The organism is Rhizobium sp. CRRU65 (assembly GCF_048551595.1).
Classification (GTDB): Bacteria; Pseudomonadota; Alphaproteobacteria; order Rhizobiales; family Rhizobiaceae; genus Rhizobium; species Rhizobium leguminosarum_J.
The window spans coordinates 226,311-273,113 of sequence record NZ_JBLYZH010000009.1 but is presented as its reverse complement, the minus strand read 5'-3'; the positions used below and the strand labels follow the sequence as shown (position 1 = coordinate 273,113).

General features: G+C 56.8%; 22 protein-coding genes (1 of these 22 cut by a window edge). 2 read left to right on the top strand and 20 right to left on the bottom strand.

The window, feature by feature from the left end:
* Nucleotides 1-220 precede the first annotated feature (220 nt).
* From ACM5SV_RS20205 to ACM5SV_RS20195, 3 genes are all read right to left on the bottom strand, one after another.
* Complete coding sequence (locus ACM5SV_RS20205; protein ID WP_245483735.1) at nucleotides 221-418, bottom strand: hypothetical protein; 198 nt, start codon at nucleotides 416-418, stop codon at nucleotides 221-223.
* Between the two features lie 44 nt (nucleotides 419-462).
* Nucleotides 463-1,899, bottom strand: a complete 1,437-nt coding sequence (locus tag ACM5SV_RS20200) for a cell division protein ZapB (protein ID WP_419425390.1) — start codon at nucleotides 1,897-1,899, stop codon at nucleotides 463-465.
* 634 nt (nucleotides 1,900-2,533) lie between these two features.
* On the bottom strand, nucleotides 2,534-4,363 hold the full coding sequence (locus ACM5SV_RS20195) for a S8 family serine peptidase (RefSeq protein WP_419425389.1): 1,830 nt from the start codon (nucleotides 4,361-4,363) through the stop codon (nucleotides 2,534-2,536).
* Between the two features lie 120 nt (nucleotides 4,364-4,483).
* On the opposite strand from ACM5SV_RS20195, the gene ACM5SV_RS20190 reads away from it, so the two are divergent.
* Both ACM5SV_RS20190 and ACM5SV_RS20185 read left to right on the top strand, forming a co-directional pair.
* Nucleotides 4,484-11,545: a hypothetical protein gene (locus tag ACM5SV_RS20190; protein WP_419425388.1), complete on the top strand. Its 7,062-nt coding sequence runs from the start codon at nucleotides 4,484-4,486 to the stop codon at nucleotides 11,543-11,545.
* Between the two features lie 24 nt (nucleotides 11,546-11,569).
* Nucleotides 11,570-18,256, top strand: a complete 6,687-nt coding sequence (locus ACM5SV_RS20185) for a hypothetical protein (RefSeq protein WP_419425387.1) — start codon at nucleotides 11,570-11,572, stop codon at nucleotides 18,254-18,256.
* Between the two features lie 367 nt (nucleotides 18,257-18,623).
* Here ACM5SV_RS20185 and ACM5SV_RS20180 read toward each other — a convergent pair whose 3' ends face one another.
* From ACM5SV_RS20180 to ACM5SV_RS20100, 17 genes are all read right to left on the bottom strand, one after another.
* Nucleotides 18,624-21,773, bottom strand: a complete 3,150-nt coding sequence (locus tag ACM5SV_RS20180) for a hypothetical protein (protein ID WP_419425386.1) — start codon at nucleotides 21,771-21,773, stop codon at nucleotides 18,624-18,626.
* 616 nt (nucleotides 21,774-22,389) lie between these two features.
* On the bottom strand, nucleotides 22,390-24,423 hold the full coding sequence (locus ACM5SV_RS20175) for a hypothetical protein (RefSeq protein WP_419425385.1): 2,034 nt from the start codon (nucleotides 24,421-24,423) through the stop codon (nucleotides 22,390-22,392).
* On the bottom strand, nucleotides 24,420-24,965 hold the full coding sequence (locus ACM5SV_RS20170; protein WP_419425384.1) for a hypothetical protein: 546 nt from the start codon (nucleotides 24,963-24,965) through the stop codon (nucleotides 24,420-24,422). The genes ACM5SV_RS20175 and ACM5SV_RS20170 overlap by 4 nt, the downstream gene beginning before the upstream one ends.
* Nucleotides 24,965-29,533, bottom strand: a complete 4,569-nt coding sequence (gene dpdJ / locus ACM5SV_RS20165; RefSeq protein WP_419425383.1) for a protein DpdJ — start codon at nucleotides 29,531-29,533, stop codon at nucleotides 24,965-24,967. Before dpdJ ends, ACM5SV_RS20170 begins: the two co-directional genes overlap by 1 nt.
* Nucleotide 29,534: 1 nt before the next feature.
* Nucleotides 29,535-30,218: a hypothetical protein gene (locus ACM5SV_RS20160; protein ID WP_419425382.1), complete on the bottom strand. Its 684-nt coding sequence runs from the start codon at nucleotides 30,216-30,218 to the stop codon at nucleotides 29,535-29,537.
* A complete protein-coding gene (locus ACM5SV_RS20155; RefSeq protein ID WP_419425381.1) occupies nucleotides 30,215-33,319 on the bottom strand; it encodes a hypothetical protein in 3,105 nt (1,034 codons plus the stop codon). The genes ACM5SV_RS20160 and ACM5SV_RS20155 overlap by 4 nt, the downstream gene beginning before the upstream one ends.
* A complete protein-coding gene (locus ACM5SV_RS20150; RefSeq protein ID WP_419425380.1) occupies nucleotides 33,312-34,187 on the bottom strand; it encodes a hypothetical protein in 876 nt (291 codons plus the stop codon). Before ACM5SV_RS20150 ends, ACM5SV_RS20155 begins: the two co-directional genes overlap by 8 nt.
* Entirely contained in the window at nucleotides 34,187-36,634 is a 2,448-nt protein-coding gene (locus tag ACM5SV_RS20145; RefSeq protein ID WP_419425379.1) for a DEAD/DEAH box helicase, read from the bottom strand. The genes ACM5SV_RS20150 and ACM5SV_RS20145 overlap by 1 nt, the downstream gene beginning before the upstream one ends.
* On the bottom strand, nucleotides 36,635-39,895 hold the full coding sequence (locus tag ACM5SV_RS20140; RefSeq protein ID WP_419425378.1) for an SNF2-related protein: 3,261 nt from the start codon (nucleotides 39,893-39,895) through the stop codon (nucleotides 36,635-36,637).
* 261 nt (nucleotides 39,896-40,156) lie between these two features.
* On the bottom strand, nucleotides 40,157-40,723 hold the full coding sequence (locus tag ACM5SV_RS20135; RefSeq protein ID WP_419425377.1) for a VUT family protein: 567 nt from the start codon (nucleotides 40,721-40,723) through the stop codon (nucleotides 40,157-40,159).
* Nucleotides 40,720-41,430, bottom strand: a complete 711-nt coding sequence (queC, locus tag ACM5SV_RS20130; RefSeq protein WP_221945256.1) for a 7-cyano-7-deazaguanine synthase QueC — start codon at nucleotides 41,428-41,430, stop codon at nucleotides 40,720-40,722. The genes ACM5SV_RS20135 and queC overlap by 4 nt, the downstream gene beginning before the upstream one ends.
* An 11-nt stretch (nucleotides 41,431-41,441) precedes the next feature.
* Nucleotides 41,442-41,798 carry a 6-carboxytetrahydropterin synthase QueD gene (queD, locus tag ACM5SV_RS20125; protein WP_221945254.1) on the bottom strand — a complete coding sequence of 119 codons (357 nt, stop codon included), beginning with the start codon at nucleotides 41,796-41,798 and terminating at the stop codon, nucleotides 41,442-41,444.
* Nucleotides 41,795-42,427, bottom strand: coding sequence for a 7-carboxy-7-deazaguanine synthase (gene queE / locus ACM5SV_RS20120; protein ID WP_221945252.1), 633 nt, complete (start codon nucleotides 42,425-42,427; stop codon nucleotides 41,795-41,797). Before queE ends, queD begins: the two co-directional genes overlap by 4 nt.
* Nucleotides 42,424-43,545, bottom strand: coding sequence for a DGQHR domain-containing protein DpdB (gene dbpB / locus ACM5SV_RS20115; RefSeq protein WP_419425376.1), 1,122 nt, complete (start codon nucleotides 43,543-43,545; stop codon nucleotides 42,424-42,426). The genes queE and dbpB (ACM5SV_RS20115) overlap by 4 nt, the downstream gene beginning before the upstream one ends.
* The gene (dpdA, locus tag ACM5SV_RS20110; RefSeq protein ID WP_164022046.1) at nucleotides 43,463-44,830 is read right to left on the bottom strand and encodes a tRNA-guanine transglycosylase DpdA; all 1,368 of its coding nucleotides are present in this window, start codon (nucleotides 44,828-44,830) and stop codon (nucleotides 43,463-43,465) included. The genes dbpB (ACM5SV_RS20115) and dpdA overlap by 83 nt, the downstream gene beginning before the upstream one ends.
* Complete coding sequence (gene dbpB / locus ACM5SV_RS20105; protein ID WP_419425375.1) at nucleotides 44,827-45,948, bottom strand: DGQHR domain-containing protein DpdB; 1,122 nt, start codon at nucleotides 45,946-45,948, stop codon at nucleotides 44,827-44,829. The genes dpdA and dbpB (ACM5SV_RS20105) overlap by 4 nt, the downstream gene beginning before the upstream one ends.
* Nucleotides 45,945-46,803, bottom strand: partial view of a hypothetical protein gene (locus ACM5SV_RS20100; RefSeq protein WP_419425374.1) — the 3' portion only. 143 nt of this gene lie beyond the right edge of the window; 859 of the gene's 1,002 nt are visible here — the last part of the coding sequence; its start codon lies off the right edge, out of view; its stop codon occupies nucleotides 45,945-45,947. The genes dbpB (ACM5SV_RS20105) and ACM5SV_RS20100 overlap by 4 nt, the downstream gene beginning before the upstream one ends.

The window sequence follows — 46,803 nt, the reverse complement described above, 5'->3', positions numbered from 1 at the left end:
CAGAATCGAATCATGATTTGCCCCGGCTTGAGAATCCCCAGACTAGCAATCACTTCTCAAAGCGCGCGGTTATGCACACTTCTATGACCGCTCACCAAAACGCCGCCATGGATTTTGCCCCACGTACCTTGCTGGGGGTAAGCGGGGCTGATTTGGTGGCGATGCCGACACAATCAGCAGATATGACCCAGAAGCAGGGTGCCCGAAGGGCCGAGAGCGTTCAGGCGCGTGCTGCAACCATCGAGGCGAGGGGTGCAACAGCATGATCTTCGTCATTGATCCCCAGCCGATCGCCGAGATAGTGCCAGAACGACAGGCCGAGCTTTTGGCAGGTCTTCATCAGGCCGAGCATGCTGTCACGCGCCTGCCGACCGTTGCGACTGACCGTGCCGCCGGAAATCTTATCACTTGATGACAAGTCCGCGCAGATCTCTTTCCGACGCATTGGTATGGAGCGGGGTTTCAGGCCGCTCCAGAACCCGCAGCAGTTCGGCCTTGCGGCGACCCAGTCGAAGCAGCAGTTTGTCGAGGTCGCCATAACCGGCGCAGCGAAAAAATCCGATCGAACCGGGCCTGAAGGCCCCGGGCTGCACGGGGATCAGGTCTTTGCCTATAGGCTTTCAGAGCCTTGTAAAAGTGCCAGACAGGCTCGCGCAGGGTGTCGACGTGTTTCACTTGGCCGGGCGTCGCCGGCATCAGCTTGTGCAGCAAACGCTCGGCGTGGATCCAGAACAGCGCATGGGTGCCGACGCGGAATTGTCCGGCATCGTCGGACACGATCACCGCATTGCCGACCAGACCATGATGGCGGATAGCGCCCCAAACGCCGGCCTCGGCAAACGGGCGGATTATTTCCTTGTCGAAGATGTCGATACCATTGGCGGCCAGATACTCGAGAAACGGAACCTGATTGGCAAACCGCCGCGGTTCACATGTCTTCAAATGGGCGAGCAGGGCGGGGTCCACCTGACGGTTTTCCAGAAAGGTGAAGGCGGCATCGTTGAGAACATAGTCCTGATAGTTGCCGCGCAGCAGGGCCAGAAAGTTCAGCCGCGACTTCGACGGCGTCGTGCGGAAGGCGGTGAACTGTTCGCCTCCGATCTGTGTCGTATGGAAATTGCGGTTGGCATGGCGGGCACCAGTGTCGTCGACCGTGACAAAGGGAGCCGAGACCAGGCCGGCATGCAGCACGGCGGCATCCTCGGCATGAAAGCCGTCCAGCCGCTCTGTCAAAAACCGGATGACCTGGCGTTTGGTCGCGATCATCGCTAGCGATGACGCTGTAATCTCGACACCGACATCGTTCAGCAAGGTCGTCAATCGCTGCGTTGTGATCTGCCCATGGTTATGAAGCATCAGGCAGAAGCGACGCAGACTGGCGCCGTAGCCGCCCTTTATCCCTGCTGGCAGCGGCGCAATGATCGTGCGTCCTTCCGGTGTCACCCAGCATTCGCGGCGATAGCGCACCACGTCGGCCCGCACGACCAGATCCCGGACCACGCAATCCTTGTAGCCTTTAAACCGCGATCCAGGTGGGGCTCTGGCAGGCAGCACCTCTTGGCGCGTGGCGCTCCCCGTGTCGCCCTTCGGCCCGCGACGCCGCGCAGGCTTTCGGCTGCCGGCAACCGCCTTGTCGCTGGTTGCCTGGTCCATACCCGAGGGCCTGAAGGGTGGGCGTGGCGGCAGGTTTTTAAGCCGCGCAATCTCATCACGCAGAAGCTGGTTGTCGACCTTCAGCCGGGTGTTCTCTACCCTGAGCAGGTCGTTTTCTTCTCGAAGCTTTCGGTTGTCAGCCTCAAGCGCCTCAATCCGGATCTCTGCCCGATCGGCCCGCTCCACCAGACCAGTCACGAGCTCGCGCAACGCCTTCAGCGACAGCTCATCAGCATGCTCGGCCATGGGGAGGCGGCGCTTCGTCATAAAGGAAGTGAATCATGATTCACAAAAAATCGGAATCCCCCGTGCCACCAGATCTGCTCCAGTTACTGCTGCGTCTGATCGCGGACGCCGGCAACGCGCTGAGGCGTCTCGACGAGTGGATCGCCCGTTCGCCGTTCGGTCGGGGAAGGGGGGGAGGCCGGCGATGGGCGTGCCAGCGTGCTCATGCGGAGTTTGCCGCGGTCGATGCGGTGCTGGCCCAATCGGATGCTGCCATCGCGGCAGCAAAGGCGTCGGGATCAACGATCTCGATTGGGACGAGGACGACCGGCCGGAGAAATGGCGGACGGTGCTGCGGCGGACACGTTGCTGCAGGCAGTTGTCGCGCTAGATGCCTGAAACAAGATGCCGTGCTGCAGCAGGCGCTTTGGCTGAGGCGCCTTTGTCTGCGTCGATCCTGCGCCAGGCCGGCGTTAACACCTTGGCCCATCTTGCTACCGTTAACCTACGCCTCGAACACATCCCGATTGGCGCCGGCATCGTGATCGCGAGACCCAGCTGTTCGCCATCAATCACGAATGATCGCGGCCGCCGAGATCGGGCTGAAGAACAGGACCAGCTGGTGTCGGTGCGAACCATGATGGAAAGGTAGTGATCAGCTCGGCTCTTTCTGCGGCCGAATAGCGGCGACCGGCAGGGTGCTGGCTGCTGTGACAGCTCTCAGCGCGTTTATCCGCCCGCTGCCCCATGAGTTTGGCGCTGCAGTGGGGGGAGGATCTGCTGTTGCCCTCAAGATATCGGAAATTTGATCCTGCGTCAGCGTTGGTTCGACCTGCAGGATACAAGCGACTGTCCCCGCTACGTGAGGCGCGGCCATGCTGGTTCCTTGCAAGGCGGTAAATGATTTTCCAGGATCGGCTTGCATATTTGAGGCCCTCACCGAACTGATCATCTGTCCAGGAGCGCATAAGGTCGGTAGCGTGCGGCCATCTAGCGCAGGCCCGAGACCGGAAAAAGCCGATAGCTTGTGAAGGCCACTTGCCGGCTTGGTGATATAGGATCCGACCGAGACGACCTTGGTCGCAGTTGCTGGGATGCACACCGTGCTCGCCGGACTTGGGGCGCTGAAGACGGTGAGGGCTCCTCCACGTCGCTTTGGAGCCTCCAGGTATGCATGGAAGATCCCGTCGGAGGCACCGGCACCCACGACCCTGCCGCGAAGCGAAATCATCCATCCACCTGCCGCAATCTGATAGCGTGGGCCACCCTTGTCGATCCGGATAAGAACTCTGTTCTTGCCGGTGTTGGGCATTGCGACCTCTGACATAATCCTCACCGAGTTCCTGCCCATGGCAATTGCCCCGGACTGTGCGGCCCCGGTTGCAGGCGCCCTCAATGCCGCTTCCTCGCCGCCCGGTGCCAAAAGCTCGACATCGAGGCGCTCTGCATTTGACGTCAAGCCGTACCACACCTCGATAACCAGATAATCCGCCGTTTCCCTCTGATCGGCCACAAAACTAAAGCTCGCAGTCGCCGCTGCAGCAACTTTTCCCTGGGCATGGGCCTTGTCATCCGCACTGTTGCCGGCAGCAACGACAATCGACCGACCGGCAACGGACAACTGCGCGTCGATGGCTTTCTCCGTCAGGCTTTTGCCATCGCGGGCGCCACCTGAGGTTCCCAAGCTGAGATTTATGACGCAGGGACGGCCAAGCGCGTCTGCCCTGGCAAGGATATACTCGATGCCCTGGAGGATGAGTTCGAGGCCGCGATGGGCAAAATCTGTTGCGACAACGATCATCTCCGCGGATGGTGCAATTCCCACGAAGGCCGTCGGGGCCCCGCCAGGCGTGACCGCCCCATTGCCGGCGGCAATTCCCATAACGTGGCTGCCGTGACCTTCCGGGGTATCCTGCGTTCGAAGAAGCGGGCCTCTTGTCAGCGCCTCATTTATGGCTGCTTCGGAAAATTCCACCCCTGTCTTGAAGCGCGTGTCCGACCCGTCAAAGGGCAGCTTTTCCAGGGGATAGCGTGGTGTCTTACCCCGCCTGGAAGGAACCAGGGTCAGCCGCTGATCCCACAGATACAATATGCGGGTTTTGCCATCGGCTTTTTTAAAACTGGCATGCTTGTAATCAATTCCGGTATCGATGATGCCGATAATGACGCCCTTGCCCGGCTCGTTTTGCGTGAGCGGCGGAACTCTGTCGGCCGATATGTCAGCGCGGCTAACGTCGAGGGTCGGGTGCGCCTGACCGGTCATCTCGATCGCCTCTATTCCGAGCTCCTCTATGAAGGGCAACCGCGACAGCGGCATTTGAGCCGAAACGATTCCGCCGGTCGTCGTGAAGATGGTCATGCCGAAGCTGGTAAGAGCGTCGGGCTCGCCTGACCATTCAAACAGCACGGAGACCGTTTTGGTCGAGCGACGACCTGGCGGAGTATCGTCGAAGAGCCACTGAAGGCGCGGGTCGATCACTGTCACGGCTTTACATCCCCTGACTGTAAATATTCATTAACCAATATTGACCAATTACTCGGACTGCGGCAAGCTACACTTTCAGCGACAGTGGAAAATATTTACACTCGTTTCGGGGGTAGTGCTATGCCATTTGGGAGGGGCAAGGCAAGGGTCGCGTTTGTCGCGATTCGTGCGACCGACGACTATTATCCCAACGCCCATGCCAATCCCGATAATCTCGAAGCCGTGGTAGTCGGAACGAACGACGACAAGGGCGCGGACTGGCGGTACGTCTGCTACAGTCTTTCCGATCTCAACGACATCATAACGCTCAAGCTCAATCCCTTCGCTCCCGGCGCACCGTACGAGGCGCGCGCGCGATACTATGACGGTTCAGGCATAAATCCTCACAGCCGGCCGATCGATGACCATGCCATCGCGCCGCCTGCCTCGACAATCGAACTGACCCGCATCGTTCTTTGCACATTTTACCGAACGCCCGGTGGCGATGCCACAGCCGACGAAATCCTCGAGGTCTTTGACGAGGGGCCTCTGGCACGGTTTGATACCATTGGCTTTGCGCGCACGCCGGACGGCCAACCCGTCGCCAACCGGGCTGTGTCGCGGGTGGAAATCACTACGGTTGCCGGCCAGCCAGGAAAGCTGACGGGCTTTACACTTCGCCTTCAGGTTCGCGTGGCCCTGAACGGCCATCGAATCAGGCAGACCGTCGCCAGAAACGACGATCGCTATGACACCCGTATTCATCTCATATTGACAGCCGAGCAAAACAATGCGGCACAGTCGCTCTGGCGCAATGATATCCCCTTTAGCGCGGCTCTTTGCAGCGAGATTTTGGTCAGCCTGACCATCGGTCCCTTCGATTCGGTAAACCCGGCGTTGAGCGTCGTCAACATCCACTATTTCGACACCGATCTGCTTGGCGCCCTGATCGTTCCCGGGGCTGCGAACAAGGTCAGCGATCCGATCGACGTCAGTCCCTTCCTCCAGGAGCAAGGCATATCGCAGCCGACACTCCCCCACGGCGGCTTCGTCACTGTTTCTCGCGAGTTTGGGCTAAGAGCGCTTCAGACCAAACCCTACGAGCCCAATCCCGGAAGGGGGGTGAGCGAGGTCGTGGTTCGTATCGGATTGCGGCTGGAGCTCACTCTACAGCAATACCGGGACAAGGTGACGTCTGTTCTGGAGAGGTTCTTTCCCGATCCAGCCGCGCTCCCCTCTCAAGCCGCCATACGCTTCGCGCAGGAACAGCGCCTCGAGGAAGTCGCCAGCAAGCTTCTTGTGCCTTACAAACCTGCAAGCTGGATTGTGAGCATGCGGGTCGATCCGCCGATCCCGGATCCGAAAGGCGCCGGTGACAAGAGTTTGGATCAGGTCACGGACTTCATTATCGGTCTTTTTGATCGATCAATTGAAGAAGAACATCGCGGTCTGCGTCGTGTTCGCGGTGCAGCACCCGTCAGTGCCATGCCGCGTCTTAGCAAGCGTCCCCAGAACCCGGGCATGGCCTGGCAGGCTGTCGGCCTGTTAATGGAGGTGAACGCCTGGAAGCGGGTTTTGGTGCCCGAATCGTCCGGTATCGATGCGGCGATCGACAAGGAAAGGCAGGCGGCAACGGTTTTTCTGTCGTTCGAACCCCGGTTCATTTCCAATATGTGGGACGGATTGCAACAAAAGGCCAATGTCTCGCAGTGCACTGCTGAATTCAGTGCGCTAACGGCAATGGACGGAACGGCACCGACCTGCATTGCCCGCCTTGCAGCGCCCCTGGTCGCAAGCAACCAAAGCTTTAATGCTGAAGATTGCACGTTTCGACCAGCGTGGCAGCCTGCCATTGCCGCAGTCGGCGCTCTGACGGCGTCCCCTTCGATCAGCGTCGCTTTCGGTCTCGATCACACCGATGGCAACGAGGTTGCGCTTGGTGCACTCGCCTTCCAGCTGACGAAAGATCCCGATTTTACCAACGTTTTTCAGGCCGATTTGACCGGCCTTCTGGCATGGTCGGCCTATCCCGACAACCCAGGAGACCTGTTGCAAGCCCAACTCCAGGGGCAAGTCAAATTTCCGATCGATCGCGTGTGGCCTATCGGCCAGGACGACCTGCCGGCGGACGTTCAGTCGCAGATCGCCAATCCCTATCCGAGCGACAGGGCAGACCCGGATGCTCCGCTTCTTCTGGAATTGGAATATCCCGATCTCGGCGTCAAAGCCGCGGAGACCACGATCCAAGCCCTCGTCGCGACCGAAGACCTCAAACGCGGTGCCAATCATTCGCTGGCCCTGTCGCTGCGCGCCCGTCAGCCGGCCGCAGCCGATGGATCCATGTCCAGACGGCTGGCGCTTGTAATCGATCCGACGCCCTTTCGCGTCGCCGCCGTCGAATATATCGAACCGGCTCGGGCGGCCAGCGATCAGAGCAACGAGGTTGCCGTCTGGAGCAACGCGGCCGACGTCTCGTGGAGCGTGCTTGATCCCTCCGAAACCATCCGCGTCGTCACCCCACCACAGGTGATTGGTGAGGCAATGGAGAAGAATGCAACATCGCTCTACGGTGCGGCCAAGGATATCGAACCGGCAAGGCCTGCAGCTGCCCGATTTGGCGCGCATGGCCGCCTGGAAATCGATCCGACCTTCTTCGACAAGAATTTTCGGGAACCAGGTTGGAACCTTCGGCGCAATATGGGCTACCCAACCATGTCTCCGCCGGGCTCGCGACTGCGAGATCTCCGGCTTGAGCTGCTCTATGGCCTGACCACACGCATCATCCCATCCCAAGGCACATCGGATACCTTCATTACCGAAATCGGTGGGGCGATCGGGGCTGCGGTCCGCCCGGTTCCTGATGGCGCGGGTGATGGTGAAATATCGCTGGCACGACATTTGTCGATGTCCAAATTGATCTTCGATGCGCAGCGTCGGCGCCTCGCAGTCGACAAGGTCTGGAGCGGCAAGCCGGACGCCGAACTCAAGATCGAAAACGGCATCGACTTCCGACTCCGTACCAGCGAGATCGGCGGCCACGGGCCGGCAACAGCCCTGCGCTGGCCGGTATCAGGCGAGATGCCGGCTGACGAGACGGGACTGATTGACACGACCGTCCTCAGGGAGACCTTCTCGACATCACAAGATGACAAGGAAAGTTTTCCCGGGGGAGTCGCCTGGGCTTTCGAAAGCCCGAACATCTTGATGAAGGTCTATTCTCAGCCCCGTTCGGTCGGTGGCTGGGCCAAGGGTATCTACCTGTCGTCACACGGTGCCTATGGCAGTCAGCGGGCTCTCTTCGACGAGAAAAAGACGGCAATCGAGACCGAAACCGGCCAGGGGCGCGTTCACCGATACAAATTGGAGCGGATCGGCCGCATCGGCGGCCTGTGGAACCGTGCAAAACACGTGATCATCTACGAGCGTAGTGTCGTCCCCTCTGCCCAGTTTTACAATCTCGACCCCATTGGCAGGCTTCAAGACGAGCACGCCGGCCGTCCTATCCTGCGCAAAATGGAAGAGTATGTAGAGCTTCTGCAACCGGTTAGGGCCTATCCCGAAGATGGAACATCGATCGCCGCGGCCGGCTTCCTGATCGGTGCCGAGTTCAAATCCGTCCGCATTCGCGTCGACAGTCGTTGGGGCGGCGATGTTCGCCGTGAGGGTTGGCAGGTTCCGCTTTGGAACAAGGCCTTCGCATCGACGCCTGCCAGAAACGCATCCAATCCGGACGATCCGTCGTTCATCTACCCGAAGCCACAGATCCGCTTTTTGATGGCCGGCGAGGGCGGCGGCGAAATCTCGGTTGAAATCGATGAGCCGGAAAAGCTTGTTTTTTATACCTCCGTTGTCGTTGGCGAAAGCGGTGACAACACCGATCTCTGGCGGCCGGTCCGAGAGATTGACTTCGTCGACATGCCGGTGCCGGCGACAGGTCGCGTGAAGCCAGACCAGGGCGGGCTGAGCGATGCGATATTGCCCGGCGAACCGTCACATGTTCCCGGTTTCGAGCGCATGACCATAGGTCTCGTGCGCGCAAAGGAAGCCGCTGTCCTGACCAATGGGCGGGCGGCCTCCGGACCGGGTGCCGTCTTCCGCAACGTGACCATCGCCAGAGCAGCACCGATCGTTGTTGCGGGTGGCCAAGCATCGATATCGTCCTTCGGCCAGGCCATGTCGAACGGAAGCGCCAACATTCGCGCCGCCATCGACGCGAATGTCGGTCAGGCACTTGCCGTGTTGGAGCGCCTCGATCCTACGAGGGGAGGGCAGGTCAAAGGCGATGCAGTGACAGCAATAACAGCCGCCCTTGCACGCCCCGACATGTTTGGCGGCATCGCCGCTGCAACGGCGGATCTGAAAACAGCCTTGCCTGCCGGTTTGGGCGCGTTCAAGTCACCATGCGACTCTATGCTGATGCGATTGCAGGAATCGGTGCGCGGTCAAACAGACCGGTTTCGAGTGACAGCCTCCAACGCAATCGATATGACACTCGCAGGCGCGCTTGCCCCGGTTCTATCCCTGTCGGGTTTTGCAAACGATCTGATCATTGCGATCAGTGAGGCGGACGCCTGGCTCTCGCCGGAAAGACGAGCGGAACTGATCGACGAACTCGCGGGATTGCAGGTCCGGATTGCGACCCTGGCCGACGAGGTCGTCGGCGACATCGAAATGCTGTCGACACGCACCGTCGCAAACCTCGATGCCTTGAAGGCGGTCGCCGGCGCAACGTTTGGCGATGTCCATGATGCGACCGTGACGACAGCAGTCAGCGATATTCATGGCTTCGTATTGCAGGTGAGGGACACGATCGCCAGCGTGACGAACAATACCGACCCGATCCGGGCGTTTGCCGGCCAAATGTTAATCGCGGCGCGCAGCAGGGTGATGGTCCTCGACCAGGTCATGTCGTCAATCGACGACCCTGCCTTGCTTGCAGTTGCAAGACGGATCTTGCCGGCCGTTCATGACGAAGTCGCGGTTGCAATCGCGTTGTTTGTCGAGATCTCTTCTCCTGCCACGCCAGTGATCACACAGCCGATAAAGGATAGGACCGTTGGATGTGAGGCAAAGCTTGCCAAGCTTGAAGTCGCGCTCGACCAACGACTACAATCCGCTGGCGGCTCGATCGCACAGGTCGGCAAATTGCTTGACGCGATCATCACGGCCGCTCAAATGTATGCCGGCCAAGTCGTCGAGCAGATCGAAGATGTCATCGACAGCAGCATCGACCAGGCAAAAAGCCTGTTCGACTACATTGCCAGCGCAATCATCATTCTGTCGGGTCCCGATGATTCCGAGGGCGACTACGACCGTCTGCTTGCGCTGAGAGAGACCCTGAAAGAGCTGTTGATTGTCGCCGACATCGTATCGTCCGCTTCGACAGCCCTGTCTCAGGGCGTCACCACTGCCTTAAATCAAACCGTCGATAGCCTCGCAGCACAGATCGTCACGCAGGTCGGTGTCGTTTCCAACGAACTGACCAATGCCTGCACAGAGTTTGATTTTTTCGTCAACAAGCTTACCGGCAACGCGCAGCTGGCCGCCGATTGGCTGGAAAATGCCCTCGACCTTGATGGATACAGAGCGCGGCTGACCGAGGATCTGACGGCTGCGATTGGGTCTGCCGATGCCTCGATCGACGATATCAAACGAAGGGCATCCGAAAAGGCTGCGGAATTGGCCCGTGCTGTCGAGGGGAGGGCCCGGCAGATCACCGGTGCGCTTCAGGAAACGCTACGCGACGCTCTTGGTGCCGATCCGATCGAGTTCGCTGACCAAGCCACCCGCCTCTATCAGCAAGGAAGTGACACCCTGCGTGTCCTGCGTGCCGTTGGTGATCCGCCAAGCACCGACCGACTTGGTTTCAATCGACCGGAAGTGGCTTACGTTCTGGCCGAAACGAACAAAATCGTCGACATGACGCCGGCCCTTGCACTGGTCAACCGGGTCTCCGACACCCTGTCGGCAGCGGACAAAGCGGGCAAGGCCGTCGGCGATCTCCTGCAGCCGTTCGGTGTGCGAATGCCGACGATTGGCGTTGCCGAGCAACTCGTCGCCGACAAACTGAAGCAGCTTCCGGTGTCGGACCTCATTCCAAATATGGCGGGGATCGATTTCCGGGGCCTGCTGCAGCGATTTGCCTTTCCAGATCTCGACGATTCCAAGGCCCTCAAGATCCGGCACGGGTTTGACAGCGCGCAAATGCTCGCATGGCTGCAGACCGATATCGACGTTTCCTTTCCAGAACCTGCGACCTTGCTGTCGTTCGGCCCCGTCGAGATTATTGTCGAGCAGGCGCAGTTCAATGCCACCGCCAAGACGTCGACTGGGCGTGACGGAACAAAGAAGACCGTCAATGGCCGGATCTTCGGCGACTGGCGCGTTGTGGCATCTGGTCAAGATATCATCACATTCGTCCAGACGGCGCTCACCTTTGACGATACCGGCAAGATCGATTTTCAGATCGAGCCGGACAGGGTCGAGCTTGCCGACGCGCTGGAGTTTCTGACCAACTTTCTGGCGGCATCTGGCGGCGGAGACGGACTGGTCGTCGAGCCTTTCATGCGCGGCGGCGTGCCGAGCGGCGTGGCCGCTACGCTCGATGTCATGCTCCCGGACCTGCAACTCGGCGTCTTCGGCATTTCGAACCTGTCGCTCCATGTTCTGTTCGGCGTTGCGGCACTGCCGGAATTCGAACTCATGTGTGACCTGTCGGTCGCGACCAAGACGATGCCGTTCACGCTCAGTGTCTGGATCCTCAATGGTGGAGGGTTTCTTGCCCAGCGCCTGTCGTTCCTTCCGACGTCGCGACCCAGTCCGGTTCTCAGTTATTCGCTGGAGGTCGGAATCGTTGCCGGTGTCGGACTTGGTTTCAATTTCGGCGTCGTCTCCGGCGGCGTTTGGCTGCAGGTCGGATGCTCGATCACCATGACATGGACGACCGGCCATGGCGGCAACACCACGGCAATCTCGGTGTTCATTCTGGCGCGCGGCAACGTCGACGTGGCGGGCTTGATAACGGCCGGAATCTCCTTGCTGCTCGACGTGAGCTATGACGGATCGTCGATGATCGGGTCGGGGACGCTGCGGCTCAGCTTCAAGATCAGCATGTTCTACACGCTTCGTGTCAATCAACATGTCCAATATCTCTTTGCCGGCGAAAAGAAGCGGCAGGACTCCTATTCCGGTTCCTATGCCTGAGCGCCCGACCCCGAAGGAATTGCCATGGTGGCGAGAAGTTTGACAATTAAGGTGCAGACCGACCGGTTGCCGGATCTTGCCGACGGTCGAGCCCAGATCGCCGTCCGCTTGTCTGCTGCCATCGACGGAACCGATGGCGAGCTCGATCAGCGAGCCGTTGCAGAGATATTGCCATGGATGTGGACGCTCCCTGATGGTACCGCCTCATGGGATCCACACACGCCAAAGGCCTGGAAATTCTGGCAAATAACCACCGATGCCAGTGGGCAGACCGTCACTGATCTCAATGCAGGGACGGCCGTCGACAATACGACAAGGGTCCCGGCGGAATTCGACTCTGACGTTGCGGTTCAGCCCGGCCGGTTCCTGCGGCGCCTTCATGAAGAAATCGAAGCAATCACCAGGACATCCGGTCTGGAGCGATCCTTATGCATTCCGAACGGCACCGTCGAGATAACCGGACGCACCGTTTTCGGTCTGGTTGAAAGCCTGACCGGCCTTCCGCATCCGATCGGGGTCGGCATGAAGGTCTTTACCGTCTTCACGCTTGCTCCCGCGCCCGTCGATACGACGACCCGATTTATAGCCGCCCCTCTGTTCGGTGGCGCCCGCGGCCGCATCTACACTCTCGATCTTCGTCCGCCAACCGAGGTTGGCGCGCCCAATGGCAGCTTTTATCGGGCAGCACTGACCGCTCAACACGATCCCAACGAGCTTTTCGATCAAGGATCGGTCGACATGGTGCCAAGCCTTTCCTGGGACCAGATCTCCACAAGAAATCCTCAACAGCTCCTCAACATGGCAACGATGCTGGTGGAAAAGCCGGGGAACACCGGCCATTATCTCACCGATAGCGATTGGGCCGGCTCGCTCTCCAGAGACATCGCCAAGGCGATAGACCCATTCACGCGCGTCATGACCGTGCTCGACCAAACGGTCACCGAAGCACTATCGAACCCGGCCTCGGGCGAAACACTCAAACACGCTTTAACCGCAGATCTCGGAGCGAAATCGAGTGACTCACGCCTGCTCAAGGCATTCGATTCAATTGCCTGGTGGACAATCTCCGATCGGTCGTCGGCATCGGCAATCGCTGGACCAGCTCGGCTGGCAATCCTTTCTGGTCTCGCCGCCCGAGAACCAGGTTTCTGGGAGAGCACGGCGGCTCTCGTTCTTGCTGCGGCAGACCGGGATATTGGTAGCATTGCCAACAACACCGCACGCGCGCAATTTTCCTCGGTGTCGCAGGAGCATATGCGGGCCCTCATCGGGCTTCCGCCGAAAGCAGACAGTAGCCAGCCGGGCGACGGGCCGGAAGCATTGAGCATTGAGACGGACAGCGGACTGCTCAAATTTATCGGCGACTATTGGCTCGGCGGGCCCGACCTCTCTCTGCCTCCTCCACACCCCTTGCCTATGGGACGACCGCGGCTCGTTTCGGCGCATTTGCGCCTGATCAGGCCGGATGCGGCAGCGATCGCGGCCAGCTTGCCATTGCCTGACCCTGTTGCCGCGGCCTTGATCGACTGCGCACAAATCGGGTCCCAACTTCTCCCTGATCGAGAGGCAAACCTTACGTTCGATGTGGCATTTGCCCCGCCTGCCGGCAATTTCACGCTAAGTGTCGCCTTTGTCTTGCCGGACGGTCGGCAGCCGGCACCGAGCCTCGTCGTCGAAGGAACAGCCGGTACGACCTTCTTGAACGTGAACGTCATTCAAGACGGCGTGATGGTCGGCACGTTGCGAGGTTCGAAAGAGCCTCGCACGGTCCTTTCGATAACAGTCTCCATTTCGCGAAGCGCGGTCGATAATTCCGTCAGCGCGGCGCTTTTGGTCAATGACAGCCTGTCCGTCGATGCCAGACGGTTGCTGTCGTCGCCATTTTATCTGTCGCTTGCGAGTGCCCAGTCGGATATGACAGATGTGACGATCGTTATGCCCGATAGGGCATCCAGCTCGCTTCGTTCCGCGTTCGACAAAGTGTTAACAGGAACAGGGTTGCGCGCCGATCTGGCCCTCGCGACGATTGGTGCGTTTGTTCCCGGCATCATGGTCGGACGCCTGACCTGGGACGCGCCGCAACCTGACCCTGAGCGCCGGACCTCGTCGGCGCTCGACCTCAACAAGCGAATAGCCGCAAGCGTTGCAGCCCTGGTGGGGGCTGCGGCACCCGACGGAAGCAGGCCCGCAACGTCGCTTTATCAAATCCTCCTTGATCGGGCACTGGTCGAGGCGGGACTTGCAAGTGCGTCTCCCGATGATGATGAGCTCGCCATCAGAGAACTGCTTGCCCATTTGGTCGAGAACGCGCGCATCGATGCCGTTCGACGCTCTCAATCGCTCGTTCCGACAGCCGACGACGAAGCCGGCAGCGGCAATGATGCGAGCAGGAAGCTTGCCGCCGGCGCACCGCCTTTGGCTTTCCGTTTTGATCAACTGCAAGACATGGGAGGCGACATCGATTTCTGGACGCGCCTGTCGGGCCTCGGCGTTCTCATCGCGCGCACGGAAACTCTGCTGGACGAGGTGAATGCTTGGAGAAGTCTCAATGTCGCGACCATCCACGCGCCACCTGCGCCGCCCCCGGGGGCGGCACGTGACGACCTTGACCCTGGCAATGCCGTGACCGTCAGAGCAGGGGGCTGGGCCACAGGATCGATTGTCGATCCGGTTGCATTGCAGGTCGGTGACGCCGACGGCGTTCGTGCCGCCCTCATTTCCTACGACAACCGCTCAATCGTTGCGGAAATGGGAAGCGACTACAGTATGAGCGGCGGCGGCGCCGCAAATCCACGCCGTATCGAAGCCTATCATTACCCGGCGAAAAGCGGGCAGGGTGCAACACTCTATCGTCTACCCGCTCTATCGTTCGGCTATGCCTTTCACGTTCTCGCCTATGTCATTGGCCAGGGCGGCCCGCTCCCGCCCCTCGTGCGCGAGGCCCCTGACGATCCTCTGACGATGCTGGTCATTGAGACTGCCGATCCCTACAAGGGCCAAATCAAAATTGCATCGGACAAGACCAAGAGCGTTCGTCGATCAGCTTTGTACCGTCGCACGCGTGTCATTTCGGCACCGAGATTGACCGGGCCGAAGCTTGCGGGGCCACCTGATGGCGTGGAACCGCTTGCCGCCGAGCTATTGATCCGCCCGCCGCCTGTCACCATCGGAGGCGATGTTCAGGGCCGGTTCTTCAGCGATGTGGATGGTCGCTGCGGGACGCTGGAAATCCGGCCTGGGGCGAACGCGGGATTGCGGGTTGATATCGGTGGCCTCGACTGGTCGCCGTCCGGCGGATCGCGAGAGTTGACTGTCGTCTTCAAAGGCAGGGCAGGTGCCAGCGAGAATCCCGTCGACCTGCTGGTGATCAAGAAGATCGTGTCGCCCGGTGCGGTGCGCATCGAAATTCTGCCCGCCAAGACGACGATCGCCTTTGGCGTCGCTGCGCCAAAATTCAGCGAGGATGAGTTCGATTTTGATGCTGCCGCGATCGACGCCGATGCGCCCACGATCGGTATTGCCGAATGGCGCAACATTCAAATCATTGTCAAGGCAAATACCGAAACGGACATCGAACCGCCCGTCGCAACGCTCATCTCCGGCGATGGGGCCTCGCCCGCCCAGACAATCGGCAAGCCGACGCCTTCGCCGGAGGCAGGCCATCAGAGCAGGGCCATCCATGTCCTCGACGGGATCCGCGTCGGACGGCCATCCGGGCTTCGCGAGATGAAGCTCACCTTGCGCCGGCCGTCGCTTGATTTCTCCTCTTACGAACGCTGGGTGAATCCGCCACTCTTCGACCCCAAAGTCAGTACCGGACGCCCTATTGTCAGCAAGGCCATCGACGCGGCATATGCGGTCTCGACAACCGTCGGCAAGGGCGATCGATCTTTGGACGACCCGGCCGTGACGCAGTTCTATGTCGAGCTCGTACAAATATTCCCGAACCATAAAGTGATCGGCATGCAGCCGCTTGGCGCGCCGTTTGAGACCTTGCCCGATATCCTTGGCTTTGGCGATGATAAGCTTCGCACGGCAGGCCCTGAGCGAAATTTCACCGTTGCCGTCGGCAATGTCGAGGCGCTTAACGGTGACACCGCCACGCTTCTGGCAGGCAAGATCTATGAAGTGCGTATTTACGGTGGCGTTCAAGATGGGCAGGCCCAGATTTGTCCTTTGGGGCGGGATCTGCGACTTTCCCCCTCCGTCAAGGCGACCATGCGCCGCTGTTCCATTGGCTCTGCGCCGCACGCAACCATGCGGCTTGGATCGCCTTTGGTCTATACGATCGAGGTTGCCACGGAACTTATGCCAACGTTGTACGGCACGGATCCAATGTCGATTGGGCAATCCCGGATACCCGGTCGCGACGAGCTAGCGGTCATTGCCTTCAGCGACGCATTCACCAATCCCGATGCGGGTGTCTATCCGGTCCTTCGCTATTGCAACCTGGCTGTGCTGGAATCGCAGCGGTGGAGCTGGCGGGGGCGTCCGCAAGATGATGAATGGCCCTGGTTCGACCCATCCAAATCAGGTGATGACCAGCCTCAGTACGGTGCGCAGTTCGCCATGGCTTTTTCCGACCGTAAGGATGAAGACGTTGGCGAACTCCTGGAGCGCCGCCTTGAGAAAGCGCATGCTTACGCTGGGCGCCGGCAGCTCAGCGACGCCCACCCTTCCAACGTCTTGGCCCATCTATTCGACAAGCCTCTGGATTGGCGTGGCGGCGTCAACTTCTGGCGCTTCGGATTGAAATTGTTGAACCGCTATCGGTCGATGCGGCCGGGTGCTGGCCAATTTGCTGTCTCCAGCCACCGTGAAAATGCGGCTTCGCCAAGATGGCAACACCAGGTCGTCCTCGATCGGTCTACTGAGCGAAAACCAAAACGGCCGGGCCTTGCATTGGTCCTTCCGCTGACAGAGCGCTTTATGACGCATGGTGCGGTGCCGCCATTGCTCGCGCTGTTCAACGACCAACTCTTTGCAAACTTTCATGCTGGCGACGGCATCGAGGTTTCGGTCGAGACGGCGCGTCATCCCTTCACACGGGACGAACAGAAACAGCGTCTCGCCTATCTGTGGAAGCGGCTCAATCCTGATACCGGCGCTCCCCCGACAGGGGATGAACGCCTGGCATTGCAACGCGAATATGATGGTCTTGAGCGCGATCTTGTCGCCGGTGCGGACATGCCGACTGACACGCTGAAATATTGGCAGGAATGGGGTCCGGACCCGATCAAAATCGGGGAGGGCTCGGGTGGTGGCCTAATGCCGCTGAGGGTCGACGGTCCGATCGGCTACACGATGGACCTTGGCGTCGAAGTTGGCCGGTTCGACCACGCCGGTTTGCTGATTACGCCCGTCGGCCAGGACCTATCGCCATGGTCGTTTGTCAAGCTGAGATTTCGCCGGCTTGACGCACCGGAAGGAATTGATCCAGCCACGGCACTGACCGCCCAGGGTCCTGCTCCAGGGGTGGAAGACCAATTTTATAGCCAGCGACGTGAACTCACCAAGGGTGTGGCCAGTCGGTTCCGACTCTTCAACGACATTGAGGTAATGAAGGGCCATGGGCCGAAGGAGTTTTCCGAGCTCGGCAGCGTTGAAGCCGATGGTGTATTCCCGGCAGAGCACGAAGGTCTCGTCATCGACATTTCTCGAACCGAAAGGCCAAGCGTGGGCGATACCGTGAGGTTCGAGATCAAGTCCGACCATAGTCACACGACCGGGGACTATGTCGATGTCCACGTCGAGGCCGCCGATGACGTCCTTGGACGGCATCACGTGTCGATCAAGATATCCACCCATCTCGGCGAGGCAGGGGAAACATCGTTTGTCATCAAACCCGGCGGAACATTGCTGCTGCGGGCTATCGCGTCGCTCCGGGAAAAACCGCAGTCAGGAGGACCCTATAAGCCACTCGGCGATATTTCTGTTCGTGCGAGGATCGCCCGCGATTCGAGCGATAGCTTGCAATCGCCGGAAGAGAATCGCTGGCTTTCGGTGGCTTGCATTCCGCTGTCTAGCGCGGATGCGATTACTCTCACAGAGCCTGTGCTGCTGGCGGTCAATCCCGGCCGGTTCGAGGCAATGATCTCTCCTGTGCGTCTGTCACCGTTCACCCCGGCGATGTGGTGGCAGTTTGGAGAGGCGATGTCGGTCTTCAATGCGCGCTTTGATGGAGACAAAGCGCATGTCGGGGTTGACGAGCTTGTTGCGACAATTGCGACAGGCGGCACGACGATCAGTCTCGGATTGACGGCCGATGCGAAAGGAAGGCCACGTGCGCTTTCGTCTTTGACCGCCAGCGGTCAGACGACGGCTGAGAGCCAGCTGGAAGAAGTTCTTGTCATCATTGCCACCCGCTTTATCCACGACGCGTTTGCCCGCTTGCGAGAAAAGCCAGTTGCCGTGAAGCAGTGGGACGCGTTGTCAACAACACTCGATCTGACATCACCGGATTGGCCGACTATCAACGGCGCGCCCATCAAACTCAAGCCCGGCGATCTTGGTAATGAAGGCAACGTAAGGTTTCTGCGGGTGCTTCGTCCGAGAACGCGAACTGCCGGTGGATTTGTCGATGACTCCCCGGTATTTCCCCTTGGCATGTTCCAGTTCGAAACGATCGAAGGCGACGTGGACATGAACCCTCCTGATGCCCAAGGCATGGTTCTCGGTATCTCCATGCCAATTCCGTGGCGACGTGGATAGCCCGGATCCGCCGGTGAGCCCGCCTGCGATCAATGTGTCGACCTCGACTGTCTTAATCGCGTTGCATGCAGTCGCTCGGCAACTGCACATGCGCCTTGGTAGCGGATCGGCTTTTAGGGCCGCTGCACAAGCGCCGACCTGTCGGTCGGTATCAACGGATGACGTCTTTCGGAGATAGAGCTTGCTCTGGCGTTCAACAGTCGATGCTGGCCAAACTTCACGCGGAATGGGCTTAAAATGCCGAGATCTGGGATGCCGAGGGACGGCGATTGGTTGCGGCACGCGCAATCTCGATTGCGTTCTACACGGCCTCGGCGCCCAAATTTCAAGCATAACCTTCATCTCGTGATCCGGATTCACAAGCAAGTCAGGCGCATCGCCTTTCGGGGGGAGCAAAACCCTTGTTAATGACCTGGCCAAGGCCGGTGTTCCGGCAGTCGAAATGCATCATGTCGCCACTTTGACCGGGGCCAAAATCCGAGGCTCCCCACGCGAGGCAGCCGACATCACGCAGGGCGACGACCAGATCCTTTTCGAGATTGAGAAAACCATTGCGCGGATTTCGGCCGACGAAGCCGTCATGTCCATTGAGGTCTGCCAAGTCGGATTCGATTTGACGATGCCAGCGGTTTGTAGCCTGCTCGACCGTCTCCCCCGGGTTGAAAATTCCCGCCGTGCCGCTTTTATGATGAGCGTCGATAACATGTCTGAGTTCCTCGGCATCGTCGTGCAGTGTCAGATAGGTGCGAAAACTGCGATCAAGGCTCCAGAGAAAATCGTAGATTTCGGCGGTCGGCTTCTTGGCGATAGCGTGAAAAAGGCGAGCGACCGTCGGCCCGCCATTGAGGATAAGGCCGGCGACGAGACGGTGCGCTCGCTGGAATACAGGCACGATTTCATCGCCCTCGATCCAGGGATTGCCGATGTAATTGATGTCTGTCGCCAATCCGAAAGTATGCATGCTGCCCGTGGCGGCCGAAGGCCTCGAGCCTCGATGAAATTCTTGTATTCCGAGCGCCTGCCCGAGCCTGACGGGCGTAAGACCCCGATAGACTGGCATGTCGAGCAGGTGCCGTTCGGCGGTCCTCAGCCGACGCAGCAGGACCGCGTGAATGCCATTTCGGAATGGATGTCCGAGAAAGGCCGGCGCGGTCATGTGCAAGAACCAGTTGGCGGCGTTCAAGGTGGCCGGAGCGGCAGGATTGTCGGCTATCCCGGCAAGTCTTCGATTGATGCGGTTGAGGTGGGCCTGTGCCGTCGGGTTGGCGACATCAACCTGATTGAGGCCCGGTCGGCCGAGGTAAAGCCCAAGATTATCGAGTGTCGATTCGCCGCACCGTCCGTCATGCTGCCCAGCATCGATGAAGGTCTTATACTGAAATTGGTGGATCGCTTCGATGAGTACCGCTTCGGAGGTCGCTGCGGCCGCACCCTGAGTGGCGGCAATCGCCTCCGCCACCGAAGCGAAGTCGACATAGGCCTCAAGGGCGGCTGCAATTCTGCCGAGACTGACTGCAGACAGCCCGGGATGCCTCTGCTGGTTCCACAGCAACGCGGACCGGTTGACGGCCGACGGCAACAGCGGCGTCAAGACCACTCGCCGCTCGTCATCATTAAAGGGTGGGATCGCCAGCGTCGGATCGAGAAAGACCAGCTCCTCCCGCAACGCGGCGATTTTCCGTGCCACGGCCTTGCTGGGCCTCAATACAAACACCCCAGCCCGTGCGTGGCCGCCGGCGTCCAGGCAGCGCCAACGCTTCGCGGCGCCTTTAAGGTTTCGGACATACAAATGTGGGCCATCAACGGCATCGACGATGGCCAGTTTCTGCCCGCCGGATTTCGATATTTTCACAACAAGATCGCCGGAGCCGATGAGCTTTGCGTGACGATCAAGGGCTCGGCCCGCCTTTCTTGAGGGCTTTGCGGCCTGCGCCCGGCCAACTTCCCTGGCGATTAGCGACTGGAGCTGTTGGCCAACATTGCTTACCTGTGTGAGAGTTGCGGCCGCTTGGACCTCCCAGAAGTGAAGTGCCTCAGTCAGCAGGTTGACGTCATGATCGCAGCCGTCATCGTCGGTGTCGGGAAGACCGGCGAGAGACGCTGAAAAGCCTCCAGCCGGCGCAGCGTGAGAATTGGCCAGCCGATCGATCACCTCCCATGCTGCGATAGCTTCGGGCTTCTGTGCCGCTATACGGGCGGCGAGCTTGGTGCGGCGGGTGTGATTGCAATCGGACCACGTATCGGACGCCAGTAGAACGTGATTGATGGCGGCGAGTTTGGCGGCTGGCGAGACATAAGGCTTCAGCGCCTTCAGCAAAGGAATAAGGCAAGCGGAATAACGGACATAGGCAGACAGGAGCACCGCCTTGAGCACGAAGGTGTCACGGTCGGGCCTCATGGCGTCCACGGCCGGGATACCCGCAGCGTCGATACGCTCAAGGCCTCGAGCAAGCCACTCGCTGGAAATAGCCATGAGGCTTTCCTGGACATGTGGCCAGGTCACCGCATCGCGAAACGCAGCCGCAATCGTTTTGCGGAAGATCGCGTCGATATCGTCAAAGTCGTCCCTGCCGGCAATCCCCGACTGGAAATACCCGCAATTGCGGGCGTGATCGGCTTCGCGGCCAACCAACTGGAGACTGTCACCAGCAGCATCGACTGCATTAAGAGCGGCCAACTGGATTCCGCCGACGGATACCGGCCTGGGCGACCAACTGAAGCGGGAAAAGCAGGAATGGAAGAGATAGGGATCCCCTTCACTAAAGGATTGCAGGAACTTGAAGATCGCTGCGCGATGCACGTTGAACTGTATGGGGCCGACGCTGATGCCTGCCTCAAGATCATAGGCATTGACGGATTCAAGCAGACCCTCCCGACCCGAAATCACTCTGACATAGCAGTCGGGTTCCGAAACCGGGTAGCGCAGCAATGGCAGCGTGACGCCGCGAGTCTGTCCACCTCGATAGCGGTCATCGGGCTGATTGACCGTGGTGACCGGACAGGCGTACGACCCAAGAAGGGCCAGCAAAATGCGCAAGGACGGCGCCGACAACGCCGTCAGGTTTCGTCTTGACAGGTCGATACCGTCCGGCCAGTCAGCTGCGCTGACCTTCTCAAGGGCCGCAATCCAGGCTTTTCGCTGCCAATCTTTGTCGGATGCGGCCATGGCCTGAAATTCGGGCATCCGGGGAATATCGACCCATCTTCCGCTCAAGCCATCGCTCGTGGAAGGCAGGTATAACCTGATCTCGCTTGCATTGCGCAGACAGAGAGCCGCAACGACCAGTCCTGGCTCAGCTTGAAAATCGATCGTAGCCGGCAAAGTTGGAAGCATGCTGTCATCGAGCTCGATTGCATCGATGGTTCCCCGCGCAAACAATGGCCCGACATGAGCAAATGAAACGCCAGTCGACAAAGTTGCAGAGAGCGATCCATCGAGCCCGGAAGTATAACTGCCGAACGATGTCCCCGTCAGCTCCCACGTCGCGGACCCGGTTGAGATTGTTCCGACCTTCAACGTCTCCCCCTTTGCTGGAGATGGGACATAGTACTGTCACGCAATTCAGCGTTGCAGTCAATAGCGAGCAATCACATCTGTCGCCAAGGCCTGAGGCTGCGGTAGAATAGATAGGCCTCGGCTTCAGCTGCATTGTGCCCCGGATGGGCATACCATGTCTTCTTCGGCATCTGCGTGAGCCGGCCTCATAACAAAAAAGCACGCGATCAAACTTAGCGGCGATCCGCTGAATAATACGTCGCATGCTGACATCTGATGCTTCGACCTCGCCGACAAGCGGATCTCTCCGTCCCGGCCAGACTCGGCAACAGCAATCGCATTCTTCAGCTTCGCAACATCAATTCCGACAAAAGCGTCTCTATAATCTGCCACGGCTCGTCCTCCTGTGATGAGGATCGGCTCGGCTCACCCGAGCAAGCCTGGGAAGACCAGTGTAGGGCGAGCCACCTCTGCCACGAAGACGGACATACGGTCTTACCGTTATTAAGGAGAAGCTTCATATCTTTCGATTGGTCCGGTCGCCACGCCGGAATAGACCTGATAAACAGGCAATCACGATTGAAATATCGATCCAGTTCTCGATGACGACCGATTCGTACTGGCCCAAAAATATAGTTCACTCCGATACGCGCGCTCGTCGTTCCAGGGCCCGAACAATGCTCGCACTCCCTGTGCCTTGAACATATTCGAGCCTGTCTCTCACCTTATCGAAAGCCCGATAGACAGCATGTTTGGTGGCGCCCCAGACGAACAAGATCACGTCCGCCGTGCTGGCCGAAGCTGTTCCGTCGCCAGCTGCATGGTCAGTAACGATTACAACGTGGGCCTTCGTACGACTTTCGATCTCGGCGGCCGCCTCACGGGCGGCGCGTTCATGTAGCGTCACAATTGCAATCTTCCTGAATTTGCCTGAACGTAAAGGATCGTCGGTGACCGCTACTACGCCTGAGTTTGTACCGAGCGTTTCAGCAATGGTTTCTTCATCCAGACCGAGACGAAAGCCAAGGCGGGACCAGAGGCCCCGATCAGCCAGCGAAAGTTCCTCCCGATCCACGTTAACTAGTCTTGCGCCTACATACCAAAGAGCGAGGTAAGTCTGAGCAGTGCTTTGATCGGTGAGCATCTCCAAGGCTTCGCCGAGCCAAGCGAGCCGAGCACGAACCGGTCGTGTTTCCCACCACCGAGTGACCGCGCTTGCGACGAACTGTTCAAGGCGTCCATCTAGACGGAGCAACGCGTCAGCAATAGTTAGCATCAGTTGGCCGTCTATCGGATCGTTTGAAAACGCGCGACTTGAAAGCCAAACCTCTAGAACAGCTTGATAAAGGGTGAGGCGTTCACGTCTGGGAAATCGATCCTCACAGACGTACGCATCGATTACCGTTGTAAGGACGTTATCGACCTGGGCACCCTTCTCCGAACCCGGGAGCACTTCAGAATCTGTGAACAGTTCGATTACGAAATCGCCGTTACCTGGATCGCAAACGTCGGGCGTCATCGCCGCGTTCTGGAGAAAAGTTGCCAACCGCTCTCCTGCGCCAGTTGCGATGAGCGAGGGAATATCCGTCCATTGTAGTGAAGGCTGGGGTTCTGTCGCGAAATCCTCGGTATCGTTCACCGCCATGTCTAGGGGTGCGGCATCGACAATCGTTGCCAACTTGTTTGGACTAGACGGGGTCAATTGAGAGGAGCTAGTAAGCGGTAGCTTTGAAGCAAGCGTTGCGACGATCGCGTCGCTTGGAAAGAGTTTATCGAGCGCGTGCAGCTTTGATGAATCACCCAGACTGGCCGCGTCGTAGGCAAACATTCTTATTATAGCGGTGTCAGCACCATGCGATGGAAATGTCCCAAGCCCGCTCAGCCTCTCGTGAAATGGCTCGTAGGCCCTGACTGCAGCGTCAACTTCTCCTTGAACTTCGAGGTCCGCGGTCAACACCGCGTGGTGTGCGATGAGCACACTATCTGCCACGCGCTGAGGAATCCTTACCGATAGGAGATCGTCAAGTTGAGGATGATCAACTATCGCCTGGTTGTCCCCGACGGCAGCGAACAGTCTAATTCGCATCGACAACACATTTGACGCGGTATCGAGTTGGCGCTGGTCAATCTCCCCAATAGCTTGAAGCGCTGCGGCCCGATCGCCAGTCGCGATCCCCAAAGTGAACTGCCGACGTAACGACTCCACGGTTGGCCGGAATTGGGTAGTGCGGACTGGCGCCTGCGCTATGACGGAACGCATCTTAGCAAGCCGAGCGAAGACGTGTGCTCGATCTGCAAGTCGACTGTGCCAGCGAAAATAACCGGCCGGTGAGTGCAACAGAAGGAGTTCTCCCATCCTGCTACCTGTTGGATTAGACGAGATAATTGACGGCGCGGCTTCCCATCCTAAGCTAGGAAAGATCCAGCATCGCAGATCTTCGATTAAGCGTCTAAGTTGATCCGCCGATGGTGCCATCGACACCCACGTGTCGTCTTGTCTTCGGGAATACGGCAAAGATGCGGACTGCAGTCCACTTGCGGCGGAAACCTCAGCGGCGAGTGGATGGTCACTGGGAATGTCAACGTCGTTCGATAGGGTAAAGCCTAAATCAGCAGGCAAACGGCCACCGAACATATTGAGCAATTCGATTGTCAGCGCGGGCTCGATCATACCAAGGTCTTCCAGTGACGATCGAACTCTAGATATGCCCCTGCAATTTTTTCAGGAAGATTTCTACCTGACCCACTATGATAGATGACTTTCTCACCGCGAACACGGACCCCGTGATTGGTAATGTTCATTGAGCCTTCTATGTAAAAAACTGGTGCGAGAATCCCTTTTTCGTGGAATTTGCTCTCGGTGGTACGGAACGTCACGCGATCGGCGTTTTTGAGGACTGGTATGTTAGCAAAGGCCTCAGATCGATCGTTCTCCGTGGTTATTATGCGGACGTCGAATTTTCCCGAAAGGGCCGCCAAGTAATCCGAGAAACGAACCCAGGGCTCTTCCCCTGCTCGTGGAAACAAGGCCGCAAAATCGCGAAATCGGTTATCAAAGAGTTCAAAATCAGTGATCCAGGGACTGGCGAAATAGGCTGCTCGCTCCTGTTTTGCCAAAATAAGCAACGATGCTAACGCCGATCGAAGCAGGTCTGGCAGTGGCCAACCACCGCCGTGTGTCCAGATATCTCGACTTTTTAGATTGTGCTGCATCACGATACTCCCATATGCCGGATTTCGACTCTTATCCGCCATCCGATCGAATTCCGTGAGACACCATTCACTATGGGCCAGACGAGTACATAATCTCTTTCAAATGGCTCGGTCAGAAGCACCTGTAGACCCCGCCCGATCTCATCCAGTTCTTCTTCCGTTCGACCAATTATATCGACGCGATCTTTCTGTTTCAGCAACTCACGGAGATGGCCTATCCAGCCGGGAGCAACTTCTAGAGTGGAATCGTGGCTTTCGGACGCGCTAAGCCACCGGAGTGAAAGTTCTCGAGATGGCCGAATCGTGCTTGCAAACCGATTGGAATTACGAAGGCAGTGCGGGCAACTGTCATGACACGTGGGAAGCAGGAAATCCTGAGTTCGAGCAAAGAGTTGGGCCTCAGACGGTGGTTGTCCAGTCATATGGGCAATCATTGCCGAAAACCGTCGCCGGACGCTTGAAGAGTCGACCATTAAATAGGCAAAGACTCGCGCGTCGATCGGCCCTCCAAGATTTTCCTCTCTGTTTCTCCACAATCGATTTAGCCCGTTGAACCAGGCGTCGGTGATATTGGAATGAGAAGGCTGCAAAAGACGGCCGACGACAGCCACAACATTCCGACGCGACGCACCAAGGCCGACTTCATCAAGGGTTGAGGCTAAAATTTCTTGGGCCGAAAGAGTTTGCCGGTAGCCGCGGGCAAGTCGTGATACGTCAAAAACGTCTTTGAGCGCGCCATTATTGCGGACATTCGCCACTGCGGCGATGAGGTTTTCGCTATCGTCAGTTTGCGCACAGTATTCAAGGGCGTGTCTGAACGCTCGCTCGAAACTGCCTTCGCTGCTCATTGTGCTTTGCACGAATGCTTCGATTTGGCCCACGCCCCCTGGCGCATTTTCCGAGATTACGATGAGCGGACCGTCCTGATCGTCAAAGACATCAACTATGAGGTCTCCCTCACTGATGTCTGTGGCGACCGCGTGAACCGCATTCAAACAAGCCTCAGCTAAGGTCCGAAGGTGCCTTTGCCGGAGCCAAGCCTCGAACCTGTCATCGCTTGGTGACCAAAGGACGTGTTCAATGCGCACTATTTCGGCTGCGTTGAGTGGATTGGACCAGAGGGCTTCAATCCGCTGACGAGCCTTACCGCCTGCTTGGTGGTCATCGGTTTCGTTATCATCCAGCGCGGATACGCTGAACATACGAGACAAGACCCGGCCGACGGCCGAGATTCGCTTACCTTCGAGGAGAGACTGGGCCTGCTCGAGGTCGCAGCTATTTTTTAACGCCGTCGCAGTCAGCATTGCCAAACTCGTCTGCCATACCCATTCAAGTGTGAACGTGCCTGCAGCTTGACGAAGTTGTGGAGACTCCATCAAAGCATATCTGAAATACTCCTGGCGGAGCCGTCCCATGGCCGGCGGCGCCATTTCAGGCCGCTCAATGAGATGTTCATTACTGATACGAATGACGACAGCGTCAGCCGTGTGTTCGAAGCCGACGGCTTCGACTATCGGAGACCCCTCAGGGGAATTAGACCCGAGCATCAACGTTCCGCGACGCTCGGTGCCATCCGCCATCAGGATGTCGAAGGATCCCTCACTGGTTCTCCGCCGTACGAGCACGCCGTTAAGATCGCCGTGGAGATAGGCCTTTGCGTCAACAACAACGGGACGCCATGAGGCTTGAGCAAATATTGGGATAGGGCGTCCTAGCCCTACGCGTTCTTCGGAGGTAGACCATACCCACATCGCATTACTGCTGTCCTTAACATCCCGCGGTCGTTCAATCAGCGACATGCGCATTGGTTGAACCGTAACACAGGAGCCGTCTGTCCCAATCGGGATAGAATCCTGGAACAAGCTGCGTGCGGGAATGACCACGGGACTTGTTGCGGTAAGCAGCAGTTCGGATCCCTGTAGCCAGTAGCCACGCTCCTGATTGCGCACAGAAAAGCGTTTGGAGACTCTTCCAGGAGAAGACTCAATGAGTTGCGAAGCTATTCCCCGTGTTTCAGTGTCTTTGCTCGCACTAGGAAATTCAACGATCACGTCTGATGCCGAAAGGTCGGCGAAGGAAGCAGCGGGAATGAAGCCGGGAAGGGGTTGGCGTGCTCCCGCATCCTCTTGTTGATCTTGTTTCGCTGGATCTGCATAGGCCCACTCAGTCTCCAGTTTACGAAGTAGAGTAGGGACTGCGTGCCGCAGGATCGGACGAGGGGCCTCCCACAGCATTGCGTCGACCACCCGATCGATCTCATCGTCATTTGCGGAGGTAAATTGTTGTGTGTGTCGCACTACCCAACCCAACTCTCGACGAAAGGCCGAAAAATCATCGCCAAGGTCTAGTAGTCGGTTCAATAGTCCGATGGCCCTCCCGCGTGCGGCGTTGTCATATTGTCCGGGACGACGCAAGTAGCGCACGGGATCAGGCGCATTGACCCTTCTACCGATCCAGTCGAGAAGAAAGCTGGCAGCTTGAACATGCTGCACATAAGGATTGAGCAGGGGAACTTTGATTGGCTCGACTTCGGGCTGGAATAACCGTTCGCTGTTTTGGAACAGCCACCGATCGCGTCCCCAATCTGATAACACCACCAGCGTCGTTGGGCGCGAACCTCGTGTACGCCCAGCACGGCCCTTACGTTGAAGGAACGAAGCGATACTGCGCGGCGCTTTGTGGTGGATAACTGCACCGACATCCGGGTCGTCGTAACCGACTTCAAGACTCGCGGTAGCGACAATTATGTCCGAAGAGGTATCCGCGCCTGGATCTTGTGAACTGCACCGGCTAACTCGCGCGCCCTGCCGTAGGTCGTAACCGAGATTGTCTGGCAGCAGCCAAGTTTGCCCGTCCGCCATCATAGCCCGCTCTGTAACTGGGCTAACAATCTGGCCGGATTTGCGGGGCGGCAAACGGTATTGGCTCAATTGATTCCGCTCGGCATCGCTGAGATCGGGTAGCCAGCGGTTAAGACTATCAAGTTGGTCCGTAAATCCAAAGACCTTGCGGAGATAAATCGTCTGCGCGCCAGGGCTCCCTTGAGGGGGATAGTTGACATGCACGGGGGTGAGCAATCGGAGTTGCAACATCGCCGTTTGGATCGAGGTCGCCAGAAGCGATGCACCCGAAGCAGCATCTCCCTTGATGAGGACCGTGTATTCTCGGCCTTCGGGCTCTAATTCCGTTTGAGTTGGGCTGCACTCAACTACACGCTCCGGGTTGACGCACCCGATCGTTGCTAGATGCTTAGGGGCGTCTCGAAGAGTTGCCGACAGGCCCACCACGTGAAGACCCTTAAGCCTGGCTGCCTGCCGCCACCGCGCGATGATCCACGGCGCTTGCGCGCCACTTAGGCCACTATAGTTGTGGACCTCGTCGAATAGGAATAGTCGAGGCTTCTCCACCCCGGCGATGCCAAAACAGCTGGCCCAAATGGGATTTCCGAGTTCTCGATGCATCATCTCGAGCGACAGGAACAGTATGTCAGGTGGGTTCGCCTGAAGACTTTCGCGAGTCAAACTGATTATTCCATCAGCGATCTCGGGCGCCTCATGTAGTGCGTCCACACGGTAGAGGGGTGTTCGTCCCGCCCTTCGGTCAGAATCCAGCCAAATCAATTCACCACGTCCTGCGTGGAATGGTGCGCGTAAGAAAGGTACAATCCATCCCTGATTGTGGACTCGCTTCCATTGCTTGAGAAAGAGGCTTTTTTCTCCAATTTCGAACTGATCGGCCGGCGGAAGGTCGCCCAACAAGGCACCAACCGTGATCGGCCGTTTGCCATTGGCGACTAGCAAAGACGTTAACTTCCCCGCCTCCGAGATTGCTTCACGAAGTTGATCTGCAAGCAGAACATTTCGGGGATAGACGGCGATGACTTTTGTGAAGCGGTCCGAAGGTCTACCGAGTTCGCCAGCGATTGCCGTTAGAGCGGGAACGTAGAACGACTTCGTTTTTCCCGCCCCGGTTCCCGCGCATACGACTGTACCACTGTGATCCTCGCAACCATAAGCACGGAAGATACGCTCGAAGGAGCGCGCCTGGAAACCCGCGAAAGTGAATGCGCCTCCGCCGGGTTTGCGCGCGAGCGCCTCGAAAACAGATTTTTGAAAGGCCGGTTGTGTCGCGTATGATGCCATGCCTAACCAGGCATTTTCTACGGACACATTCGTTGCAGGGTAGCGACGAGGCGCCAAGTGGGTTTTTATGTCAGCTACGAGTTTGCGGCCACTAGCCCAATCCTGGTGGCTGAAGCGCTGCCGCAAATATGCGAATAGGCGCAAACCTTCAGCAAATCGACTACGTACACGACCGGACCCATCCGGCACGAGGTGCAGCAAGCCCGCGCGTCGCATCTGAACAATGATGCCGCCGAGATGAACGCCATTTTCTGCCAATTCATCCAAAGCGTCCCGCAGAACGTCGGGAGCGTCGCTCCCGACCAGCGTTGAAAGATCCGCATCGTCAAATGCAACATCATAATAGCCCCAATTATGTAGACGCTGTTCACAGGCTTCGATGAAATTTAGAAGCTCCGAAATAAGCCAGGGCGACGCAGTCGTCATTTTACATTCCAACTTTCAGGATTGTCCAAACGGCAGGGTAATTATCGAGGAAAGCAACGACTTCGGGATCGTGTAGATCACGCGCCTTGGCGCGGCCGTTTGAAGCGTCGATCATGAATTTTCCTGCCTTGCCTTCGAGGCCGAGGTTTGCGACAGCCGCAGGTATGCCTGCTGTGTCGGCAAGATAGTCAGCGGTTTGCTGGATGGTCCCAGGCGGCAGATCACGCCAACTCTCCAGCCGCACCAGCGATGCTTTCAGTGAGTCAGCGCCTGGCAATGACGCCCGCTCTGCAGCATCTGCGAGCGGTTTGAAGCGCCGCTGCTGCTCGTCGATCAGGGCTTTCCAGCCTTTAGCGACCGCCGATGAAGCTATTTCGAGGCGCTCATTGATAGTCGTAAGTGCTTCGTCAACGCGCTTACGTTCAAAGCCCGCACCGCCGTCCATTCTAATTTTGAGGCGGTTAGCAGCGCTGGAGGCAACAGTAAGTCCCTGCTTCGCCTTTTCTACGAAATCTAGGCCCTCGATTGCGCCGAGTGCTGTGCTTAGTCCACGAAGTCCCTCGGCGACATCGGCTGAAATCGCCAGCTTTCCTCGGACAGCAATCATCTCGCTTATTTGGGTGGCCCGTTTCTCTTTGTCTGGGATCGTTGACAGCCGGGCGATCAGTTCAGAAAGTATGCTCAAATGACTTCCTTCTCGGATTTTCCACCGATTCTTGCCAACTCGTGTTTGATGTCCTGCTCGAGCAAATCTGGATCGTCATCGGGTGTCAGATGGACAAGTTTCGCATCTGCGTATTGCGTAGCACTCTCAATCAAGCCGACAATCCGTTCGAGCACGGATTGCACACCAAGTAATTCCTTAGGATCGAACAACAAAATCTCGATATCGGTGCTCGCGTCTGCAGCCAACGAGGCGGCGGTCAATATCCTCGCCAGAGCGGAACCGCGATCCACTATTTTTTCTCGTTTGAAGAATTCAATATCGCCGCTCGGCCACTGGAGGCTCGACTTAAGAACGCCAATAAGTTTCTCAGAGTCTCGAATAAAATCTACGAAGCCGGCATAATCATTGCCTGGCACAAATCCATAGCGCGCCAACGTGCGATTAATCCCGCTTACGACGAGGCCAATAGCCTCGCGTTCAGCTTCGATCGCTGCGGATACACCAACCCAGTCCTTCAATCCCTCGAATGCTAAATATCGCGATTTCCAATAGCTGGACGCATATTCAGGCCGCAGTGGTTCGATCGTTACGCTAGCGCGGGTTTCGCTAATTGCTTCCAAAATTAACTGTGGGTCGATCACTACGATCCCGCCGGTTCCTTGCGGGATACTCGTCTCTTCGACCAAGAACTTCTGCAGCATTCGCTTGCGCTCAGGTAAATCCGCATATAATTTCCGCAGGGTTTCAGTAAGCACGGTTGGAGTTTTGAACTCTGCTGTCGAAGTAATATGCGCCAGCGCCAGTGACGTATCTGATGGCAACGCGGCGCGGCGTTCGACAATGGCCGCTAGGCAAAGGAACTTCGTCGCGTCTTTGATGGGCAGACTTGTCGGCAAATCCTCGGGGTCTAAGGATGCGAGCATCGAAGCTTGATAGCTCCGAAGCCAACGCGCGGTCAGTCTTTTGTAACGTTCTCCCTCACGAAAGTCCCAGGTGCCATCGCCAGCGATTGCGTGATAAGTCAGAGCAACAATAAGATCATATGTGTCGCGCGTCCGCGGGAAAACAAAAGTCACCATATTTTGCTGTGCCGGTTGAGTGGCGGAACCTTCGATGCGTACAGAGCCACGATTTGCGTCTCGCAACTTGCGTTGAGCTGGGACTGCCGGTGAGCGAATGTCGTCTAAGGGAAGTGAACCTTTCAGAAATCGAAGAATTAAGTCCTGATAATTTCCCGGATTTTCGAGCTTCTCGCCATTCGACCAGCGATCCAATCGGTTGAGAAAGTCGTTGAGCCGCTTTTGCGTTGCATCTGCAACAGGTGTGACAGCTCTCGGCGTCTCAACAGCTTTGATTGAAACCGCAGTTAAGTTGACTTCATCCTTCGATTTGTTACCCGACGCGGCCAGGTTTGTAACCTTGGAGCTAAAATCGGGCAGACTTAGTGGCTTAAGGATGCTTTGAAGATCCGATGCGATCTCTGCTGCCTTGGTCTTACGCGTCCAAGCCTCCACGAGAAGGCGGAACCGTGTTTGATCGCCGGAAGCCCAGCCGCCCAGATATGTTTCAACAAGACTTTGCCAGTCTGTTGGCGGTTGCCGGAGAATTGGTAGCGTCAGCGAATTTCGATTGCCTTCCTCCAACAAGTCAACGTGACGCATCAAAGGTTTTGTAATGTGGTCGAGCAAGCCTCGCTGCGTGGACCTTACCCCGGTTTGCGTCTCGTCGAGATGAGCCAGAAGATACGAAGCGGTGCCCGGCCGGAACGGGAATAATCCAACCTGTGTTTCCCCAAAAGCGATGGTGCCGAATGCCAGATGACAAGCGCCTCGAACGGAGCAATCATCGCACGCGCTCACGCTTACATCGCCTCCGCGCCGACGACGCTCTGCGACTAAAGCCACCTGTGGCTCAGGTAGCCGGGCGGCGTTCAAATAACGGCCGACGAAGCCGTCGATTTCGGTGCTATCCGTCGCCCAAGTATTGACGGCAGTCTCCTTGGGAAATGACAGAATCATGCCGTTGCCAGTGATGCGCTGATATTGATTGTCGCGCAGCCTCTTGAACGCCTGTTCTGTCATGCCCAGCACGGACGTGAGATCGCAAAGACTAGCGTCATTTTGCGGCTCAACAGCGTTGACGACTTCGTCGTCAAGAACGGACAGCGTGGAGACATCCTCAATTAAGAGAACGAGCCGCTGATTTTCCAGTCGCAAATCTTGCCGGATGGAGCGGAGAATCGTTGACAGCGCAGCGTTGCCCAGTCCCGTCAACTCGCGGAGAGCGTGTCGGAGACATTCGTTGCATACCTTTGCTGCGTCCTCAGCCGACTCCGGTTCGTCTGCGAATTCGTCGATCAGCCGTCTAACGCTCGACGTATTTAAGCCGGCGCTGCGCTGTTGCTGGTTCTCCACTCGAAACTCGTCGGCGGTAAATTGCGGAAACCCATCCCGATCAGCGACTTCGCTAGGACTAATCAGCTGTTGGATGTTTCGATCAATTACGCCGCCCTCCCGGCAGAGCCAAGCCCCAAAACCCTCTGCGTGAAAAGCTTCCGCTAGCTGCCGGATGGTGCGGGGAAGGGGTTTTTTTCCGGCATCTTGCCAGCGAATACCCAGTTCAAGGTGAAGTTCGGTCGCGAGTTTCTTACGGGCCTCTTTCTCTGATATTCGATCTATAGCGGTTTGCACCGGTTCAAGATAACGGTGGAACCGGCTTGGCAATTGCTCAACCAACTGCTCAAGCGCGTCCTTCAAACTCCCGTTTCGGCGTTGGACAAGTACCGGGAGGACATCAACTATCTCACCAGAATTGATCGCTTCATCATAACGAAGCTTGATCCAGTTGATTAGGTGGGACTTTCCTGTACCGGGTGCACCCTGCACCAACACAACATTCTCGCGCCCGCTTAGTCGTGCGATCCGATCCCACACTTCGGTATCGGTTAGGGCCGTGTCGGTTTCGCCAATTCTGATATGAGATATCGGCGCATGAGTTGCGAGAAATCGGGATGAGTTGACGTCGCCCATCGCTGCGACTGTCCGGATGGTGGCCTCGAGGCTGGCGTCCGTCCAACATGGTTGACCAAGTTTTTTTGGTATCACAATCGGCTCAGCCATTGCGGACCTCATGACTGTTCACGATGCGAACACTAGACACAAGGTCGGACTTGAGATGGGTTCCATCCCGTGGCGGGGCTGCCGCTGCTATAGTCCAGCCATCACTGTCAATCGGACAATGCAAAACCAACCGATTGTCTAGATGGAGATCAACAAGTGCGTGCGACAACCCAAGCGTGATCGACCGATGAGACCTTATCCAATCGGGATTTGCCGTTAGAAACAGATGCCCACCGTCGAGTTCGGGGCATCTTTCAGAAAGTCGCTCCATAAAAAGATCGATGGAAAGTTCGACATCTGTTTTGAAAATATTTGGGATCTGTCTCAACACTCTCTCGTAGGGGCTGGGATGAAATCGGTCATCCCCGTCATGCCAGCCGAGCCCGCTGTATCGAAACCATCTTCTCAAACCCCGATACTTGGTATCGTTGAATCGGTTCTTTTGGGTAACGCCACCGAAGAGTTCGCGCTCGAATCGAGCTTCCCACATTTTACCTGCTTCGGGGCCGCCCGCCGCTGACTCGTTTCTTCCAAGCAGGAACGCGTAAAAAAGCGCGAACCATGGCTCGACTTTCGTGTCGCTTAGGATGTTTTCGTCGATTGCGGCAATCAACGCAGACCGGGCTGTTATAGGACCGCGCGGGCCGGATGCACGCACCATCCCCTCAACGTCCTCTATTAGGTTGAGTTCTCTCGCGGCTGCGACGATGCTTCGTGCTTGATCGCTTTTTGCGGTGAGCCCAGGAAGCCCGTCAGGCTGGAGTAGTTGACGGATCGTCGGCATGTCGAGTTTACGTCCGCTCATCTTGCGTACGAGTTCGACCAACATTTCGACACGGGCGGGCGTAGCTTCAGAATCTGTGAACATTAAATTTGTGTCACCCACTCGTTAAAGGATGGGAAGAAGACGGAACCGTCGTGAGTAAGCAGGACTCGGTCGTTTGCGTCAGTTATTCGAGCGTCTTTCGGAAAAAGATGCGAGATGCGGGTGCCAGCGCGTAAGCGCAGCAAGGCGCGATCCGGAAAACGACCGTGCAGTGCTACAACGTGACTGGAAGGATCGATGCTTACCCTATTGATCTCGCTAGACAAATCGAGTCGGTAATAGTGTTGGCTGCTCGGAGGAAGACGTTCCGCCAAGGCGGATGCGACGCTGCCTAGGATGTCTGGGGCAAAGATGAAATGTCGGAGCTTCTGATCAGTGACTAAATCCGCTACTCTGTCTGCAAGCGACTCTGCTATCGAAACGCTGCCGGACACCTTCTCTAAAGAGACGATGTCGATCCGTGGATTAGTCGGGCCCTGGATGTCGAAATCCAGAAGTGGCACGGAGTGACGATCTAACGGTTCGTTACGGCATGCAATACACCCGCTGCAAACAACGATCGTCTCGGAGCCATATTCGCGACGCAAAAGGCGACAGATTTTGGCGGTACCGGCGAGAAGTTGATCAAGGGCAGCGATGCCCTGCCTCGCTTCCTTGAGATCGCGCTCCCGGGGGATCCTGAGGAACTCAGCAATTTCGGGATCGTGTGGTACGAAATTGCATTTCAAACGAACCCGCTCTACCCGTTCGCCGGGTTCGCTGTGGTCATCTGTAAATTGCATATCCAGTAGGTCGATGAGGTTGGCCCGCGCCATCATCAACAACAGGCGCTTGTTCCAACGAATATTCTCATTGTAACTGCGTCCGCCCATGAGACGGTGGTGCTTGGCATTGGTCGGGATATTTAGAATCCCGTCCTCATCAAGTTGTGCGGCATCAAGCATAGTTTTCCAACGCAGCGCGATGAGATCAGGCCCAAGAAACCGAGGCAGAAGGCTCGCTGCCACTTTTTGATCTTTTGGCACTAGAGGCATCCAAAGAGCGATCGACTTGGCGCCGTCTCTGCCTCCTCGGCCCACTTCTTGATAGTAACGGTTAACATTCTCCGGGTAACAAGCATGCAACACAGCACGGACATCGGCTTTATCGACTCCCATGCCAAAGGCAGAAGTGGCTACCATAATTTCCAGGTCGTTATTTCTCCACGCGAGGAGCAGTTTCCTACGATCCTGTCCTGTCGTATCGCCGTGAAAACATCCCGTCGAGAGGAAGCCAGAGGCCACCAGTCGTTGGCTAAGGCCGATCGCCTCCTCGACTTCAGTGACGTACAGGATCAAAGGACGCGGAAGATGTCGAAGAGCATCTAAAAGCGCGGAGTTGCGATCCTCGGATGTTTCAAAGCGACTGGAGAAATACGAAATTTCCGGCCGAAGTCTTTGACAGGAGAACTGCCGCCACTGGTCCTCGCCGAACATCGTTCGCAACAATTCCAGACAACGCGGCGTGAAAGTCGCGGAAAGGAGAAGCGTCCGCAGTGCTCCTCCACTCATTGCTAGCCATTGTTTCTGGCGAAGGGCGAGCAGTTGAAACTCGACGCGGAAGTGTCCGCCCCAGGAATCAATGATATGCGCCTCATCGATCACAAGGGTCGCCAAACGTCCAGAACGAGCAAGCTCATCAATTACGCTGCGTAGATTGCCAGAAACGCATGCTTCCGGCGATGCAAACAGCAGGCGGCAACTTCCGTTTTGCAAGGCGGAGCGAACCGCCGCAGGATCACTATTCGGGTCATTTGAAGAATAATATCGCGGACCCAAGTGCGGGAAGTCGGAAAGAATTTCCTTAGCCGAAATCCATTGATCGATTGCGAGAGCAGTCGTTGGTACGACGACAATTGTAACGCCGGCGGTAAATCTCGCGGCGACCTGGAAACTTAGGCTTTTGCCGGCCCCTGTCGGAAGTGCCAACAATGTAGTCGATCCGGGAGACGCGGTCAGTGCTTGCCAGCAAGCCTCCTTCTGCGCCGCGGAATGCCAGCTTCTTAATCTTCCTTCTGCAAGAGACCACAACCACGGTTCCGCAGGAAGGCCCTCGTCTGGTACGGCGAGTATTGGTGGCTCATCAAGGCCCTGACTCTCTGTCCAAAGATCCTCGGATAGCCACCGAGGTCGATAAGGTGACGCAACCAAATCACCGCCAGGTGAGAGGATCACGCCGCACTGGTTAGCGACAGAAGCAATCTCGGGCGTCCAATTGCCGACAAAGATTTTGCCGTGCGACCAACGGACCGCCTGACGTATAAGCACGCCATGCTCAACGCTCAGTGCACTATTGCGCTGGAGCAAGGACAAAAAACGCCACTTTGGATAATCGGCGTGCCAAGTAGAGGTTGGCGATGCGATCGCCAATGATGCTTTTCCGGTTTGAAGAGCGATCCGGAATTGCTGGTCTAGATTTAGCGGGGTGGCCATAGATGCTGTCGACACCATTCAGGTCACCGCGTTCAAGGCAAGGAAGCCTAGTCCATCGACTACGACTTCCCAGTTGGATATAAACTGTGAATAGCGGTCAAGCATAGCTTCTTCGCTCGCGGCCGCTGATTCAGGAAGTCTTTTTAGATGGCTTCGCTGTACATCGATCCGCTCGTATTCGGCGGCAAGCGGCTCAGCCAGTGCTTTCGCGAAATTCTGCTTAGCCGCCGGGATCAGATTTACTGTTGCTCGTTTTATGCATGCTTCCAGATCTCCGTCAAAACACTGGACTAGCTTCTGCACTTCGTCGGCTTTTATATCCTGCCAGCGTGCGTTTATACTTTTTGTCGTTAGTTTAAGAAGTAGGTCGGCAAGTTGCGGCGCGTTGACGGGCTGGCCTTGCAGAAGCGGAATAAACAACTGTCGCCGTTGAGTGGCAAAAATCGAATCGGCGAGATTGAGCAAACTGGGTGAAATTTCACCTGTTTCCACGCTCGGCCGCGCCGCTAGAACGAGTTCGAGCCCGATGAAACTCGGAGCAGCCGGCGCTTTACAGGCAATTGCGTATGTTCGTCCTGTCAAACGATGTTCCAGCGATTCAACGACGGCATCAAACAGGGGATTGCCGTAGCTAAAAAATTCAGCGTTTCTTTGCCGACGCGCGGTCTCGCGTCGAAATGTGCCAATTCGTTTGCCACTTTCTCCTGCTGCGTCCTTGTCGGCTATGACAATCTCTCCATGTGGCACGTTTTCTGGCTTGAAGCACCAAATCCCATCACTTTCATCGCTGTTATGATGCTTCGAAACGCCTTTTCCAATCGAGATGCCACGGAAGTAATCAAGAAAAGCCAATTCCAGGGCCATTTCATTTGAGGCCGATGGCGTGCGAACAAAGCGGTCCGCCCTCGCTGCATGATAAGAGCCTTCATCAAGCAATGCATCGCTGTCGTCGCGAATGCGCTCATCTGATGCCATCACCGTGAGACGCGGCGCAAGTTCGTACATCGCGGCTTCACCATCCCGAAGTGCCGCATCAATAATCTCATCTTGAAGGTGCCGGAGAGCAAACTCCAGGCCGCTTACCGAGCTGCTAAAAAGGTTCAGTCCCTCATGATAGCAGCCGTACAAACCCGCTTCCCAAGAGCCCGTCCTCACGCAAACGTTGGACGTAACCTCGAGCGAGACGGTCTCACGGCCAAGTCGATCGAGCCGACCAATGCGTTGTTCAATGACCGAGGGCTGCCACGGTAGGTCTGCATGAACAAGGCTGTGTGCGAATTGGAAATTACGGCCTTCTCCGCCGCTCTCATCACTGACCATAACCATCACGCCCATGTCGGTGCGGAAGCGGAGGACGCTTTCTTCTTTGCTGATGTCATCTTGATTGCTACGAAACTCTGTAACCGAGTTGTCGTGAAATTTTTCCTTAAGAAAGATAGCCAACCGCTGCGCGACGCCGGGAAACCCAGCAAAAACCAGGGTTTTGCGGCCGGCTTCAATTTCGCCACCTAAAAAAGATGCGATAGCCTCCCACCGTGTCGACGAGGACTGCGATAAGCGCCAGGATAACGCCAACTCGATCGCATTTTCCAAAAGCCTGGGATCGACGCGGCGCTTCACTCCCGCAGCAGAGGTTTCAAGTTGCATGCGCCATCGTTCGCCACCCAACCCTGTAACCGCGTTCAGCATTTCGACCCCGTAGGAGTTCACGGTGGCCGCCGTCACGTTTTTGAGTGCGGTTAGTACATCGAGTGTGGCATGCGGATCCACCAGTGCCTGCAATAGGATCCTGGCAAAAGGACGCAGGATATCGGCCTCTAATTCGAGGTTGGATGCAAGAGCATCCAACAGCGCTTCAACGCTCGTCACAGCCTCGGCTTCAATCTGATCTGGGTCGTATCGAAGGAGCGCAGGACGTCGTGCAATGGCTGTCAGACGCTCTTGGCTGATCAAGCGCACCTTTCGATTACGAAGGATTCGGCGATTGACGCGGTAACGATCGGTGACCAAAGAATGGACTTCGCCGCCGATGGCAGCCACCTGCGTCGGGTCATCTCGTGCCTTTTCTAGCAACTTACCGAGTTCTTGATCCGTCGCTAGAATCGGTAAGGAGCAAAGCCTTTCTAGGCGTGAGATGACATCGTTGTCGCTTGCCTCTCCGAGTTTCAGGTCGCTTAAGTCGTGAGAAAGCAGATTAAGCCGGCGTCCAAGCGCTTCTTGCGCATTGTAAATTTCTAGGAATGCTGGCTCGCTTGTGCCGCCCGCCCTGTAGGTCTGGGGATCTAGGAGCGCGAGCAGACGATAAAGTTCCTCCTCGCGGCGACGTACTGGAACAGCACTAAGAAGAAGCAAATCCGGGGTCTGGCGGGAAAGCTCCATTACCAAATCATAAAGATGCGAAGCGCCCAACAGGTGGTGCACTTCGTCAACAACGACCATATCCCATGTTACTGCGAGCAGGTCTTCGTCCAGGCCATCGAGAGCGTAGTTCGTTGAACAAATAACCTTCGTCCAATTTTTTAGATCGACCGATTCAATCGGGTGAAGGTCGGCGAGTTTAAAGCCCTGTCCTCCGAACCCCCCATGCATTTCGGACAGCCATTGGCGGGTGAGGGGCCCCGGGGTTAGAACGAGGATGCGGGCGTCTGGTCGCCTCGACAAAAGATCGTGAATAACAATCCCAGCTTCGATCGTTTTTCCAAGGCCGACCTCGTCAGCCAGAATGTAACGGCGAACGGGATCAAGGATCACGGTTCCGGCTACAAACGCCTGGTGGGGATGTAAATCTATCCGGCTCGCAAGAAGGGCGCGTAGACCTCCCACCTGTCGGTTGAAGCGCGCCAGGGCAAGGAGTAGTCGATGTCGCGCAGCGAACAACGAATAAGGCGCCGTTCGTCCCTGGAGAAGACGCTCCGGCAGGCCGTCGATCGCAGATGCGGAAAGCGGCACAAGCTCGACTTCGCTCGCTGTCGCGTTAAGGCCACCCTGGTAAACGATCTTGTAAATACGCGTCGGGCTGCCATTGCCTGCGAGCAAGCCTTTGACAATACATCTACCATCGGGGCCTGTGGCCAAAGCGCCCGTGTGCAGTGTAGCGCGCTTAAAGTCAGGACCTTCGAGGGCGCTTAGAGAGTATAGTTGGCGATTTCCCAGGTCACAAAACTGAACTTCGATTGCTCGTCCATGTAGTTTGACCACTTTACAGAAGCCGAACAGACGGTGCTCAAATATATGACCTAGAGTTATTGCTGCCGGGCGCGCTGCAAGCTGTGTTTTCATGTGAGTCAGAACCGGATGCTATCCGGATTCCGCACACGCTCCGCGCAGCGATTTCCCATAGAAAATACCGGCACTACCGGCAGCGAATCATTTGACAACTGCATCCCACCCTCACACGCGATGATGATGCCGATTTACTTAGGCTTAAGCAATCTCAGATTGAAGGGGTCTCGTTGCAGACGCTATCAACCGCGGAACGTAACCACCAAAAAAATCGTCACAATGCGGCCAATGGCGCGAATATGATGAGGATAAAGAATTTTAGGCCGGTACAAGGCCTAACTTGCGATCACGATTCCGAATCCAAATTAAGATCGGGATTGCTGCCGCAACCATTATGGCCTTGCCGAGGATCTGACCCGCGATGAACTCCAAGGAACCAAAGGCCAGGTATAGGAAAACCATGCTGTCGATTACCAATCCCGCGGCACTGCTTATGAGGGCAGCTTTTACGAGCCCACGTTTTTGAAGGGGCGTGAACACCAGAAGATCGGCCAATTCCGATAGCAGAAAAGCGATCGCTGAGGCTACGGCCAGGCTGGGCGCTGTAAACGTGGTCGAAAGCAAGGCGCCAACAATGATAGCCCCAATCGCCCATGATAACCCTAACCGCCTTTGAACTAGATCACGTAGAACCAACGCAAGTCCTATCAGAAGCACACCACTCGGCGCTGTCAGGCCAGGAGCCACTGGAATAACGCAAGGGCCGTTCGGTACGCAGAAAGTGCCAACGTTTCCGATCATGAAGTTGGCAAGAGGTATACAGGCCGCGAACGCGGACAAGAACAGGATGCCCTCAATCCGTCTCATTTTATCGATTTTGGTCATTGTGTAACCGCCTCTTCAGCAACGAACCGTCGATAGCCTTTTTCCCGCAGATCGCAGGCAGGGCAGGTGCCGCAGCCGTAGCCCCAATCATGACGCTCGCCACGCTCGCCGAGATAGCAGGTGTGACTATCTTCGACGATCAACTGGACGAGGCCTTCACCACCCGATGCTTTCGCGAGCCTCCACGTCTCAGCCTTGTCGATCCACATCAGCGGCGTTTCCAAAACGAAGCGACGCTCCATCCCAAGATTCAACGCAACTTGGAGCGCTTTGACGGTGTCATCCCGGCAGTCCGGGTAGCCGGAAAAGTCGGTTTCGCACATCCCACCGACGATGTGTTTCAAACCACGCCGGTAGGCGAGGGCTGCAGCAAATGTCAGGAAGATTAAATTGCGGCCGGGAACGAAGGTATTTGGCAGACTGCCTTCCTCCATCTCTATCTTGATGTCGCTGGTTAAAGCCGTGTTCGAGATCTCGCCGAGGGCCGCAAGCGAGATTGTGTGATCGTCACCTAGCCGGTCGTCCCATTCCGGCTTCAAAGCCTTCAAGCCATCCCGCAACGTGGCGCGGCAATCAAGCTCTATCCGGTGACGTTGACCATAGTCGAACCCGACCGTCTCCACCTTTTCGTACCGGTCGAGAGCCCAGGCGAGGCAGGTGGTGGAGTCCTGCCCACCAGAGAATAATACGAGAGCGCCCTGTGTCATATTCCTACCGATCATTTTCCGTCGTATTCAGCCCAGCAGAGCGGAGTCTCAAAGACTTTCACCAAGCACAGTTCGTTGAGGAGTGGCTTTGTCCGGTCCCAGATCCAAACCGCGATGTTTTCCGCCGTCGGATTTTCGAGTCCGGGAACGTCGTTCAAGGTGTGGTGATCCAGTTGCTCAAGGAGCGGACCGAAAGCCTTCTCGAGATCAAAGAAGTCGATGACGAAGCCCGTCGTAGGATCGACCGGGCCATCCAATTGCAGTTCGACCCTATAGGAATGGCCGTGCATTCGATGGCATTTGTGCGTGGTCGGAACATTCGGAAGCCGATGCGCGGCTTCGAATGTGAAGGTTTGCGTGATTTTCATGGGATCCCAATCAGCTTGTGGGTCTGCAGACTAAGCCGCCACGGGGGATGCTCAAGGCAATACGCTGCGACGGCTGCGGTGTTCTCAGCGCGGGAGGGCCCATCCATGGGCTGAAGCCAGTGATGGGTGAATTCGAGATCCACAAGGACGGATGGGTCGAGGTCCACCTGGGGATAAACGAGCTTGAGTTCACTTCCGCGGGTGACAACCAGATCTGATCCCGCTTTCGGACTTACGCAAATCCAATCGAGGTGGTCGGGCACGGCGATCGTTCCGTTCGTTTCTACCGCAATCTCGAAGCCAAGTGAGCGGACGGCGCTGATTAGGCTATCATCCAGTTGCAACAGCGGTTCACCACCCGTAAAGACGACGAACCGTCGCTCTGTTCTGTCGCCCCACGTTTGCGCAATGGCTGTTGCCAGGTCAGTCGCGGTTTGAAACTTCCCGCCGCCCTCACCATCGATCCCAATGAAATCCGTATCGCAAAACTTGCAAACCGCACTGTGGCGGTCCTGCTCGCGGCCGGACCACAAATTGCAGCCGGCGAAACGGCAGAAAACTGCGGCGCGGCCGGCCTGCGCGCCTTCTCCTTGCAAGGTTTTGAAAAGCTCTTTTACCGCATAGGTCATTGAGCCCTCGCGCTTAGTACCGAAACTTCCAGGTCAAGTGCTTCGGTCGCAGCCGCCCGACGCGCCTTGACGTCATTTCTTACAATTGTATTCAGGTATTGTGCCAGACTGACAATGTCACGATTGACGTTTTGCACCGATTTCCAATGCCGCTGGTCGCCGTTGCCAAAGTCCCACTGTCCAGATGTCCATGCGGTACGGCCGACGAGGCACGCCAAGCCCTTGGCGAAATCTTGCCATGACCGGGCCCCATCGAGAAGCGCCAGGATTTCCATGACGTATCCCAAGGCCATGACGCCTGCGCCATGGACCAAACGTGAAGTTTTCGGAGTGTGATCGCGCCACTCGTCCCGAAACACGTACTGAACGGCCCGATAGAATTCGCTCACCAGATCAAAGCACAATTCTGTGCCGTTCGGCTCTTTGACCATCTCGCGCATGATGCCATCGCTGACCGAATTGATGATCACGCGTTGAATGGCGGTGTCTCGGATAATACCAGTCGGGTTGGTGTGCTGATAGATATACCCTTTCAGCGATGACTCCTGGTCGAAATTAAGCTTTGCAGCCAATTCCGCAGCAAGTGAGCGATCGCCAAGCCTGCGCGGCAAACCCCGAACAGTTGGCAACAGTTCGTAGATCAGAGATTTGGGAAGTGGTCGTGTGTTGTTGATGAGGACGAACTGTCGACGCAATTCGGCTTCATCCGCACAGATCACGGCCGAGACGAAGACCTGAAAATCCTTATCATGGACCTGGGAGAGGGCCGTCAGGCGTTGTTGTCCATCGACGACGAGTCCTGGCGCGCCGCGTTCAAGGTCAATCTCCACGGTGCACCGTCCGTCAGCATCGACAGGTCCAACCTCGACGCGGTCTGTAAATGCAACCACGATGGGATTGGGAAGGATGGCTTCTGGCTTTTCCAGATAGTCCCGGATTTCCCTGATGTGACCAGCAATCTGAGGACGCTGAAAACCACTCAGCGCTCCGGCTTCGTTGCGGGCAACACGTTCGATGGTGGCGAACTGCTGAAGTTCAGATGCAAGTGCTACAAAAGATAGAACCGTGTGGGTCTGGCTTTGCTTCGCTTGTATCGCCTGGAATGTCAGCTTCGTCATGTAATTCACTTCTAGATGGGAGTTTGTTTACGAGCGATTTGTAGACGCCCAAGTTATGGATTCCGCGGCGCTTGTTGCGGTTACTCGCCCTGAAAATAAGAACCTCGATCGAGAGTGCTTTGCAGATCGGGCAAGAACATGCCTTCCAAGGTCGATCTTCCAGCGTTCGCCTATAGCGCGCCCGAAGTTCTTCGACGGCCCGCGTTCCAGGCAGATCGGCAAGCGGCGCGCCCATCAACGCTGGCGTAGCGTAGGTCAAGACAGCCTCAAGTGTGTCGTCGATCAACGCTTCGTATCGGTCGTAAGCTCGGAGCGCATCTAAGGCGCTACGTTCCATCTTGACCAATTCTTCCTGATTTAAAGCGCCGCGCTTCGCAAGCCGTTGAAGTTTCGGGTTCTCCAGCGCCTGCGGCACGCGTATTGCCGTGTAATAGTCTAGTCTTCCCGCAGAATTCGGCAGGTAGTAATTCGCCTTCGCATCTTTGAAAGCACGGATAAGCGGCGAGGTCGTGTCGAAACTCGTGATGTTGAAGGGTTCGAAAGTTTCGATTTCGTCTGCCTTCGCAAATCCAAGGACGTGGATCCTCGTGCTTTGCGGAATTGCCTCTCTGATCTCACGAAGGCAGGCCTTGATCTGCGAGGCTTTCAGAGGAACGGTACCCCCAAGAGCGAGATAGTCATAGCCCATAGCTACAAGGCGGCGGGCGGCCTCCGCCATGCTTCCCGGCGACCATCCCTGGATAACCCCAAGTGGCGTAAACCGGCCAGACATGTGGCGGGTGGAGACTTTGAACTCGGCGGCGTTTTCGAGAGTGATGTCGAACCGGCGGCGCGCGTCCTCGGTTCCGCCCTCAAAACCCGTCAGGTCTTCATCGAAGTCGAAAATGATATGGTCGACGGAGCAGCCATGGGTGAAACAGCCGTCATCGTAGAACTCGGCGGTATCTTCCGGCGTGTATGGCGGTCGCTCTTCCTTGTGGTACGTGAACGCTCCGCAATCTCCAAAAATAGGAAGGTGGCTGAACGGCGCCTTATCCAGCCGAAGGAAACTCCGGGCACCATCGCGACGAAACCGCATGGCCTGAGCCTCCGTGTATTTGCCGCCAACTGCCGTACCCCCGACAATCCCGCGCGAAACAAGCATGCCATCATAAGGCGCATAACCCATGATCTCATGAGGATAGACGTCATCCCAATATGGCTGGCGATTTTCAGAGTACCGGTCGCGGAGGAAATCGTATCCGGGATCGACATGGTCGAGGCTGTCGGCAAAAATGAACTTCATCGTGAGGCCTTCGAAAGCTTGCGATCAAGTTGGATGAGATACTGCGACAGCCTGTCAATGTGTTGCGACGTGCCCTGAAGGTCGTTCCACCTCCATCCGAGATCGTCCCACTTGCCTGCGGTCCAGCAGCAATACTGCTTCAAACGACCGAGAGATTGGCGAATGTCTCCCTCGACATCGGTGCTGCTTTCAGCGCGCAACATGACAGGATCCATGAGCGCGCCGATCGCCCGGATACCGGCCATATGCATTAGCCTGCTTTTTTCGGGTGCCTTTCCCCAAGCCTCAGGGAAGGTATCTTTCACAGCAGTCCAGTACTTCACCAACATGTTGAACATCTCGTCGGCGTCAGACGTGCCATCCGTATTCACATATTGGCTTAGCGCACTGGTATGGAGTTTCAGATTTGCTTTGATCGCGGCGATAAGAGCAGAGTCAATGATCACCGCGTTGGAAGTTTTCTTGTCAGACTTTCTTTTAATCAGTCTGTAAAAAGGAGAATCCTTGTGCGTGTTGAGCAAATTGCAAAGTTCGCTTGGCAATTTGTTTTCAGCCAAATCCTTCGGCAAAAGCGTGCTGACTTCGGGAAGCAGTTCATCAATCAGACGAGTATCCAGTGCTTTCACCTTGTTCACCAAAATGAATTGCTGACGCTGGACCTCGATATCATGGGAAACAAACGCAATGACCGGAACGGGTATGTCTTTGTTTTGCGTCCGCGAGAGCGCGAGCGATCGCTGCTGGCCATCCACGATCCACGCAGCCTTACCGCCCGTTGCCGGAACCGGAATGCGCAAGGTACCAGAGGTTACGATTTCCACCGCTTCGGAAGGCTTGGAGCCTCGCGCCGCTGTAAACGTCACATCTTTTGAGAGGGCAAGAATGATCGCATTTGGAAAGAGAACGGGTCCACTATCCAGAAATTCGACAATGGAATTGACGTGGCTGCGGATTTCCTGCCGTTGGAACCCTTTCAACTCATTCTCGTCGCGCTGAATCCGACTAATCTCAGCAATTTTCATCACTTCGGATCCCGGAAGAAAAAACGCATACACATCGGTTTCGACACCCTGCTGGGTTTTGACCGCCCGTACCGCGATATGATCATGTGCGCTCATCGGCCTGCCACCTCGTTCCGCACAATTGCGGCCAGACGAGCGAAGCGTCCTTGCTCGCAGGCGATATTCATTTCGTCTCGGAACATCCGCAACAGTTTCGTAGACCTGCCATTAGCCATGGCCCAATTGTCGCGCAGCAATTTTAGGACTTCTTGATCACTGACACGCTTGCCTGCTTTTCGCTCGGGGAACCGCCAATCAAGTAGCCTGGAGCGGACCGCGTCAGTGTGATCAGCTATGTTACCGTCAGGATTATTGATCAGAACGTTGGTTACGAAGTGCCTTAGCGCGCGCGAAGCATAGTCCCCGATGGTTCCTGGGATGGGGCTGTCGGGGCCATCTAGACGCTCGTCATATGGAAGTAAGAAAGGTCTCAAGATGGGGACGAGATCCACTTTGGCCGAGGCCGTCATGATCCGCAATCGCCCTGCATTTGCCGTCGATAGGGAGATAAGAAGCGGCGTCAGCATTAGAAGGTAGGAATGTGGAAGCGACACAAGCAGTAAGGCTTGAGAGTTGCCCTGTAGCACCTCAGACACTGCCTCGGCCTGCCGGCTGGAGAATACCTCCAGCCACCAATCGTAGGCACTAGCTTCGGGCGGAAGCTTCCTCAAAATGGAATCTGCTGAACCTGGGGAGACGGTAAGGTTGTAGCTCGGAATCTTCTTTTCCGCCGGTACCAACCCAAGACCGGCCGACGCGATGGTCAATTTAGCTCCGATTGCTCGGGCAGCCGTTTTGGCCTCTGCCATACTCCTTCCCGCATACAGGTCGGATGCAGAAACTTGGGGTTCCGCACGCCGTACCCGGTCACGCCAATCTTCTCCCACCGAATGCGTCGTTCCCGCAGTGATT

Excerpts from the sequence above, each read along its gene's own strand:
- ACM5SV_RS20200 (WP_419425390.1), bottom strand. The coding sequence starts at position 1,899 with ATGGCCGAGCATGCTGATGAGCTGTCGCTGAAGGCGTTGCGCGAGCTC.
- ACM5SV_RS20190 (WP_419425388.1), top strand. The coding sequence starts at position 4,484 with ATGCCATTTGGGAGGGGCAAGGCAAGGGTCGCGTTTGTCGCGATTCGT.
- ACM5SV_RS20185 (WP_419425387.1), top strand. The coding sequence starts at position 11,570 with ATGGTGGCGAGAAGTTTGACAATTAAGGTGCAGACCGACCGGTTGCCG.
- ACM5SV_RS20175 (WP_419425385.1), bottom strand. The coding sequence starts at position 24,423 with ATGATCGAGCCCGCGCTGACAATCGAATTGCTCAATATGTTCGGTGGC.
- ACM5SV_RS20170 (WP_419425384.1), bottom strand. The coding sequence starts at position 24,965 with ATGCAGCACAATCTAAAAAGTCGAGATATCTGGACACACGGCGGTGGT.
- dpdJ (WP_419425383.1), bottom strand. The coding sequence starts at position 29,533 with ATGACGACTGCGTCGCCCTGGCTTATTTCGGAGCTTCTAAATTTCATC.
- ACM5SV_RS20155 (WP_419425381.1), bottom strand. The coding sequence starts at position 33,319 with ATGGCTGAGCCGATTGTGATACCAAAAAAACTTGGTCAACCATGTTGG.
- ACM5SV_RS20150 (WP_419425380.1), bottom strand. The coding sequence starts at position 34,187 with ATGTTCACAGATTCTGAAGCTACGCCCGCCCGTGTCGAAATGTTGGTC.
- ACM5SV_RS20145 (WP_419425379.1), bottom strand. The coding sequence starts at position 36,634 with ATGGTGTCGACAGCATCTATGGCCACCCCGCTAAATCTAGACCAGCAA.
- ACM5SV_RS20140 (WP_419425378.1), bottom strand. The coding sequence starts at position 39,895 with ATGAAAACACAGCTTGCAGCGCGCCCGGCAGCAATAACTCTAGGTCAT.
- ACM5SV_RS20135 (WP_419425377.1), bottom strand. The coding sequence starts at position 40,723 with ATGACCAAAATCGATAAAATGAGACGGATTGAGGGCATCCTGTTCTTG.
- queC (WP_221945256.1), bottom strand. The coding sequence starts at position 41,430 with ATGACACAGGGCGCTCTCGTATTATTCTCTGGTGGGCAGGACTCCACC.
- queD (WP_221945254.1), bottom strand. The coding sequence starts at position 41,798 with ATGAAAATCACGCAAACCTTCACATTCGAAGCCGCGCATCGGCTTCCG.
- queE (WP_221945252.1), bottom strand. The coding sequence starts at position 42,427 with ATGACCTATGCGGTAAAAGAGCTTTTCAAAACCTTGCAAGGAGAAGGC.
- dbpB (WP_419425376.1), bottom strand. The coding sequence starts at position 43,545 with ATGACGAAGCTGACATTCCAGGCGATACAAGCGAAGCAAAGCCAGACC.
- dpdA (WP_164022046.1), bottom strand. The coding sequence starts at position 44,830 with ATGAAGTTCATTTTTGCCGACAGCCTCGACCATGTCGATCCCGGATAC.
- dbpB (WP_419425375.1), bottom strand. The coding sequence starts at position 45,948 with ATGAGCGCACATGATCATATCGCGGTACGGGCGGTCAAAACCCAGCAG.